This window comes from Endozoicomonas sp. GU-1 (assembly GCF_027366395.1).
Lineage (GTDB): Bacteria > Pseudomonadota > Gammaproteobacteria > Pseudomonadales > Endozoicomonadaceae > Endozoicomonas.
Genome location: NZ_CP114771.1, coordinates 5073193 through 5130863, shown reverse-complemented (window position 1 = coordinate 5130863; position 57671 = coordinate 5073193). Strand labels below are relative to the sequence as shown.

The 57671-nt window shown below is 49.8% G+C and carries 47 protein-coding genes and 1 pseudogene (1 of these 48 running past the window's edge); 33 read left to right on the top strand and 15 right to left on the bottom strand.

Features of this window, described 5'->3' with window-relative positions; genetic code table 11:
- Positions 1 to 111, top strand: partial view of a D-2-hydroxyglutarate dehydrogenase YdiJ gene (ydiJ, locus tag O3276_RS21440; RefSeq protein ID WP_269673133.1) — the final stretch only. The gene continues 2952 nt to the left of window position 1, outside the view; only the last 111 of its 3063 coding nucleotides appear in the window; its start codon lies beyond the left edge, outside the window; its stop codon occupies positions 109 to 111.
- 152 nt (positions 112 to 263) lie between these two features.
- Here ydiJ and O3276_RS21435 read toward each other — a convergent pair whose 3' ends face one another.
- The 4 genes from O3276_RS21435 to O3276_RS21420 form a co-directional block, all read right to left on the bottom strand.
- Entirely contained in the window at positions 264 to 692 is a 429-nt protein-coding gene (locus O3276_RS21435) for a molecular chaperone TorD family protein (protein WP_442876543.1), read from the bottom strand.
- Positions 693 to 950: 258 nt separating this feature from the next.
- Positions 951 to 1700 (bottom strand): class I SAM-dependent methyltransferase, encoded by a 750-nt coding sequence (locus O3276_RS21430; RefSeq protein WP_269673132.1) that lies wholly within the window; start codon positions 1698 to 1700, stop codon positions 951 to 953.
- A 47-nt stretch (positions 1701 to 1747) separates the two neighbouring features.
- Positions 1748 to 3955, bottom strand: a complete 2208-nt coding sequence (gene glgB, locus O3276_RS21425) for a 1,4-alpha-glucan branching protein GlgB (protein ID WP_269673131.1) — start codon at positions 3953 to 3955, stop codon at positions 1748 to 1750.
- A 4-nt stretch (positions 3956 to 3959) separates the two neighbouring features.
- Positions 3960 to 6416, bottom strand: a complete 2457-nt coding sequence (locus tag O3276_RS21420; protein WP_269673130.1) for a glycogen/starch/alpha-glucan phosphorylase — start codon at positions 6414 to 6416, stop codon at positions 3960 to 3962.
- Between the two features lie 544 nt (positions 6417 to 6960).
- On the opposite strand from O3276_RS21420, the gene malE reads away from it, so the two are divergent.
- From malE to adhP, 10 genes and pseudogenes are all read left to right on the top strand, one after another.
- A complete protein-coding gene (malE, locus tag O3276_RS21415) occupies positions 6961 to 8178 on the top strand; it encodes a maltose/maltodextrin ABC transporter substrate-binding protein MalE (protein WP_269673129.1) in 1218 nt (405 codons plus the stop codon).
- 34 nt (positions 8179 to 8212) lie between these two features.
- Positions 8213 to 9769, top strand: coding sequence for a maltose ABC transporter permease MalF (malF, locus tag O3276_RS21410; RefSeq protein ID WP_269673128.1), 1557 nt, complete (start codon positions 8213 to 8215; stop codon positions 9767 to 9769).
- 197 nt (positions 9770 to 9966) lie between these two features.
- Complete coding sequence (gene malG / locus O3276_RS21405; RefSeq protein WP_269673127.1) at positions 9967 to 10857, top strand: maltose ABC transporter permease MalG; 891 nt, start codon at positions 9967 to 9969, stop codon at positions 10855 to 10857.
- 103 nt (positions 10858 to 10960) lie between these two features.
- Entirely contained in the window at positions 10961 to 12097 is a 1137-nt protein-coding gene (locus O3276_RS21400) for an ABC transporter ATP-binding protein (RefSeq protein ID WP_269673126.1), read from the top strand.
- Positions 12098 to 12118: 21 nt separating this feature from the next.
- Complete coding sequence (gene malQ / locus O3276_RS21395; protein WP_269673125.1) at positions 12119 to 14365, top strand: 4-alpha-glucanotransferase; 2247 nt, start codon at positions 12119 to 12121, stop codon at positions 14363 to 14365.
- Between the two features lie 364 nt (positions 14366 to 14729).
- On the top strand, positions 14730 to 15509 hold the full coding sequence (locus O3276_RS21390; RefSeq protein WP_269673124.1) for an outer membrane protein: 780 nt from the start codon (positions 14730 to 14732) through the stop codon (positions 15507 to 15509).
- Between the two features lie 29 nt (positions 15510 to 15538).
- Positions 15539 to 18963: pseudogene (locus tag O3276_RS21380) on the top strand (pullulanase-associated domain-containing protein); the annotation flags it as partial.
- A 405-nt stretch (positions 18964 to 19368) separates the two neighbouring features.
- Entirely contained in the window at positions 19369 to 19860 is a 492-nt protein-coding gene (locus O3276_RS21375) for a DUF2244 domain-containing protein (protein ID WP_269673121.1), read from the top strand.
- A gap of 353 nt (positions 19861 to 20213) precedes the next feature.
- Complete coding sequence (gene lamB / locus O3276_RS21370; protein WP_269673120.1) at positions 20214 to 21758, top strand: maltoporin LamB; 1545 nt, start codon at positions 20214 to 20216, stop codon at positions 21756 to 21758.
- A 314-nt stretch (positions 21759 to 22072) separates the two neighbouring features.
- Positions 22073 to 23092 carry an alcohol dehydrogenase AdhP gene (gene adhP, locus O3276_RS21365; protein WP_269673119.1) on the top strand — a complete coding sequence of 340 codons (1020 nt, stop codon included), beginning with the start codon at positions 22073 to 22075 and terminating at the stop codon, positions 23090 to 23092.
- A gap of 86 nt (positions 23093 to 23178) precedes the next feature.
- Here the strand turns inward: adhP and O3276_RS21360 are convergent, their stop codons facing one another.
- From O3276_RS21360 to amrS, 5 genes are all read right to left on the bottom strand, one after another.
- The gene (locus O3276_RS21360) at positions 23179 to 23610 is read right to left on the bottom strand and encodes a YkgJ family cysteine cluster protein (protein ID WP_269676033.1); all 432 of its coding nucleotides are present in this window, start codon (positions 23608 to 23610) and stop codon (positions 23179 to 23181) included.
- 34 nt (positions 23611 to 23644) lie between these two features.
- The gene (locus tag O3276_RS21355; protein WP_269673118.1) at positions 23645 to 24157 is read right to left on the bottom strand and encodes a GNAT family N-acetyltransferase; all 513 of its coding nucleotides are present in this window, start codon (positions 24155 to 24157) and stop codon (positions 23645 to 23647) included.
- Between the two features lie 17 nt (positions 24158 to 24174).
- Positions 24175 to 24444: a type II toxin-antitoxin system TacA family antitoxin gene (locus tag O3276_RS21350; protein ID WP_269673117.1), complete on the bottom strand. Its 270-nt coding sequence runs from the start codon at positions 24442 to 24444 to the stop codon at positions 24175 to 24177.
- Between the two features lie 127 nt (positions 24445 to 24571).
- On the bottom strand, positions 24572 to 24835 hold the full coding sequence (locus tag O3276_RS21345; protein WP_269673116.1) for a radical SAM protein: 264 nt from the start codon (positions 24833 to 24835) through the stop codon (positions 24572 to 24574).
- Positions 24774 to 25673, bottom strand: a complete 900-nt coding sequence (amrS, locus tag O3276_RS21340; RefSeq protein ID WP_269673115.1) for an AmmeMemoRadiSam system radical SAM enzyme — start codon at positions 25671 to 25673, stop codon at positions 24774 to 24776. The genes O3276_RS21345 and amrS overlap by 62 nt, the downstream gene beginning before the upstream one ends.
- A 213-nt stretch (positions 25674 to 25886) precedes the next feature.
- Here amrS and amrB point away from each other — a divergent pair, with 213 nt between their 5' ends.
- Entirely contained in the window at positions 25887 to 26666 is a 780-nt protein-coding gene (gene amrB / locus O3276_RS21335) for an AmmeMemoRadiSam system protein B (protein WP_269673114.1), read from the top strand.
- Positions 26667 to 26827: 161 nt separating this feature from the next.
- Positions 26828 to 27406: an AmmeMemoRadiSam system protein A gene (gene amrA / locus O3276_RS21330; RefSeq protein ID WP_269673113.1), complete on the top strand. Its 579-nt coding sequence runs from the start codon at positions 26828 to 26830 to the stop codon at positions 27404 to 27406.
- Positions 27407 to 27543: 137 nt separating this feature from the next.
- On the opposite strand, the gene tyrS is transcribed toward amrA, so the two are convergent.
- Entirely contained in the window at positions 27544 to 28851 is a 1308-nt protein-coding gene (gene tyrS, locus O3276_RS21325; protein ID WP_269673112.1) for a tyrosine--tRNA ligase, read from the bottom strand.
- 393 nt (positions 28852 to 29244) lie between these two features.
- Between tyrS and O3276_RS21320 the strand changes: the two genes are divergently transcribed.
- The 3 genes from O3276_RS21320 (at position 29245) to O3276_RS21310 (ending at position 33132) form a co-directional block, all read left to right on the top strand.
- On the top strand, positions 29245 to 30270 hold the full coding sequence (locus O3276_RS21320) for a hypothetical protein (RefSeq protein WP_269673111.1): 1026 nt from the start codon (positions 29245 to 29247) through the stop codon (positions 30268 to 30270).
- Positions 30271 to 30445: 175 nt separating this feature from the next.
- Positions 30446 to 31891, top strand: a complete 1446-nt coding sequence (locus tag O3276_RS21315; RefSeq protein WP_269673110.1) for an OapA family protein — start codon at positions 30446 to 30448, stop codon at positions 31889 to 31891.
- A gap of 131 nt (positions 31892 to 32022) precedes the next feature.
- Positions 32023 to 33132 carry an anhydro-N-acetylmuramic acid kinase gene (locus O3276_RS21310; RefSeq protein ID WP_269673109.1) on the top strand — a complete coding sequence of 370 codons (1110 nt, stop codon included), beginning with the start codon at positions 32023 to 32025 and terminating at the stop codon, positions 33130 to 33132.
- 13 nt (positions 33133 to 33145) lie between these two features.
- Here O3276_RS21310 and O3276_RS21305 read toward each other — a convergent pair whose 3' ends face one another.
- Positions 33146 to 34471, bottom strand: coding sequence for a hypothetical protein (locus O3276_RS21305; protein ID WP_269673108.1), 1326 nt, complete (start codon positions 34469 to 34471; stop codon positions 33146 to 33148).
- 195 nt (positions 34472 to 34666) lie between these two features.
- On the opposite strand from O3276_RS21305, the gene O3276_RS21300 reads away from it, so the two are divergent.
- The 5 genes from O3276_RS21300 (at position 34667) to O3276_RS21280 (ending at position 40543) form a co-directional block, all read left to right on the top strand.
- Complete coding sequence (locus O3276_RS21300) at positions 34667 to 35599, top strand: hypothetical protein (protein WP_269673107.1); 933 nt, start codon at positions 34667 to 34669, stop codon at positions 35597 to 35599.
- A gap of 319 nt (positions 35600 to 35918) precedes the next feature.
- Positions 35919 to 36839, top strand: a complete 921-nt coding sequence (locus O3276_RS21295; RefSeq protein WP_269673106.1) for a hypothetical protein — start codon at positions 35919 to 35921, stop codon at positions 36837 to 36839.
- Between the two features lie 996 nt (positions 36840 to 37835).
- Positions 37836 to 38675: a hypothetical protein gene (locus tag O3276_RS21290; RefSeq protein WP_269673105.1), complete on the top strand. Its 840-nt coding sequence runs from the start codon at positions 37836 to 37838 to the stop codon at positions 38673 to 38675.
- Positions 38676 to 38731: 56 nt separating this feature from the next.
- Entirely contained in the window at positions 38732 to 39274 is a 543-nt protein-coding gene (locus O3276_RS21285) for a hypothetical protein (RefSeq protein WP_269673104.1), read from the top strand.
- A gap of 537 nt (positions 39275 to 39811) precedes the next feature.
- Positions 39812 to 40543: an START domain-containing protein gene (locus O3276_RS21280; protein ID WP_269673103.1), complete on the top strand. Its 732-nt coding sequence runs from the start codon at positions 39812 to 39814 to the stop codon at positions 40541 to 40543.
- A 1103-nt stretch (positions 40544 to 41646) separates the two neighbouring features.
- On the opposite strand, the gene O3276_RS21275 is transcribed toward O3276_RS21280, so the two are convergent.
- On the bottom strand, positions 41647 to 42069 hold the full coding sequence (locus O3276_RS21275) for an organic hydroperoxide reductase Ohr (RefSeq protein WP_269673102.1): 423 nt from the start codon (positions 42067 to 42069) through the stop codon (positions 41647 to 41649).
- Between the two features lie 86 nt (positions 42070 to 42155).
- Here O3276_RS21275 and O3276_RS21270 point away from each other — a divergent pair, with 86 nt between their 5' ends.
- Positions 42156 to 42638, top strand: a complete 483-nt coding sequence (locus O3276_RS21270; protein WP_269673101.1) for a transcriptional regulator OhrR — start codon at positions 42156 to 42158, stop codon at positions 42636 to 42638.
- A 91-nt stretch (positions 42639 to 42729) separates the two neighbouring features.
- Here the strand turns inward: O3276_RS21270 and O3276_RS21265 are convergent, their stop codons facing one another.
- Positions 42730 to 43146: a hypothetical protein gene (locus O3276_RS21265; protein ID WP_269673100.1), complete on the bottom strand. Its 417-nt coding sequence runs from the start codon at positions 43144 to 43146 to the stop codon at positions 42730 to 42732.
- A gap of 111 nt (positions 43147 to 43257) precedes the next feature.
- Between O3276_RS21265 and O3276_RS21260 the strand changes: the two genes are divergently transcribed.
- The 5 genes from O3276_RS21260 to O3276_RS21240 all read left to right on the top strand — a co-directional run bounded on the left by O3276_RS21260 (position 43258) and on the right by O3276_RS21240 (position 48069).
- Positions 43258 to 43500 (top strand): GNAT family N-acetyltransferase, encoded by a 243-nt coding sequence (locus O3276_RS21260; RefSeq protein WP_269673099.1) that lies wholly within the window; start codon positions 43258 to 43260, stop codon positions 43498 to 43500.
- A gap of 410 nt (positions 43501 to 43910) precedes the next feature.
- Positions 43911 to 45227: a dicarboxylate/amino acid:cation symporter gene (locus O3276_RS21255; protein ID WP_269673098.1), complete on the top strand. Its 1317-nt coding sequence runs from the start codon at positions 43911 to 43913 to the stop codon at positions 45225 to 45227.
- 121 nt (positions 45228 to 45348) lie between these two features.
- On the top strand, positions 45349 to 45993 hold the full coding sequence (gene thiE / locus O3276_RS21250; protein WP_269673097.1) for a thiamine phosphate synthase: 645 nt from the start codon (positions 45349 to 45351) through the stop codon (positions 45991 to 45993).
- Positions 45994 to 46073: 80 nt separating this feature from the next.
- Positions 46074 to 47369 carry a glutamate-1-semialdehyde 2,1-aminomutase gene (gene hemL / locus O3276_RS21245; RefSeq protein WP_269673096.1) on the top strand — a complete coding sequence of 432 codons (1296 nt, stop codon included), beginning with the start codon at positions 46074 to 46076 and terminating at the stop codon, positions 47367 to 47369.
- 61 nt (positions 47370 to 47430) lie between these two features.
- Positions 47431 to 48069, top strand: coding sequence for a hypothetical protein (locus O3276_RS21240; protein WP_269673095.1), 639 nt, complete (start codon positions 47431 to 47433; stop codon positions 48067 to 48069).
- Between the two features lie 118 nt (positions 48070 to 48187).
- Here O3276_RS21240 and O3276_RS21235 read toward each other — a convergent pair whose 3' ends face one another.
- Together O3276_RS21235 and O3276_RS21230 are read right to left on the bottom strand one after the other, a co-directional pair.
- Positions 48188 to 50677 (bottom strand): hypothetical protein, encoded by a 2490-nt coding sequence (locus tag O3276_RS21235; RefSeq protein ID WP_269673094.1) that lies wholly within the window; start codon positions 50675 to 50677, stop codon positions 48188 to 48190.
- Positions 50678 to 50790: 113 nt separating this feature from the next.
- Positions 50791 to 51090: a DUF1820 family protein gene (locus O3276_RS21230; RefSeq protein ID WP_269673093.1), complete on the bottom strand. Its 300-nt coding sequence runs from the start codon at positions 51088 to 51090 to the stop codon at positions 50791 to 50793.
- Positions 51091 to 51472: 382 nt separating this feature from the next.
- Here O3276_RS21230 and miaB point away from each other — a divergent pair, with 382 nt between their 5' ends.
- From miaB to O3276_RS21200, 6 genes are all read left to right on the top strand, one after another.
- Positions 51473 to 52822, top strand: a complete 1350-nt coding sequence (gene miaB, locus O3276_RS21225) for a tRNA (N6-isopentenyl adenosine(37)-C2)-methylthiotransferase MiaB (protein WP_269673092.1) — start codon at positions 51473 to 51475, stop codon at positions 52820 to 52822.
- A gap of 101 nt (positions 52823 to 52923) precedes the next feature.
- A complete protein-coding gene (locus O3276_RS21220) occupies positions 52924 to 54093 on the top strand; it encodes a PhoH family protein (protein ID WP_269673091.1) in 1170 nt (389 codons plus the stop codon).
- A complete protein-coding gene (ybeY, locus tag O3276_RS21215) occupies positions 54093 to 54560 on the top strand; it encodes an rRNA maturation RNase YbeY (RefSeq protein WP_269673090.1) in 468 nt (155 codons plus the stop codon). Before O3276_RS21220 ends, ybeY begins: the two co-directional genes overlap by 1 nt.
- A 79-nt stretch (positions 54561 to 54639) precedes the next feature.
- Entirely contained in the window at positions 54640 to 55482 is an 843-nt protein-coding gene (locus O3276_RS21210) for a CorC family transporter (protein WP_269673089.1), read from the top strand.
- Positions 55482 to 57038, top strand: coding sequence for an apolipoprotein N-acyltransferase (gene lnt, locus O3276_RS21205; protein ID WP_269673088.1), 1557 nt, complete (start codon positions 55482 to 55484; stop codon positions 57036 to 57038). The genes O3276_RS21210 and lnt overlap by 1 nt, the downstream gene beginning before the upstream one ends.
- A 241-nt stretch (positions 57039 to 57279) precedes the next feature.
- On the top strand, positions 57280 to 57591 hold the full coding sequence (locus O3276_RS21200; protein WP_269673087.1) for a hypothetical protein: 312 nt from the start codon (positions 57280 to 57282) through the stop codon (positions 57589 to 57591).
- Positions 57592 to 57671: the final 80 nt, after the last annotated feature.

Here is a 57671-nt window from a genome sequence, read left to right as displayed (position 1 = left end):
GTAGCTACCGGTTATTCCTGTCGCAGCCAGGTGAAACGTTATGGGGATGGCAAGATTCCACACCCGGTTCAGGCACTGCTGCAGGTGATGAAACAACAGGCTTTGAATTAGCCTTTTTGAACCACAAAGACACGAAGACACAAAGGAAGCCTTTTTTGTTTGCCGAGCGTAGCTCAGGCAAGCCCATAAAAAACTTTGTGTCTTTGTGCCTTTGTGGTTCCAGTGCTTGTGCGACAGCCCTCTTGTATTGCGGTAAAACAATCTTATCGATATAGCTGATGGGTTGCCGCCGTCACATCATAGGCTGCAGAGACTTCCTTCAGGAATTCATCAGCCACCACCGCCAGCGCACGGTAAAAGCCGCTCTCATCCGCCTCTGCCAGCAACTCCAGATAACGGCCAGACCATGGCAGCAGATGGGTGCCAAGCAATTCCACCACCGCATCGTCATTCTCCGTTTCCATAAAGTAAGCCATGGCCAGAATCATCAGGCCAAACTGATCTTCCGGCTCATTCAAATCGGTATCCAGTTCCACCTGGTTTGCCCGCAGAAACTGGCGATAGGCCTGCGCCGTTTCACCCAACAGCAAATTTTCCCGATCCAGATAAACCGATCCCCAGGGCGGCGCTGGCATGGAGCCCTGCCCCTCAAACAACAGGGAAAATTGATAAGTCAATTCCGCTATATCCACAGAACACAGCTGTGCAGCAGCTTCTTCAATAACAGAAGGATTCTGCCAGTCCAGCAGAGCAGGCAGCTCAGCCAGTTCGGCAATAACGCTACCGGCTTCTTCGGAGGTTGGAGAGTAATAAACAGGGTTCCCAGCATTCTGGGAAGAACAGCAATAGCAGACAACTCGGCACTTCCTGAAATCAAACGTACGCAGACGACTAACTATAGTAGCGGGCGATTTTCTTGAGTATATGGACTAATACCGAAAACCTTTCCCTCACGTCCTGAACGCCTCAATTGCCACAATAAACGGATCGGCCTGATACGCAGCCCAGTACTCGCTCCCCCTGGCCTTAAGCCCTTCTTCCGATACGGCTGGATAAAGCACATTCACATTGCTCAAACCAGCCTCTTGCAAACACTGAACAATGGTATCGCTAGACCAGCAGTAATCGGTAAAATGAACCTCAGTATCCCCGACGTGAATGGCCAGCTCAAACGGATCACCGTCCTGCAGGTTTGCCACAGCGTCCACTTTTTTTCCATAGCAGTCATCCGGTGCCTGAGGATTACCCTGCACCCGGGCATGACGCTCAGAATCCAGCGCCAGCAGATAACTATAGCCGCCCGATGACGTATGATGCCAGAGGGTTTCGGCCAGCTCTTTCAGATGGTTCAGGCTGCCCAGGCGACAGGTCAGCCAGAAGGCCAGCACCGCAGAAAATGAACGCTCCAGTCGCAATGTCGTTGGATCCGCCTGCTTGTACTCAATACCCGGTTCAGCAGACTCGTTCAACTGTATAGCCCGATCCAGCATGGCCGGGCACTGATCCACCCCCACCACATACTCAGCCCCGGCCGCCAGGGCAAGGCGGGAAAAGAAACCTTCGCTGCAGCGCAGATCCAGCACAGAGTTTACCGGGTGTGTCACAAACAGACTTTTTACATAAGGGGTGTAAACGTATTTGCCAACGGGGGACTCAGCCACCGCAATGGCATAATCTTCCGGCGTGAAAAAATGACTCATATTCGCGCATCCTTAATGAGCAGTCTGCTCAAATCCAGAGAAATGGATTATTTGGTCAGGTGTAAGAAAACCGTCGCTAATGGCGGTAACGTCATCACTAATGAATGCAGCTGATGATGCATTGGCACAGGCTCTGCCACCAGGGGCAGTTCATTCAACACACCACTGCCGGCAAACTCACGACTGTCGGAACTAAACACCTCTTTCCAGACACCGGCTCCGGGGACTCCCAGCCGGTAATGGGGTCGGACCACCGGGGTAAAATTACAAATGACCACCACTGGTGAGTCATTGACGGTATGCCGACTGAAGGCGATGACTGACTGAAGCACATCATCGGTAATTAACCACTGAAAACCCGTTGGGTCATAATCGGACTGCCATAACGCAGGTGAGGCCTGGTAAGTGGCATTCAAATGCCTGACCATAGTCGTCAGGCCACGGGAAAATTCTTTTTCCTCCGGTAATAACCAGTCCAGCTGACCATCGTGATTCCATTCACGGTGGGAGCCCAGCTCCGCGCCCATAAACAACAATTTTTTACCGGGATGCCCAAACATATAACCGTACAAAGCGCGAAGGTTGGCAAACTGCTGCCACTCATCTCCCGGCATTCGGCTGAGCAGTGTGCCTTTGCCATGGACCACCTCATCATGGGAAAGCGGTAAAATAAAGTGTTCACTGTCGTTGTACACCATACTGAACAGGATCTGATCATGGTGATAACGACGATGCTCCGGGTAGCGGGCCAGGTAATTCAGGCTGTCATGCATCCACCCCATATTCCACTTGTAACCAAACCCCAGTCCGTTGTCGTAAGTAGGCATTGAGACGCCGGGCCAGCTGGTAGACTCTTCAGCAATCATCATGGCATCAGGATAGTGCTGATATACGGCTTCATTCAGCTCCCTGATAAACTGGACGGCCTCAAGGTGCTCATTGCCCCCCAAAACATTGGGCTGCCACTCTCCCTCCCCCCTTGAATAGTCGAGATAGAGCATGGAAGCGACCGCATCCACCCGCAGACCATCCACATGGAACTGTTCAAACCAGAACAACGCATTGCTGATCAGAAAGTGTCTGACCTCCGGGCGTCCGTAGTTATAAATATGTGTCTGCCAGTCCGGATGCCATCCCCTCTGGGGATCTTCATATTCATAAAGATGGGTGCCATCAAAGAGGGCCAGGCCATGACTGTCAGAGGGAAAGTGTGCCGGAACCCAGTCAAGAATGACCCCGATACCGGCATCATGAAACCGGTCTATTAAGGCTTTCAACCCATCCGGATCACCATAGCGGCTGGTTGGCGCAAATAAACCCACCGGCTGATAACCCCAGGAACCATTAAAAGGGTGCTCGTGAAGCGGGAGAAATTCAACGTGGGTAAACCCCATTCCCTGCACATAAGGCACCAGTTGTTCAGCCAGTTCAGTGTAATTCAGTAGCTGACCACGCTTGCCTTTTTTCCAGGAACCCAGGTGCACCTCATAAATACAGACCGGTCGATCTAACCCCTGGCGCTGATGCCACACCGTATTCTGCCATTGATATTTGCCGGAATCATAAACAATGGATGCATTCCCCGGTGGCTGCTCCGCATAACAGGCAAAGGGGTTGGCCTTATGGGGCAGCAGCTGACCATTCGGGTCTTTCAGCTCAAATTTATACAGATCCCCCGCTGTTACTTCAGGAATAAACAACTGCCATATTCCACTGTTGCTGCCGGCCATCTGGTGCAGCCGACCATCCCAGTGGTTAAATGAACCAATCACACTGACACTGCGGGCATGGGGCGCATAAACACGAAATAGGACGCCTTGCCAGCTATGGCCTGACAGCGTCACCGAATGGAGGTGCGCACCCAGTGTATGGTGCAGCCAGTTGTGGCGGATGACCGGCTCTGTACGACAGAGGCTGGAGAATTGATAAGGGTCGTTAGCCCTGAACTGATGATGCTGGGCATTGGTGACCAGCAGATGATATGCCTGAGGCTGCGAGATATCCGGAAAGTGCCGCTCAAACAGCCCCGGTGCAATATCAGTCGCGGGACCCAGGCTCTTTCCGGTAACCTCATCCATAACCTCCACACTGATGGCATCTGGCCGCCATACTCTGACTACCAGCCCTTTACCGGTTCTGGCGGGATGCCAACCGAGCAAATCAAAGGGGCTGGCACAGCAGGTATTCAGAAGGTCATCAAGTACAGTATCCCGGCTGTCAGAATCCAGCCGGATACCTTCAAGAGCATCAGCCATAATCCTAGACTTCAATATTCCAGATAGTTTTACAATAGTCGACAATGGATCGATCCGATGAAAACTTGCCCATGGATGCGGTATTAATGATCGCCATGCGCCACCAGTGGGATGGGTTCTTCCAGGCTTGAACGATCCGGTCATGGGCGTCACTGTAAGACTGATAGTCAGCCAGGGTCAGGAAGTAGTCAGAATCCAGCAGAGACTCCAGCAGTGGACGAAAGGCATCCGGCTCGTCAGGGCTGAAGTCTCCCGATGCCAGCCAGTCTATAACTGCTTTCAGTTCTTCATTGTGCTGATAGACATCCCGGGGGTTATAACCCCGCTGACGCAGATCACTGACATCATCCACCGTCTTGCCGAAAATAAAGATATTGTCTTCACCCACCTCTTCAGCAATTTCCACATTGGCACCATCCAGGGTTCCTATGGTTAACGCACCATTCAGGGCAAATTTCATATTCCCGGTACCTGAAGCCTCAAAACCGGCGGTGGATATCTGCTCGGAAACATTGGCCGCAGGAATGATTTTCTCAGCCAGACTGACCCGGTAATTAGGCAGGAACACCGCTTTCAGCTTGTCCCGAATGCGGCGGTCATTATTGACCCGCTCAGCCACACGGTTAATGGCGTAGATAATGTTTTTCGCCACCAGATAACCCGGTGCTGCCTTGGCTGCAAAAATAAACACCCGTTGTGGTACATCCAGGTCCGGGTCCTCGAGCAGACGACGGTAAATCGCGATGATGTGCAAAAGATTCAGTTGCTGCCGTTTGTATTCATGCAGACGCTTGATTTGCACATCAAAGATCGCCTCAGGATTGACTTTGACACCGCACAGCTCATCAATAACACCAGCCAGGTGTTTCTTATTGTCCAGTTTGATCCGGGCAAATGTTTCCTGAAACTGTGGATCATCAGCCCGGGTCTTTAACTCGCTTAATTGGGCAAGATCGCTGCGCCAGTCGCCGCTGAGTGTTTGATCAATCAGCTCAGCAAGTTCAGGGTTACAATTGGCAAGCCAGCGCCTTGGGGTGACGCCATTGGTGACATTAACAATTTTCTCAGGCCAGAGCTGGTCAAATTCCGGGAAGAGGTTTGCCTTCACCAGCATTGAGTGCAGAGCGGCCACACCATTGACTTTATGACTGCCGATCACCGACAGGTATGCCATGCGTACCATTTGTGGTTCTGCCGGGTTTGTCGGCTCTTCAATAATGGACAGGCGACGTTTCATCTGATGGTCACCGGGCCACTGTACTTCTACCTCCTTATTCAGGAAGTGGTAATTCAGTTTGTAGATCAACTGCATGTGTCTGGGTAAAACCCTTGCGACCAACCCCTGGGGCCAGGTTTCCAGGGCTTCAGGCAGCAGTGTATGGTTGGTGTAGCAGAAAACGCTGCGGCATACTTCCAAAGCCCTGGTAAACACAAAATCCTCTTCATCCATAAGGATTCGCATCAGCTCAGGCACAGCGATTGCCGGGTGCGTATCATTTAACTGAATAACGACTTTACGGGTAAATTCTTCCCAGCCTTGATGCTCACGCTTGTAACGGGCAATAAGATCTGCCAGCGAGCAGGCAACGAAGAAATACTGCTGAATAAAGCGCAGCTCTTTGCCTTCCGGATGACTGTCGTTTGGATAGAGCACCTGACTGATATTTTCTGCAAGAATTTCCCGGAACCTGGAATCCTGATAACGACCGGCATCAAAGCTGTCCAGGTCGAACCCTTCTGTCGCCCGCCCCTCCCAGAGGCGCAGGGTGTTAACACGCTCAGTGTTATAGCCGGTTATTGGCAAGTCCCAGGGAACACCGAGCACTTCCTGGGTATCCTCCCACAGCTTTTTGCCATCAACTTCCCTGACCTTGCCGTATAATCGGATAACCTGTTTTCTTTTCGGTTTTTCAATGCCCCAGGGAAAATTGTCTTCCCGCCAGGCATCCGGGCTTTCCACCTGTTTACCGCTAACAAAGCCCTGCTTGAACAGACCGAAGCGGTAATTAATGCCATAACCAAAAGCGGGAACGTTCAGAGTGGTCAGTGAGTCGAGAAAACAGGCCGCCAGTCGTCCAAGCCCGCCATTACCCAGTGCCGGATCCGTTTCGTATTCCAGAACATCCGCAAGGCTCACGCCAAAACTGGCCATGGCTTGCTCAGCCTGATGGTAGATCCCCAGATTATGGAGGTTGTTGCCCAGCAAGCGCCCTACCATAAACTCAAGTGACAGGTAGTAAACCCTTCGGGCTCCCTGGTCTTTTTCGTCCCTCCGGGTATTCCTTGTGCGATCCAGATTGATCTCCCTGGCCAGCAGGCTTAATGCTTCCCAGTAATCTCCGGGGGTCGCTTCCTCGGGTTCAACCCCGAGAGACTGCTCAACATGACGGCGAATTCCCTGTTCAATCTGAACCGTATCCATATTACGAACTGAACTCAGATCTACATTGATTCTATCCATATCAAACACTCTCTTGTGGCAGCTCAAGCTTGTCAGATTGATCTATTGAGAGGAGTCGTCACAGAAAACAGCTTGAGAAAAGTCACTAAAAACTACCAACCGGTACACGGAGGCAAAGTTAACCCTTGCGCCATGACCAATAATGGAAAACCATGAGTAAGTTATAGTTGCCTGACCCTGATTAAGTATACTTTATGTCGTTTTTTTTAGGGTTATATCAATTTAAACAATATAAACGACGATAAATAATTAATTCATATAAATTAAACAACAACTGACACTTAAATAAAACAACACAGCGAATAATCAGCATTAAAAACAAACTGTTAATAACCAAAACATCACCTTGGTTAATGTATTGGATATTCTTACTGGCATACTCAAACACAGCGATTATTATTAGTCGGTATTCGATTCATTCATCTGGCTAAGACCTGACTGGTTTTTTAGTAATCAACCATGGTTCTTTTAACCTGTTAACGACTTCCCTTACCCGAATAACCAGCCGCTTTCCAGCAGCCTGGTTTACCCGGAGAAATCAGAAATGATCCCTTCGCTGATTAAAAAGACTTTCCCAGTTATCCTGACAGCACTGTCACTGATCTTTGCCGCTAGCGTATCGGCCTTCAGCTCCGACGAGCTGTTGATATGGGTTGGCGGCGACAAAGCCTATGAGGGTATTCGCAAGGTAGGTGCCGAGTTCACTAAAGACATGGAGATAAAAGTTAAAGTCGAAATCCCGGAAAATATTACCGACCGCTTTCAACAGGCAGCAGCCTCCGGCAGTGGGCCTGACATTATTTTCTGGGCCCATGATCGATACGGTGAATGGGCAAGGAGTGGTTTGCTGGCTCCTGTCAGTCCATCTCCAGCGTTCAAAAAAGGGGTGAACAACATTGGCTGGGAAGCCATGACCAGTAATGGCAAAATCTACGGCTACCCTGTCTCTCTGGAAGCCATCAGCCTTATTTACAACAAAGCGATCCTGCCAACACCGCCTGCCACTTTTGAAGAAATGTTTCCCCTGGCCAGGAAACTGAAGCAGCAGCCAGTCCCGAATAAAAAGGATGAAAAAGGCATCATTACGATTATGTGGGATCAGGTTCAACCCTACTTCACCATGCCATTACTGGCAGCAGAAGGCGGTTATGTTTTTCAGAAAACGGCCAAAGGCTATGACGTTAAGAAAACCGGTGTAAACGACAAAGGCGCAATGGAAGGTGCCAGGATGCTGCTCGACCTGATCGATAAAGGCGTGATGCCACGTGGCGTTGACTATGGCGTGATGGAAGCCAATTTCAACCAGCAGAAAGTCGCCATGATGATTACCGGCCCCTGGGCCTGGGCGAATCTGGATAAGAGTAAAATCAACTATGGTGTTGCACCACTGCCCAAACTTCATGGCAAACCGGCCAAAGCATTCGTTGGCGTATGGGGGGCAGCGCTTAATAATGCCAGCCCCAACAAGTCCATCGCCAAAGAGTTTCTGGAGAATTACCTGCTCACCGAACAGGGATTGACCGTTATGAACAATGACGTTCCTCTTGGTGCCGTGGCTAATAAGGCGATGATGGAAAAACTGATGAAAGACCCTCGTATCGCGGCCACTTACCAGAATGTTAAACAGGGCCTGATCATGCCGAATGTTCCGGAAATGGGTAAATTCTGGTCTGCCATGGAGACCGCTCTGCGCAATATTACCAGTGGCCGACAAAACTACCGCGAAGCCCTGAACGACGCGGCCAAACGCATCATCGGTTAACCGTTTTCTGTCGGTAAAAAGAGGCCAGCACGCCATGAGCACAGCAAGAGCTACCAGCAGTAGCGGTGCCTATCTGGTGATCGCCATTGTTGCCGTTATTGATCTGGTACTTTTATACGGTGTGACCTTGATGTATGCCCAGGGAGAGCTGGCTTTTGCCATGCTCGTGCTGGTTCTCGCCGCGGTAGGTTCATGGGTTGTTATCAGCAGTAAAGGGTACAACTATCGCTATGTCTACCCCAGTCTGCTGGGGGTAATCACCTTTATCGTCTTTCCACTGATTTACACGGTCAATGTCGCCTTTACCAATTACAGTTCCAACCACCTGCTCTCCCTTGAGCGGGTCAGGGCTATACACCTGGCGAAAACCTACCGCACGGGCGGCGAATCGTTTTCTTTCAAGATGTATCAGGAAGGCCCCAGCTTCCGGCTGATGCTGACCAGCGCTGCAGGCGGTGAGGCGCACTATCTGACCGGGCCATTTACCGAAAGTGATCAGCCTCAGGAACTGAAAGCCTTTGAATCCATCCATGTGCCAACCGGAGCGGCCCTTCCAATCCGGGAAGTCATCAAAAAACGTTCAACTCTTCAGAAGCTGGATATTGTTCTGCCTGATGGCACTGAACTGGCCATGACCAGTCTGAGAAAGTTCGGCGCTATTGCCAGGGTTTATCGTCCTGATGACCACACTGACCGGCAATACCCGCAACAAAATCTTGCCCTGATCGATAACCGCACGGAAGAGATAATCTACCCGGATATGGCGACGGGGTATTACACCAATGAAGCCGGTACAGAGCAGATGGGTCCCGGTTTTACCATCTATACGGGCTGGGCTAACTTTGTCCGGGTCTTTACTGATCCGGGTATTCAGGGACCTTTCCTGAAGATCTTTTCCTGGACGGTTATTTTTGCCGCGCTTTCTGTTGCCTTCACACTGGTCATCGGCCTGTTAATGGCCTGCCTGGTACAATGGGAACCGCTGAAAGGGAATGGTGTTTACCGGTTGCTGTTGATCCTGCCTTACGCGGTACCGGCTTTTATTTCCATCCTGATTTTCAGAGGACTCTTTAACCAGAACTTTGGTGAAATCAACCTGCTACTGGATATGCTCTTCGGGATTAAACCGGAATGGTTCAGTAATGAGCTGTTGGCCAAATCCATGGTCATCATTGTCAACACCTGGCTGGGCTACCCCTACATGATGATCCTCTGTATCGGACTACTGAAAAGTATTCCGGATGATCTCTATGAAGCTTCAGCCATTGATGGTGCTTCACCGGTCCAGAACCTTTTCTACATTACCATTCCGATGATCATCAAACCGCTGATTCCATTATTGATTGCCAGCTTTGCCTTTAATTTTAATAACCTGGTTCTGATCGCCCTGTTAACCAGTGGCGCTCCGGATATGCTCCACGCCACTACCCCGGCCGGAACTACGGATATCCTGGTGAGTTACACCTTCCGTATTGCCTTTGGTTCCTATGGCCAGGATTACGGTCTGGCCTCTGCGATTGCCACAGTGATCTTTCTGATGGTGGGCTTTATTGCCTGGGTAAACCTGAAAGCAACACGACGATTGCAGTAATGCCGGGAATCATTTTTTTTGAACCACAAAGACACCAAGACACAAAGGAAGCCTTTTTTGTTTGCCGAGCGTAGCTCAGCCAAGCCCATAAAAAACTTTGTGTCTTTGTGCCTTTGTGGTTCCCTTCTTTTAACGCCTTTCGCAACACCCTCAGAGCGTGGGCACGAGATGAAAGAAGTCATACAGGAGAAGTCATCATGGCAATGGTGCAACCAAGAAATCTGCAGTACCGGGTCTGGACTGCCCGTATTGTGATGTGGCTTTTCCTGCTGCTGATCCTGTTCCCTTTTTTCATGATTATCTCGGTTTCCCTGCGCACCGGTAACTTTGCCACGGGCTCCCTGATCCCTGAAAACCCCAGCCTTGAACACTGGTACCTGGCACTGGGTATCCCCTGGGAGAATGCTGATGGCTCTATTACCCAGCCACCGTTTCCGGTGCTGGCCTGGTTGTGGAACTCCATCAAGGTGGCCATCATCAGCTCTGCCCTGATATTGATTCTGGCGACCACCGGTGCCTATGCCTTTGCCCGGCTGCGGTTCCGGTTTAAACAACAGATGCTGACGGCCATGATGATCCTGCAAATGTTCCCGGCCGTTCTTGCCCTCGTGGCCATCTACTCGCTGTTTGACCAGATTGGCGACTACATCCCCTGGCTCGGTCTGGATCGCCTGGGTTCCGTCACACTCGCCTACCTGGGCGGTATGGCACTGCATATCTGGCTGATCAAAGGGTACTTTGAAACCATCGATAACTCCCTGGAAGAAGCAGCGGCTATTGATGGGGCAACGCCCTGGCAGGCCTTCCGTTTTGTGCTGCTGCCGCTGTCCGTCCCCATTCTGGCGGTGGTTTTTATCCTGGCATTTATCGCCAGTATTGCCGAATACCCGGTGGCATCGGTGCTGCTGCAAAGTATGGATAATCTCACCCTTGCGGTGGGCTCCAGACAGTACCTGAACCCTCAGAACTATTTATGGGGCGACTTTGCCGCCGCCGCCGTGCTCTCCGGTTTACCCATTAGCATTATTTTCCTGGCCTGCCAGCGCTGGATTGTCGGAGGACTGACATCGGGTGGCGTCAAAGGTTAAAAAAACGCCGCCCGCTTCCCGCTGCCCGTAAAAGCGTAAGCAAATCCGGCTTTTGCGGGAAGCGGGAAGCGGGCGGCGGGCAGCGATCTTTTAAAGGTGTCCTATGGCAGAAGTTAAACTCGTCAACATTGCGAAAAGTTATGACCAGGGACAAACCTGGACTCTGAAAGACATCAACCTGAACATTGGTAATGGTGAATTTATCGCGTTCATCGGCCCATCCGGTTGTGGCAAGTCAACGCTGCTGAGGATGATCTGTGGGCTGGAAGATATCACCAGTGGTGAGCTGAGCATTGATGGCGAGAAGGTGAATGACTGGCCACCCAATGAGCGTCGTGTGGGCATGGTCTTCCAGTCTTATGCCCTCTATCCCCATATGTCAGTGGCAGAAAACATGGCCTTTGGCCTGAAGCTGGCCAGGGCGCAAAAAAGCGTGGTTGATGAACGGGTGGGTGAAGCCGCCCGCATCCTGCAACTGCAGGCGCTGCTGGAGCGTAAACCCAAAGCCATGTCCGGAGGTCAACGACAGCGGGTTGCTATTGGCCGTTCCATTGTGCAACAGCCCAGGGTCTTTCTGTTTGATGAGCCCCTGTCAAACCTTGATGTGGCCCTGCGTGTCCAGATGAGACAGGAGATTGCCAGATTACATCGCCGACTGAAAACCACCTCCATCTACGTCACCCATGATCAGGTGGAAGCCATGACTCTGGCGGATCAGATTGTGGTATTGAGTCCCCTGGCACAGGGCGCGGCCAGCAACCTTGAGCAGGTGGGCAAACCGCTGGAACTATATCACCACCCGGCCAACCTGTTTGTTGCCGGCTTTATTGGCTCCCCCAAAATGAACTTCTTTGACGGCGTCATTGAAAAAAGCGGAGAACAGGAGACGCATGTTCGTCTGACCACCGGCGAAACCCTGCAAGCCTGTGTCGATACCAGCAAAGCTGATCCGGGCTCCCGCGTGGTGTTAGGGATTCGACCGGAACATACCCTGGCGGAGACCGACAATGGCAATGCCGTTGATGGACGGATTGAAGCACTGGAGCGCCTGGGTGCTGAATCATTTATCTATATGAGCCACGATACCATTCGAGAGCATTTTATTGTGCGGGTAGAAGACTCCCTGCGCCGGGAAGAAGGCAGTAAAATACGTGTCGAGCTGTCACCTGAGCATTGTTATCTGTTCGATGCCAACGGCACGGCCTTTCGCCGAACCCGGGCACCGGAAATTGATCAATAAACTTGCTAAGTGAGTCCATCCATGCACGACATAAAACAGATTGATGCCCTGGCCGGGCTTTGTGGTATTCCCGCCCATTATATTGATGCTGCTGGCAATCCAGTCACCATTGAGACGGACTATAAACTCAATGCGTTAACAGCCATGGGGGTTGCCGCGGGTAACGAGCTGGAAGTCCAGGCCTCCATCGACGGCATTCTCAGAAAGCAGTGGTCGTCATTGATTCCTGTGGTTCACGTGGTTCACTGCGGAGCACTTTTTACGGTTCCCGTTCAGGTTGATGAAGCCCATCGGAATGAATCGCTGCGTGGTGAAATCATTCTGGAAGACAACCGTTCAATACCACTGGCCATCAACCTGTCAGAACTGCCGGAAGAAGACCGGCTCTCGGTGGACCAGCAGGAGCGAATACGCCTGCTCTGCCCGCTGCCGGAAGACCTGCCGGCAGGCTACCATCAGCTGTCCGTTACCCTTTCTGCTCATCAAGAAGCTGATCATCACGACAGCTGCCGCCTGATCGTCGCGCCACAGACCTGCTACGAGCCTGATATTCTCAGCTTTGAACAGCCCGGGCCTACTGAAAAAATCTGGGGAGTCAGTGTCCAGCTCTATACACTGCGCTCAGAAAACAACTGGGGAATGGGGGATTTCAGTGACCTGAAGCAGCTGGTGCACAAACTCGGACCACAAGGGGCGGATATTGTCGGCCTGAATCCAATTCATTCGCTCTACCCGTCCAACCCGCTGCATTGCAGTCCTTACAGCCCGTCCAGCCGAAATTTTATTAATCCACTGTATATCGATGTTACGGCGTTGCTGGAGTATCAGGATTCGGCGGAAATACAGCAACATGTGAACAGTGACGACTTTCTGCGTCAGTTACAGAAAGCCAGGGACAGCTCACATGTGGAGTATGACCGGGTGGCTTCACTGAAGTTTTCAGTACTGGAAATGGCTTTCAGCTATTTTGAGAAACACGTTTCTGGTCAAAAAGCTTCTGGTCAACAAGAGAGCACCAATCAATCCTGCAAGTCAGCTGACTTTAGCCATTACTGTGAAGAAAAAGGTCAGGACCTGGAGCTTCAGGCCACCTATGAAGCCCTCTTTGAGCACTTCAGATCCAGAGATATCAGTAGCTGGGGCTGGAATTGCTGGCCTGCGGACTATCAGGACCCGGACAGCCCGAATGTGAAGGATTTTGTTGCCCGCTCAAAAGAGCGAGTCCGATTTTATATGTACCTGCAGTGGCTGGCCGAGCAACAACTGGCTGAAGCCCAGCAGGCCGCCGTTGAGTCCGGCATGCGTGTCGGTATTTACCGGGACCTTGCCGTAGGCGTAGACAGAGGCGGTGCCGATGTCTGGGCCCACCGTGATGACTATGTTCTCAATGCCAGCGTCGGTGCCCCTCCCGATACCGTTGCGCCACAGGGGCAGAACTGGGGACTCCCGCCCTTCAACCCAAACAGGCTGCGGGAGCAGGCCTATGCACCATTTATCGATATGGTTTATGCCAATATGCAGCACTGCGCTGCACTGCGCATTGATCATGTGATGGGGATACTCCGGCTCTGGTGGTGCCCGCCGGATAAAACCGCAGACTATGGCGTCTACGTTAATTATCCACTGGATGATCTGTTAGGCATCATTAAACTGGAAAGCCAGCGACAACAGTGCCTGATTTTTGGTGAAGACCTGGGGACCGTACCGCCGGAAATAGAAGCGGCGCTGCCAGCAGCCCACTGCTACTCCAATGAAGTGGTGCTCTTTTCCAGGGTCGAAGATCACTTTCTGGCACCAGCAAAGTACAAACCACGAGCCCTGACCTGTATTTCCAATCACGATATTCCCACGCTCAGGGCCTGGTGGAACTGTAATGATCTTGATTTACGACAGGAGCTGGGTATCTACGATTGGGCCAGAACAGAGCAGGAAAAAGTTGCACGGCATGAAGACAAACTGGCTCTGCTCAACACCCTTGCGGATATTGGCGAAGCGCCTTATGGCGTAGACCCCAGTGATTTAAATTCTATGGGCTATAGCCGGGAACTGATGGAAAAGATCCACTATTACCTGGGCAAAACTGCATCCAAAATCATTGTTATCCAGCTGGAAGATGTGCTTGAACTGGATACACCGGTCAATATTCCCGGCACCAGCAGCGAGTACCGTAACTGGAGCCGCAAACTGACCCGCACTATCAGCGAGATATTTGCCAGTGAGGAAAACCGGGTATTGTTCAAAAATCTTGGGCTGACCCGTAAGGCCTGAAAACCCTGAGGAACAGTCTTTAATTAACCCTGAATTCGTATCAAAAATTCATAACCGTGTTTGAGTGTCCAAAAAATTAAAACCGCTTCAGATGTAAACTACACTTACCCAACATCGTCCCAGTTATGTACGACTTGGAACGTAGATATATCTTATACCAATTCCGCCTTCTAAATATGAGATCGAGCAAGTCATTTTGGACAGCTGGGCAAGGCGGAATGACGAGTAATAGCAGGGCTATTGCGAGGAATTCCAACGAAGATCCAGCTGTTCAAAATGGCTGCGCAGTTCATATTTAGAAGGTGGAATTGGTATTAGATCTTCTCCAACTCTACTCCTTCACACAACAGATCTGGTACCACCTATGATAAGCGGCAAAAACAGCTATTTTGCATATTTTGCAACAGCAGGCATAAAGGTGTTTGCCATTGGTATTTTGCCTTTTCTCTTCCTTGGAACATCCTTTGCCAGTGAGCATCCCTGGGATAATGGTGTGTGGTTTGCCCAATTGGGAGGGGGGACTGCATTAAGCAGAAGCCTTGAAGGTGATCGAACGTTAAAACATGCCGGGTTTGATCTGCAAGATCGATTTAAAAACTGGCAAAGCGACCAGCATGGTTTTTTTGGGCTGCTATCCGGAGGCTATGAAATTCCCTGGCAGGACTATCAAGTTCGTTTAGCCGTTAGTTTTAACCAGATGGGCGAGCTCGAACACAAAGGCGTCAGGGGTCCCACGGGTGATCTGGAAAACACTGATCTCAATTATCGCTACAAAACCCGCAGTCGGCAGCTAATGGCTGAAGCAGGTATTCAGCTGCCTGTAACAGACCACAAAATGACCTTTATACAGCTGGGCCTTGGTCTTGGCATCGGCTGGAATAAGTTTCAAGGATTTTCGATAACGCCTGCCGAGGGCAGTATGTCTTCCCTGAATATTTCTGATCATAAAGAAAGTCAGTTGGCATGGAGCCTGGGCGTATCGATTGCTGTTCCTGTCCATGAATCGTTGGGCCTGGAGGCAGGCTATCGCTATTTGCATGGGGGCAAGATTAAATCAGCAAACAGCAGTCAGTACTCCTCACCGCTGGTGGACGACACGCTGGCCTTCCATTTGTATGAGGCTCGCCTGACATGGCGTTTTTGAATTCCCGGTTTCCCTGATGGATCTCTGTTATGAATATTGCCACAAAACTTCTGTTTCCGGCTCTGGTTCTGACCAATCATTTGCATGCCGCCGGGTTGGTGGAAATCATTGCAACACAGGCCTTGCCGGAACAGCTGCTGAAAGGTGAAGAAGCCACCGTGACCTGGCTGGTCAGGTCATTGTCAAAAACCACACTCCCTGATTTTCAGGTAACGCCTGCGGGGGTGGAAATCACGGCAAGCACTTGTACTGATCAGCTTTCTGCCAAAGAAATCTGTCAGGTGAGCGGTCGATTCCCGGCCAATGAAACCGGGGATTTTTCGGTTAAGCTTGAAGCCAGCGCTGCAAAACAGGCTTATCGATTCACCAGCGCTGTAGCATCGGTGCATGTTTTTGAAGAGAGTCCGGGTAAACCTGCCGACAAAGAAGCCATCCTTTATTACCAACGTCCGGACGGTATTTACCAGGGCTGGGGGCTGCATCTGTTCAATAACGACAACTGCAAGGCTTTTGGCAAAACAGATACCGACTGGAACCAGCCCTGGATGCCAGAAAGCATTACCCGGACTTATGGTGCGCTCTATCGGATACCACTTTCGGACACTTTTTCCAAGGTGCAAGATGACTGCCTGAATTTTATTGTGCACAAAGGCGATGAAAAAGACCTTGGTGGTGACATGGCCTGGCATTTTTCTGATACCGATAGTCAACTTGCCTATACCTACAGTGGTTACAACCTGATTTCATCGACGCCACTGGACGGCCCGCCTCTGATTGTTGATGGTGCAAAGGCGCACTGGGTTTCCTCTGCCACCCTGCTCTGGAATGAAGGTGGCGGTTCGGATGTTGATAGAGCAGAGCTGCTGTATTCAGACGACGCCAGCATCATACTCAAGGAGGGTAATATATCTGGAAAATATCAAACTATTTCACTTGCCAAAGGCGGCAATAACAACAGTGTGCGAGAAAACTCCCCCACCTGATGAATCGCAGCCCTCTGACTGTTTCTGCCGATCTTGCGGTCATTAAAAAAGCCCTGAAAGGTCAGTTGCTGGCGGTGGCCTATAAAGGAAACCAGCCCAAATACGCTACAAAGGTTCAGGTTCAGGGCTTGCTTGATGAGTTGTATAAGTACAACGGTGAATTAGGAGCCATTGTGGGTGACTCCGGTATCGATTTTAAACTCTGGGCACCTACTGCCCGGAATGTGCGCCTGGTGACCACGTCTGCAAGCAAAACTTCTGCAAACAAAGCAACCGACCGTAAGTTTCATAACATGATTGAAAGCACTGCTGGCGTCTGGAGCTACAGAGCTGACAATAAGGGTTATGACCGATCTTTTTATCGCTATGAGGTTACTGTCTTCCATCCTCAGACTGACAAGATCAAAACTTATGAAGTGACTGACCCATATTCCCTGAGTTTATCGACTAACAGTCAATACTCTCAGGTCGTTGACCTCAACGACCCATCGCTTAAGCCTCAGGGTTGGGATAGTATCCAATATTCCCAGCAAGACCCTGAAGATATGGTGCTTTATGAAACCCATATCCGGGATTACAGCATTAATACCTCCGGCTTGACCAATCCTGGCAAATTCAAGGCCTTTACGGAAGCTAACGCCAACACCCATTTGCGACAATTGCAAGCTGCAGGCCTGACCCATATACACTTGCTGCCAGCTTTTGATATAGCCACCGTTGATGAAGTCCCGGCGAATCGGATTGATATTTCCCAGACTATGGAGCAACTGTGCGCCAGAAAGGAAGTAAAGGCTGATACCGACTATTTCCGCACTTTTTGTAGCAACCCGCAGTCAGGCCAAACCATTCAAGCTTATCTGCAATCCCTTGATTCTGAGACAGACCGGGCTCAATACCTCTACCAACACATCCGCCCTGTCGACAGCTTTAACTGGGGCTATGACCCGCTGCATTACACCGTTCCTGAGGGCAGCTATGCCACTGATCCAGACGGGATCACGCGAATCATTGAATTCCGGGAAATGGTGAAAGCTTTGAAAGCTGCAAATCTGGGCGTGGTAATGGATGTTGTTTATAACCACACTCATGCCCACGGTGTTGGCAACCATTCTGTGCTGGATCGAATTGTCCCCTGGTATTACCAACGCTTAAACCCCGACAGCGGCATCGTTGAAAACTCAACTTGCTGTTCAAATACCGCCTCTGAGTTTCACATGATGGAGAAACTCATGATCGACTCTCTCAAGGTCTGGGTTAAAGACTACAAAGTGGATGCATTTCGTTTCGATTTGATGGGGCACCATCTCAAGCGCAATATTGAGAAAGCACTGGTGGCCGTTAAAGCCATTAACCCTGGTATCTATTTTTATGGTGAAGGCTGGGAGTTTGGTGAAGTCGCTGGCAATGCCAGAGGCATTAACGCCAATCAGTTTAATATGGCCGGGACAGGGGTCGGCACATTCACTGACCGGATGAGAGACCGGATCCGTGGTGGTAGCCCTTTTGATCAGGGCGATGCTCTGCGGCAAACCCAGGGCTATGCCTCAGGACTCCATTATCACCCAAACGACAAAACAGCAGAGGCAAAGGCGACTTTGTGCGCCCATACGGATATCATCCGCCTGGGTATGGCCGCCAATTTGAAAAACTTCCGATTTGTTGATTGTCACGGCACCCTTCGTTACGGTTTTGATTTTGACTACAACGGTGCTCCCGCCGGTTATAGCCTCGACCCACAAGAGGTGATCAACTACGTCTCAAAGCATGACAACCAAACCCTGTGGGATATCCTGATGTACAAGCTTCCTGAAGGTATGCCGACGGCCAACCGTGTCAAGCTGCATAATCTGGCGCTGGGCATCACGCTGTTAAGCCAGGGTGTTCCCTTTATTCATGCCGGCTCCGAACGGTTGCGCTCGAAATCCATGGAAAGAGACAGTTATGATTCCGGCGACTGGTATAACCGGATGCCTGACGACGACAATAACTATTGGAATCAGGGCTTGCCAAGAGCAGACAAGGACGGAGCGAACTGGGCCCTGATAAAAAAGATCATCTCAGATAGCACCACACGACCGGATAAGGAAAATATAAAAGCCGCAGATGCCTATTTTCAAAAGATGCTGAAAATTCGTAAAAGTTCTCCTCTATTTCGCCTCAAGACAGAGCAGGACGTTATCGATCGGATTACTTATCTGAACACCGGGCCGGACCAGATTCCGGGTTTGATTGTTCAGCGCATCAGCGATAAGGCACCATTTCAGAGTATTGATGACCAGTATGAGATGATCATTGTTGCTGTGAACCCATCCGGTGACGAAATGGCTTTCGATCTGCCGGAATCTGAAAGTGGTACTTATTCACTTCACCCCTTTTTGCTGCAGGATATACCAGAGCGTTTCCGTACATCCTCCAATGGTCAATTACGGATACCGCCTTTGTCCATTGTTGTTTTTGTCCAGGATGAGGCTTAGGAACGGTCATTTAATAACTTTGACAGTTTAATAAGCGCTGCCTGCTGCCCGCCACCCGCTGCCCGAAAAAGACAGGCCGTTTGTGCTTTTGCGGGAAGCGGGAAGCAATGTCCTCTTTCTGATCTTCGGTGAAGACTGGGGGGCATTCGCCCCACAAGTTGAAGCGGTAATGCCTGCTGCACACTGTGATTCCAATGAACTGGTGTTTTTTCCAGAACTGGTGATCACTTTATGACACCGCCTGCGTATAAATCACGAACGCTGACCTGCATCTCCCATTCCCACCCTCAAGACCTGATGGAACTGCAACGAAGGATTTACTTTGCTGGCGACGAAAACCGGCGTTTTTTTCAAAACTCCGGTTTGACCCGCAGAGCCTGGCCATAAAAAGGTTAAGAAGTGATGGTGACGATCGATTTTTCAGGAAGCAGCCAGGAAGGAACCATACTACTGGAGCCCAATAACTCCATGAGCTGGCGGCAGAATCTGCTGTTACTGGGGCTGATAACCTCAGTGTCCCTGGCTATCGCTGTCGGCTTCTATCTGGCTGGCGCTAAAGTGATCTTGCCTTTTTCCATACTGGAAGTGACTGCCCTGTCTGTGGGTATCTACTACTGTGCATGGCAACGTCAGCGGAAAGAGCTGATCACCTTTCAGGAGCATCAGGTCACGATTCAGAAAGGCTTTTATCAACCACTGAGCACTCACCATTATCACCGCCTGTGGTGTCAATTGATTATTCGTGAAGCGACTCATCCATGGAAAGCGCCCTCCATTCATATTCGTTCTCACGGCAAGGAACTGGAGCTGGGATCTTTCCTGAACCGGCAGGATAAACTGATCTTGATTGAGCGCCTGAAAAGACTGTTCAGCAACGCTTATATGTCTCAGTGAACACAGAGAAGCAGCACTAAAGTGAACATTTTTTTGCCCATCTCCAAACCCTGAACTAAATTCTTAAAAGACTCTGGCTGGCTGGTTTTCAGCCGGAGATAAAAAATCGGGATACCCTACAACCTTTCGTCGAAGCTGTGTTACGTCATTCAATACGGCCCAATTTATACGACGCAACAATTACTCTTTTCCTGCATGGAAAGCGGGCCTTGCTTTTTCAACACACATTAACTGACGGCTACCAGCTTTTATATATGCCCCTCACCAGGGCTATTTCAACAACATCATGCCTTTATTCAGCGGCAGGATGAAAAAAGCCGGAGCCAGAAAAACACACACAAGGTAGGCTAAGCATGCTTTCCAGGCAGCAAACACCTTCAACCCTGAACACTGGGCTGGAAGCGTTATCTGAAGCAGTTTCATCAATATCCCGTCGTTCGTGCCAGTATTGTGGCGCAGTGGCTATCGCGTCAGCCTCAACCTGCGCGCTGGCGGTCACCGGTGACGATATTAACTTCAACGGTTATGCCCGTTCAGGTATTGGCAGCACTGATAAGGGTGGTGAGCAGTTATGTTTTAAGGCGGCAGGTGCTCCCTCTAAATACCGCCTGGGTAATGAGTGCGAAACCTATGCGGAATTGAAGTTTGGTGCAGATCTCTTTGATCAGGATGGTGTGCAGTTTTACCTGGATACTAATCTTGCCTATAAAGTTGGCCAGCAAGGGGACTATGAAACCACTGATCCTGCTCTTCGGGAGATGAACATTAAAGCCACAGGTGTCTTTGGTGATGCGCTTCCCGGTTCAATGTTGTGGGTCGGCAAACGTTTTTATAATCGTCATGATATCCATATGATTGATTACTACTACTGGAATTTGTCTGGTCCCGGTGTTGGTATTGAGAATATTGATGTGGGGATGGGTAAGCTGGATATTGCCTGGGTGAGAAACCAGAATGGGGTAAAATACGATAATTGGACTAATAACACCTATAAAACTGAACAAGTCACTACCAACATTTTAGATTTTCGCTGGAATGAAATTCCAATAATGCATAACCTGAGCCTGGAGCTTGGTCTTGACTATGGTGTTGGTAGCCCACCTGATAACTTGCCAGAAGTAACCCTCACAAATGGTGAAAAGGTCGGAAAAAGCTATTTTGATAAAAACGGCTGGATGTTAACCGGTGAACTGACCTGGAATGTCTTAGGAGGATTCAATAAAGTTATTGTCCAGTACGCTACCGATGGGATGACAGGTCCCGGTACAGGAACCGCTGGAATGTATATGCAAACCACCGACTGGTTTAAGGGGAATAAACTCTTTCGCGTAATGGATCATGGTGCTGTTTCAATAATGCCCAAGCTCGATATGATGTATGTTCTTGGTGTTACACAGGTTAAATACGATGAGGATACTATGCATCCAATGTTTCCAAACTATGGAAAAAAGACCACCTGGATGACTGCAGGGGTTCGGCCTTCCTGGAACTGGAATGATTTAACCAGTACTACCATTGAACTGGGTTATGATCAGGTTAAAAATGCTCACGCCTCTTTCCAAGATGGATCAACGCTATACAGTAGCGATCTTTTCAAAAGCAAACTTTTGAAGTTTACCATCGCGCAACAATTCCATCCGCAGTTTGGCAACTGGGTAAGACCACAGATTCGTATTTTTGCCACCTATGCTGACTGGAATACTCCTAAACTTGCAGCTGTCGGCACGCCACCTGATACGCTCAAAGGAACTGCTTGCACTTCAGCAAATGCAGACAAATGCAACGCCCTCGGCCTTGAATACTTCGACACCTTCACTTCAGCCCAGCAAGTTATGAAGGCCTATGGCAGCAAATCCGACGGCTGGACCTACGGAGCCCAGATGGAAATCTGGTTCTAATCCATTAGATTGGTTCCCCCTCGCCCCCACGGTCCTAAGGGTGTTGCAAAAGATATAAAAGCCTTGAACCACAAAGACACGAAGGCACAAAGGAAAGCCTCTTTAATTTGACTGACATAGCTCAGGTAAGCCCAGAAAAAACTTTGTGTCTTTGTGCCTTTGTGGTTTCCTGCTTTTTAAGGCCTTCCGCAACACCCACTCCTCCCTGGGAACGCATACCAATCCCAGCCGTAAACACAAAACCGCGTAACTCCACACTCCCCGCAACAACGAAACCAAACGGGCATCAATTCGGAACAACAAGGTAACCCATCATGAAGGCAGCTGTCGTTCATCATTTCAAAGATCAGCTTACCATCGAAGATCTGCCGCTACCCAAGCCAGGCCCACGGGATGCACTGGTAAAAATCCATGCCTGTGGTGTCTGTCATACCGATCTTCATGCCTGCCATGGAGACTGGCCGGTTAAACCAAAACTGCCGCTGGTGCCCGGCCATGAAGGTGTAGGAACGGTCACCGAAGTTGGTGACCAGATCACTCATATCAAACCGGGCGATCGTGTGGGTATTCCCTGGCTCTATTCCGCCTGTGGCTACTGCGAGTACTGTCTGGAAGGCAAAGAAACACTCTGCCTTGCCCAGCACAATGCCGGTTATTCCATCGATGGCGGCTATGCCGAGTACTGCCTGGCGGCTGCCGACTATGTGGTGAAAGTTCCCGACAATATCAGTTTTGTCGATGCCGCCCCCCTGTTCTGTGCCGGGGTTACCACGTATAAGGCCCTGAAAGTTAGCCGTACCAAACCTGGCGACTGGGTGTCCGTTGTCGGTGTGGGCGGACTTGGTCACCTGGCCGTTCAGTATGCCGTGGCCATGGGTCTTAATGTGATTGCGGTGGATACCGGGGCGGAAAAGAAAGCGTTATCCCTGGACTTGGGAGCCACTCACTTTATCGACTTTATCCGGGAGCAGCCGGAAGAAAAAATTCAGTCGCTGCTGGGTAATGGTGTTCACGCGACTGTCTGTACGGCAGTCTCCAAAGCGGGCTTTGACAGTGCTTATCGCTCAGTGCGCAGGGGAGGAACCTGTGTACTGGTTGGACTCCCCCCGGAGGATATGCCCATTCCTATATTCGATACGGTAATCAACGGCGTTTCTGTTGTTGGCTCCATCGTAGGTACCCGCAAGGATTTACAGGAATGCCTGGAGTTTGCTGCCCAGGGTAAAGTGAAGGCGATTATCCAGAAACGAACCCTTGAAGAGATCAACGCGATTTTTGACGAAATGGAGAAAGGTGATATCGCCGGACGTGTTGTTATGGAACTGGCCCAGTAATTTATTCAATTACGTAGTGCCCTCTGTGGTTCCAAAAAACGATTTTTCATCCGTCTCTTGTGCAAACTCAGCCAGGGCAAAATGGTTTACTTCTGTCGTTTTGCCCGCTCGACTTCAAACTTCTCCAGCCGCCTGTCCCAGTTTTTGAAACGTGTACGACAATAGGCATCCAGTTCGTCGTAGGTCTGAAAATAGAGCTCGCAGCCATCATTAATGGGAGCGTCCCTCTCACAGGCTTCGTTGCTGTGTTCCCGGCAGATAATGGGGCGTCGTTCATAGATGCCACAGCGATTATCCGGCAACAGGAATTCACACCGGGTCTGACAGAGCAGGTACCAGCCATTGCCATCCTTGAAAATATGCACGCCCATATGGGCCACCTGCCAGAGCAACACATCAAACGCGTGCATACTGCGGGGAGTGTCCAGTTCCTGGGTAATGTAAGAGCAACAAAGGGCAGTACACTGATCACACTTGTTGCTGGCAGTGATGTCCCTGGTTTCGATCCGGTTAACCATATCTGACACGATAAGTAATAAGTCCTGTTATTGGCTACGAACTAAAAAGCCGGGCTACTGTTTTCATGGGCAGAAACATGCGAACTTTACCATTATGTTCACACAGAACTTCAAATCCATATTTTGCATAAAACTGCTCTGCGGCATCGGTTAAACAATCAACAATAATGGCGTATGCACGCATATGAGCGTTTATTTCCCACAGGTATTTCAAGGCATTTACCAGGCAGATTTTTCCTAACCCCTCGCCCTGAAATTCTCGATGAACCGCAAGCTGTGCGATCAAAAATACAGGAACAGGATACCGTGGCAGCTTCTTTACCAGAGCTTCAGGTAAAGTGTCTCGACAGATTGAGCCTGGCGTAATGCTGTAAAATGCACAAATTGGAATTTTTTGATTTGGAAAAGGGTTTGATGCAGGCAGAACCATTGTACGACTGATACCTGCCTGCATATGTTTTGAGGCTTGAGTCTGGATGAACAAATTAAGTTCCGTTTCACCACAATCAAATGATGCCCTATCGTGGATACCTTTATCGAGTTCCACAAACTCCTTTGACCAGCTCACTTGACACTTTTCTCTTCGGTAAATGTCAGGGCAGCCAGCAAAGCCTTATTTGGTGCCTTTGCCTTTTCGCAGGCTTCTGTAAAGCGATCAAAGACATCGTTTTCAACTGTCATCTTTTCATATTCAGAAATAACCTGTGTAGCGTCTTCATCCATAAGCCTGACCACGTATTCGGTCAAGCTTTTCAGTCCCAGTAGAGCTGAAGCCTTCTCTGCCTTAGCCTTGATTTCCTCATCAAGTCTCAGGTCCAGGCGTGCATTAGCCATATTTCACCCTCCATTTGTACGGATATCTTCCGCATAGGAAAAGCTTAGACCTGAACGCTCCTATAAGCAAGTTGTACGGATAAATGACGGATTATTCAGTGAATGTAACTTGGCAACGCACCAGAACTCAAGCCACAATTTTCACCGGCACCCGACGACTGCCCCAGACGCCAGGCTGCTGTTCAAACACACCGGCAACCGGTGTCCCACACTGCTGGCAGACCCCCTTGCCGTCAGACGCATCGACTCCCCATTCCCCCAGCACATACCAGTCACGCTCAATAAGCAGACTATGGCATTGATGACAGCGGGTACTGCCACCGTCAGAATCATGGATATTGCCAGTGTAGGCGTAGCGAATACCATGATTCAGCGCTATTTGTCGGGCCATGGTCAGCGTAGTGGCAGGTGTATGGGGGATGCTCCCGCATTTTCCAGTCGGGATGAAATGCGGTGAAGTGAATAGGAATGTCCACGCCCAGGTGTTCAACAATCCATTGACACATGTCGTTCAGTTCATGCTCGGAATCATTTTCACCGGGAATCAGCAATGTGGTGATCTCAAACCAGACAGAGGTTTCATGTTTCAGATATTCCAGTGTTTCAAGGACCGGTTGCAAAGCGCCACCACAGATCTTTCGATAAAAATTTTCACTGAACGCTTTCAAGTCAATATTGGCTGCGTCCATATAGCGGAAAAACTCAACGCGGGGCGCATCACAGATATAACCGGCAGACACCGCCACCGACTGCAAATTTCTTTCATGAGCCGCCTGGGCAACATCAATGGCATATTCCAGGAAAATCACCGGATCATTATAAGTAAACGCCAGCGATCGACAGCCCAGTTGTTCAGCCGTATCCGCCAGTTCCTCGGGCGATGCCTGGTCGGCCAGGGTGTCCATCTCACGGGATTTGCTCATATCCCAGTTCTGACAGAATTTGCAGGCAAGATTACAGCCCGCTGTACCGAATGACAGAACTGGGGTTCCCGGAAGGAAGTGGTTCAACGGTTTTTTCTCAATCGGGTCAATACAAAAACCGGAGGAGCGGCCATAGCTGGTAAGCACAATCTGACCACGTTCGCAGGCACGGACAAAACAGAGCCCCTGCTGCCCTTCACGAAGTTTGCAGGCCCTCGGGCAAAGATCACATTGGATTCGCCCATCCTCAAGTGCATGCCAATAGTTTGTTGACACATTTCCGGACGCTGTTTTTTCCCTGAGCATGTTCCATCTCCAGACCAGGTTCACTGCCTGATTGTCATCCTGATGATAGTAGGGCCCTGATACGCTGAGCACGCAACGAAACGTCAACAGGCCTTAACCAAGGCTATAATTATAGGCTCTGCCGACATTATTTGAGCGATGCAGATAAAGAGAGTGGTTTATTTCGCTTGAAATGTGCCGGTAGGCTCAGCCACTCCCGGGGGAGAACCCATAATGATTATTCGCCAACCCGCTGTAGCCGGAACCTTTTACCCAGACTCACCCAAAGCCCTGGCCAACACGGTCAAAGAGATGCTTAGCGATGCCCACCCCAGGGATTTCTCTCCGAAAGTGTTGGTTGTTCCCCATGCCGGCTTTATCTATTCCGGCCCGGTTGCGGCCAGTGCCTACCGCCTGTTGAATTCAATGCGCCAGAATATTCGCCGGGTTGCCCTGCTCGGCCCCAGTCACAGAGTTCCGCTGCTGGGTATGGCCCTGCCGGACTGTGAAGCCTTTGCTACACCGCTTGGTAATATTCCGCTGGATATTGAAGCCATGGAGGAGCTGAAACAGTTCAGCCAGGTAGAGACCATTGATGAAGCCCATACCCACGAGCACAGTCTTGAGGTCCAGTGCCCGTTTTTGCAGGAATGTCTGGATGACTTCAAACTGATTCCAATCGTTGTTGGCGACACCAGCCCTATAGCGGTCGCTGAGGTGATCGAACACCTCTGGGGAGAAGAAGAGACCCTGATGATTATCAGCTCCGACCTCAGTCATTACCACACCTATGAAGAGGCCTGTTACCGGGATAACCAGACGGTTAAGGCCATTGAACAGCTCAGTTGTAATTTAACCGGTGGACAGGCCTGTGGCTGCTATCCTCTTAATGGCATGTTGAAGGTTGCCCAGCATCGGGGAATGGATGTTATTACGCTTGATGTACGTAACTCCGGAGATACCGCTGGCGATAAAAGCAGGGTAGTGGGCTATGGAGCCTTTGTTATTCAATAGAGCGATTATCCTGCAGAATCCGCCCTGCACACATCCACAAACCAGATGCTCAACTGCTGTCAGATAACATGAAGCCGTTATTCAGTGGTCCCGTTGAGTGGCGATAAAAATCAGAAGGAGGCTATCAATGCCTCTAATGAAGGAAAACGGGAATTTTTACTGTGCAAATTGCCCCTACAGAAAGCCAGAAAAGAGAATTATTGCGCCTTGCCCGCAAGACCATCAGTGATGGCTGTACCCGGAGCCTGCCACCGAAACCATTACCGGAAGAAGACCTGGCAGATTTCTTTCTGCAACAGGCCGCCAGCTTTGTAACACTGCAAAAGCGCGAGGAACTGCGGGGCTGTATTGGTTCAACCCAGGCTTACCGGACACTGTTGGATGATGTGATCCACAACGCCTTCGCCAGCGCATTCCGGGACCCACGGTTTCCCCCGGTGACGGAAAGTGAGCTGACCGATATCAACATTGAAGTTTCCGTACTGACCCCTCAGGAACGCATGGACATTGCTGATGAGAAAGACCTTTTGCAGCAGCTGAATCCCGGTATCGACGGATTATTGATTCGCAACCCTCAATACAGCGCAACCTTCTTACCGCAGGTGTGGCAACAGCTGCCTGACCCCTGGCAGTTTCTGGCCCATTTGAAAAGCAAAGCCGGTATGACGCCGGGGTTGTGGCCTGATGATATGGAGTGCTTTCGTTATCGGTGTGTCAAGTTCAAAGAAAGGAGGCACTGAAGCTGGCCCTCTTAAACCAAATGGCCAGCTTTATAAAACAGTCACCGGGATAAGGCGGCCCGATGACCATGAGCTGTTAAGAACACGCTTTTAATGAAACGCTCTTCTCTTAATAAAGAGCAAAGAGCGCGATTCAATCAAACCACTTCAAACAGAAAGTGATTTTTCTTACCCAGTTTCACCAGGAAGAACCGATCATACATGGCACCCTGGGCTGCAAAGCATTCTGGCAGGTTCATATTATCTGCCGAGCCACGGGCGACACCATTAAAGAACACCGCGTTATTAGCCAGCGCATCTTTAACCTGCTTGCCTGATTTCACCATGCCGACTTCTGCAAACAGCTGCGTCATAGCCTGACCTTCCAGCCCGCTGTGCTCGATGGTGGCACTGGGCAGGCCATCCTGCTTCAGCTGCTCCATATCGGTTTCTGACAGCTGGGTAATGTCCCCGGAAAACAGTGCTTCGGTGATGCGCTCCGCCGCCTTGAGACCTTCCTCACCATGCACCAGGCGGGTAGCTTCACGGGCAAGAATTCTCTGGGCTTCCGGCCTGCCCTGACGCTCAGCATCCGCTTGCTCAATGGCCTCAATCTCTTCCATGCTCAGGAAGGTGAAGAACTTCAGGAAACGATACACATCGGCATCAGCGGTGTTCATCCAGAACTGGTAAAAGGCATATTGGGAGGTCTTTCTGGAGTCCAGCCAGACCGCACCGCCTTCTGTTTTACCAAACTTGGTGCCATCGGACTTGGTAATCAATGGTACGGTTAACCCAAAGGCACGGGCCTTATTCTGACGACGGGCCAGGTCAATACCGCCAACAATATTACCCCACTGGTCACTGCCACCAATCTGCAGAGTACAGTCATAACGGCGGTTCAGCTCGGCAAAGTCCATGCCCTGCAACAGGGCATAGGAAAACTCGGTAAAGGAGATACCGGAGCCTTCCCGGTTCAGCCGTTGCTGTACCGACTCCTTGTTGATCATGGCATTCACCGCAAAGTGTTTGCCGATATCTCTCAGGAAGTCCAGAACATTGAGGTCACCGGTCCAATCCAGATTATTGGCCACAACGGCGGAGTTTTCTCCGCAATCGAAGTCGATAAACTGACTTACCTGCCCCTTGATTTTCTCAACCCAGCCCGCCACCACATCCGGGGTATTCAGTTGACGTTCAGCCGCCTTGAAGCTTGGGTCACCAATCAGGCCGGTGGCCCCACCTACCAGGGCAATGGGTTTATGACCCGCCTGCTGGAAACGCTTGAGCACCAGCAATGGTACCAGATGACCAAGATGGAGACTGTCAGCCGTAGGATCGAAACCACAATAGAGCACCCGGGGCTGTTCGCTCAGATGAGTGTCCAGTTCCTCAACAGCGGTAGTCTGCGCGATCAGCTGGCGGGCCTGAAGATCTTTCAGCAACGGGTTTTGACTATCGGACATTTGCCTTTTCCTGCGACGATTCGATGATTCAACCGGATTACTGCGGTGGATGCCAGGGGCTCTGACATCAAATCAAGCAACAACTCCCTGCTCCGGTGGACAGGAAACAATCAATAAAAAATCAAGCCGCCCAAAATACAACAAAACGGTGCCGGAACAAATGCCTGACCTCTAAATAAGGTAAATTTCAGTCTATTTTTCTTACCAGGCCTTTACTTGATCAGACTGGAACTTACGTTAATTCCTAACTGTCGAATCAATCCAGAGTGCCTGCGAAATGTCTGATACATTGGCTGATTCATGCCCCGTAACGAATCTGTCCAATCGGGCACTGTTAGGTATTTCGGCCAAGTCTCCACACTACCGGCACCACCATAGCGGGAGGAAAAGTCTTTGGATTTGCCACAACCACTGTCGACACCAACAGCTTCAACCTACTCTGCTGCGCTACCGGCAACATCCGCAGCCTCCCAGGAAAAAGAATCTTCGTACAAATCCGGCCAGACGGGTTCAAATTTTTCCGCAGGTGATGCTGCCTGGGTGGTCATGCGGTCCCTGTCAACAGCCGCCGAGTGTCTGAATTTTGCCTGCAGAAAAGTGGCCGTCCTGTCCAGTGTTTGTTTGGGTGGTTTTACCGGGCTGCTGCAATATGCCCATGAGAACCTGGGGGACAGAACGGTTCAAAAGGTACCAGTGGCAGAAAATAGCAGAATTGAACAACAACTCACTGGTGATAAACAGCCTGGAGATAAAGCACAGCAAGCGGCTTATCTCCAGAATCCCCCGGTGGAAGAGTACGTCAGGCAAGGTGCCAATAAGTGGAAGCACTTTATGGAGTCCGGTACTTCACCGGATTCTGAATACACCTGGATGGACCTTGCCGGTATGGTCATATCCGTAACCCTTTCCATATCTGTGCTGGGTATAGTGGGTACAATTCTTCTGCATACACCACACTGGTTGTTTAAGGCAGGACCTTATATCAATCTCAATACACCAACGCCTCAATCACTCTTCCAGGCGGCTGCAACTCTGCCTTCTGACCATCCGGATAGGCAATCCCCGGCCCCTGATCCGGCAGCGGATAGCCGACCTCTGGATAACCCGGCCAGCCATCCCCCTGTCAAACTACCGCCAACCGCCGTAACCTCAAGCCAGAGCCCCCGATCATCGCCAGCAGTAGAAACAAGCCATAATAGCCAGGTCTCCCAACAGCAACCTGAACCCGAAAACCAACAGCACACCGCTTCACTACATGAGCCACTGACCAATGCTCAAACTACTCAGCAGTCAGCCACCTGCCCTGCACCCTTCCCACAGACAGACCAGCAACCCTTATTACAAACTACCCCCCACTCTTCTATTAACTCACCCACGGGCGGTCGCATGCCAACATCCGTTTCAGTGCATAAACTCTAACGATGAACAAGCCTGCATTTTCATTCCCCCTTGGAAAGACAAACCACAAGGCAATAATGAAAAAACAGAATAATTAACCTTGTATTGACGTACCATTTCTGACGGATATGACTTACGGTATTTTTTATCGTTATAATTTACTGATCACCATACTGAAGACAGCGTTAAAATCTTAATGAATAAAGCCATCCCGAGGGGCGCAACACGGATCAACCAGCGCCTGAAACAGTTCCCCAGGCGACACTTGCTGCTGGCAAGTACCATCGCTGCCAGCGTCATGGGATTGATGGCTCTTCTACCTTCTGGTGACGTAGAAGCCAGGCGCAATGAAATCCCGATGTCCATTGACGCATTCCAGCCTCAGGAAACCAACACTGAGCTGACCAGCAGCCCCACAATTCCCGAATCTTCCCCATTTGTCAGCAATCAGAACGCTGATCAATCAGAAACAGCCACCAAAGAAGCAGAACAGGAAGCAGAAGCCAAAGCTCTGGCAAAAGCCGCCTACGACCTGGAGCAAAAACTGGGAAAATGGCACAGTGTCACCATTAAATCTGGTGATAATTTATCGGTGTTGTTTAATAGCCAGGGATTAAATGCCAGTGTTGTTTACCAGGTTGCCAACACCCCCAAATATGGCGACACACTGGCCAGCATACGTCCGGGGGAATCCCTGGAGTTCCGGATTAATCAGGAAGGAACCCTGACCCAGCTGCGCTACGTCAAGTCCAGGCTGGAAAGCATCTTCTTTAACAGGGAGGACGATGGCTACCGGGCAGAACAGGTAACCCTGTCACCGGAAATCCACCCCACCTATGCCAGCGGCATTATTGAAAGTTCTCTCTTCCTTGCCAGCCAGAAAGCAGGGCTTTCCCAGAATCTGACCATGGAGCTGGCCGGCATTTTTGGCTGGGATATCGATTTTGTTCAGGATATCCGCAGTGGTGACAGCTTTAATCTGCTCTATGAAGAGAAGTACCTGGAAGGAGAAAAACTGGGCGATGGCAATATTCTGGTAGCCAGCTTCACCAACCAGGGAGAAACCTATACCGCCATCCGTTATACCGACAGCAACGGCGATACCAACTACTACACCCCGGACGGAAAAAGCATGAAGAAGGCGTTTCTCCGCACTCCGGTGGATTTTACCCGTATCAGTTCAAGATTTAACCCCAACCGCCTGCACCCGGTGTTCAAGACCAAACGCCCTCACCGGGGGGTTGATTATGCCGCCCCGATGAATACCCCGATTAAAGCCGCAGGCGATGGCCGTGTGCAGTTCTCCGGCTGGCAGAATGGTTTCGGCAATGTGGTATTTATTCAGCACCCGAATAATGTGGTGACGGTGTATGCCCATGCCAATAAACTGGCCGGTCTGAAAAAAGGCCAGAGAGTTCGTCAGGGCCAGACCATAGCCTATGTGGGCAAAACGGGCTGGGCCACCGGGCCTCACCTGCATTATGAGTTTCGTGTGAATGGCGTGCATAGAAACCCGATGACGGTTAAGCTTCCGGATGCAGCCCCTATCGCCAAAAACGAAATGGCTAACTTCCGGAAAAAATCCGAACTGATGATAGCCAGGCTTGAGAAGCACAGAGAAACGCTGCTGGCCACGCAGTAACCCTGCAAATGATTGAAAAAACCGTAATGTGGGCACGCAAGGCACAAAGCAATCTGGTTGTTTACTTTGTGCCTCACTGTCTTTGTCGTTAACAATAATGTCCCGATAAACCTTCCTTCCAGAGGCGAACCATGTCTGATATCTATATAGGGCTTATGTCAGGTACCAGCCTGGACGCCATGGATGCTGCCGCTGTTCACTTTGCTGGAAAGAGTCCAACACTCCTGGCCCACCATAGTACTGAGTGGCCCAATGAGCTGAAGCAAAAAATTCAACAGCTTTGCCAGCCGGGTCATGATGAAATCCGTTTATTGGCGGAAGTGGACCCGGCCATTGCTTATGTCGCCACAGAAACGGTCAATGCACTGCTGAACAAAGCAGGACTGACTGCTGATCAAATCAAGGCCATTGGCAGTCATGGCCAGACCATCAGACACCTACCCGAGTCAGGCTACACCCTGCAGATCGGTGACCCTAATATCCTGGCAGAGCAGACCGGCATTACCGTTATTGCCGACCTCAGACGCCGGGATATGGCCGCTGGTGGTCAGGGAGCCCCACTGGTACCGGCCTTTCACCGTGCGGTTTTTACCAGCGAAACCGGCCACCGGGTAATCGTCAACATTGGCGGTATTAGCAATATATCGATCTTGCCCGCTGAAAACGGTGAGCAAAAACCGGTAACCGGCTTTGATACCGGTCCCGGGAACCTTTTAATGGACTATTGGTGCCAACAGCAATGGGGGCAACCTTATGATAAGGATGGCTTTCATGCTGCCCGGGAGCCCCATGACCCAATCCTGCTGGAAACCATGTTAAGCGATCCCTTTTTCCGGTTGCCCGCCCCCAAAAGTACCGGCCGGGAACTGTTCAACCCGGCCTGGCTCAACGCAATGCTCGAAGGCTTTCGTGGGCTGTCCCCGTCCACCATACAGGCAACCCTCTGTCGCTTAACCGCTCGTTGCATTGCCGATGCCATACAGCAGCATGCCCCCGATACCGATGAAGTGTTTACCTGCGGCGGCGGTGCCAATAACAACACTCTGATGGCAATGCTGAAAGAAGAAATGCCCGGCACAAGGCTGGGATCAACCTCGGAGCTTGGTGTTGACCCTCAGTGGGTAGAAGCGATCGCCTTTGCCTGGCTGGCAAGACAGAATATGTTGCAGCTACCCGGCAACCTGCCTGCGGTTACCGGGGCATCGGGTTTGCGTTTGCTCGGTGGACGTTATTACCCGTGACAGCGGCAATGCATTACACGACGGCTTCCCCACAAACCGCTGTGCCCGAAGAGTCGACTGGAAATGTACTGATAACCTCCACCAGTGTCTGAACCAGCTGTTCTCTCTTTTCAGCAGTATCATCAGGGAATCTGCCAGTAACCATATTATTGATGGATTCCCTGATTCTGACTTCATCTCCGACTCCAACATTGTTGGCAAATGCCTGGAAATCCAGATAACTCATTTTGGACACGTGCCGCTTAAAGGCCTTGGCTACCTCAGGCTCAAGGGGCTCAAAGGCACTGTCTTCAATAAATTGATACAGTCTGTCAGCATCATTCCCCGCACAGGGGTAGAATGCTGTCTCATCAAGCGGTTCACCTGCTATCAGCAGGGCAGGTGACCCACTACGACTGGAAGACATATTCACCCTATCGAGACTTTCTGATTGAAAAGCAACAGGCACAGGCAGAACCTCGGCTTCAACATTAACTAAACAGGGTAAAAATGGCTGAAATTCTTCCTCATCACTGTCAGAGGAAAGTGGATATTCCACATTAACTGAAGAACCGGCATCCTGATTAACGCTTTCCACCTCCCATGACCCGACTTGCTGATAATCCGCTTTTAGCAGCAAGTCAGTTCTGGTATCGCGGTTGACTGATTCACTTTGCCGAAGGGTTGAAATATCTTCCATGGAGATTTCAACGGACTGGCTGTTATTTATTTTATCTTTAGTACCAGATTCTGAATCCAGAATTTTACTGCTCTGACTTTTATCCGTTTTTTTGGTATCACTGCCGGAACAAAAGCGTGTCAATAAAATACCTGCAACCCCCATAGTGATAAAAAATAATCCAGCGACGTATAATCCGCCAATACCGGGAGAGTCTTCATTATTCTGTGCTGGGGAAGTAGAGACAGCATCTTGTAATTTTGAGGGAGGTGTTGAAGTGTAATGGCTGCCAGTTGATGAAGAACTCTCATTCAAGCTCAAAATACCACTCCCGGCAGCGAGCAGAAGTGCCAGCCCAACAAGCGCCATACAGGTTCCTCCACATATAGCCTCAAGGGTTTCATCCGTTTTTTTCCCCAGCAAGATTGCTTTACAACCGGGTTGGGTCACTTCTCTTTGCGATATGGCTTTACTGTCACTCTGGACTCCGGGTTCCTCGATCGGCTCCGTTCTGCAGTTAACAACGGCATCTGAATCCTCCTTTACCACGGTCCTGGTTCCGGTAAACCCTTTAGATTCAATGGCGTCCTGTGAAAATGATGGCTTCAGGGTGCCATCAGCAGGATCAATAGCCTGTTGATACTGAACTTCATTACCTGAAGCTGTGCCTGTAATGCCCATAGTACTTTATTACCTGATTATCAGTATTTTTTTCATAAGATAAGAATAAAAACATTCCAAACAGCATTTAAGCAAATAATCTGCACAGGATCCTTTTGTTTCCTAATAAAGGAAAACAAAAACAACACTTTTATAAAGATTATCAGTTATAAACTATAATTATATATTTCAATAATTCGATAATTAGACAATTCCATGAACAAATTTAACATAGGCTCAAATATCGTTCCTGGTTATTACCAGTTACAGGACTTTCTAACAACACATTTAACACCAACTAACAACTTCAATTTACAGCCAAGAATAACTAACCTGACTGTACAGGAAAATTATTCAGTTAATTTCGGATATTTAAATAGGCAGGCAATGAATCAGGACACACCATTTTCTCCACGATTGCTCAATGATTTTTCAATTTCTCATTTACCACCCACTGAAAATGAATTATTACTTCCTGAGCTTTTACCAGAATACATTAATGGAAATTTATCTTGTGATTTTGCCAGTGGACTTTTTGATGATGATTTTTTATTTACAGATTCAACCTTTACAAACTCTCAGCAAACAGGTCAGGAATTCCCCTGGGAAAATTCATCAGCCAGTTTTTCTCAGCCATCATTACGTACAGTTAATATGGCTGATCTGTTCAATAAAGACACACAAGCGCAAGTTACCACTGAAACTATTGAGTTTAAAACTCTTGAATCACCCCGTTTTGCTGAAACTGTGCCCTTCTCGCTTGCAATAGCTCAAGGGCAGTCGGGGAAATCGACAGTTTCCACACGAGACCGGGCACAGTCCGAGAAGAAAAGAGCTTACAAACGAGCCTGGGCACAGTCCGAGAAAGGGAAGGCTACACTGAAGGCTTACCGTCAGTCCAGTAGAGGGAAGGCTACCAAACGAGCCTGGGCACAGTCCAAGCGAGGGAAGGCTTCCAAACGAGCCTGGGCACAGTCCGAGAAAGGGAAGGCTTACTATAAGGCTTATACACAACTGGAGAATCGGAAGGCTTATGCCAGGGCTTACTACAAAGTCCTCAGGAATACCGGTGATTACGAACAAGCAAGAATCGCTGCCAATCAAGCTTCCGACTTTATAAAAGAATTGAATAAAACAAAAAAACAATGAGTTTAAATCAACTTCTATTTCTCCCACACCCGCCTTCAAAGCATTTTACATCGTTATTACTGATATTTATATCCATTATTTATACGTTTTTTATATAAATAGCAAACAGCTTTCATCTGAAGGGAACTTTTATAGAGAATGAGATGTCTTAAGCTTTAGTTCAATAGTTCAATAGTTCAATATTTCAATAGTTCAATAGTTCAATAGTTCAATGTACACACCCGATTCAGACTCAATTTCCACTTCTGACTACTCATGGTTACAGGCGTTTCTGGATGCTCACTCAATACCCAGTGATCCTGTCGATACACAGCCAACTTTGGCTGGCCACTCTATACATACACCTGACTCATTCTATGATGGGTATTTAAATCAGGATGTAATAGATCTGGACTCACTACCGGCTCCACATTCACTGAGTGATTTTTCAATTTCTCATTTACCATCCACAACAAACTTTGAGCAAATAACCCATAAGTTACCGCCGAAAAATTCATTAGCTGTTTTTTCTCAGCCATCATCACGTCCAGTTGCTAAAGTTGATCCGTTACATAAAGACCCTCAAGAGCAAGTTACAATTGAAACCAGTCAATCTAAAGCACATGAATCGTCCGATTCTGATGCACCTCGGCCTCCCACGCTCGCTGTACCTCACGAGCAATCCGGGAAAATCAAGGCTGCCAAAGCCCGGGCACAGTCCGAGAAAGAGAAGGATTGCCGGAAGGCTTACGAGCAGTCCGAGAAAGGGAAGACTGTCAGGAAAGCTTACCAGCAATCTGAGAGGGGGAAGGCTGTCAAGAGGACTTACCAGCAGTCCGAGAAAGGGAAGGCTGTCACGAAGGCTTACCTGCATTCCGAGAAAGGGAAGGCTGCCAGGAAAGCTCACGCATTATCCAAAAAAGGAAAGGATTACCAGAGAGCTTACCGGCAGTCCGAGAGAGGGAAGGCTGTTAAGAAGGCTTACCGGCAGTCCGAGAGAGGGAAGGCTGTCAAGAGGACTTACCAGCAGTCCGAGAAAGGGAAGGCTGTCACGAAGGCTTACCTGCAGTCCGAGAAAGGGAAGGCTACCAGGAGGGCTTACGGACAGACCGAGCAACGGAAGGCTTATATTAAGGCTTACAACAAAGTTCTCAGGAATACCGGTGATAAAGAACAAGCAAAAATTGCTGGTAAGCAAGCTGCCGCCTTGGTAAGGAATAAAGCAAAAAATAATGGGCTTGAACCTACCTCTATGCCCTGAAAGAGGTAGAAGAGACCGTTACACTGACTACGAAATACTCGCTTACGGCATGGGATGAGTCTTTACCAGGCAAGAGTAGAACCTGCTTTCAACGAATGATTTCAACTCATGGAGCCTCACACATCCTTGGGCTTAGGGCCTGTCGCGAAGGAACTTTTATAAAGAGAAGTGATCAGTGATTCAAAGTATTATTGAATAATTCAGTCATCCCATGTTGAGCAATAACCATAATTTACGACAAATCTGTTTTTGCGGCCTCCTTGGCCTGGCTCCTGTCGCCCTTACTCAGGCCAATGATCAATCACGCCCTGCCGTTTATCAACAAATGCCTGTTTCTATAGCTTCCCCTCAGCCAAACAATTTAACTAACCGGCCGGAAAGGTTATCCAGCCGCAATCCAGCGGCAAAAGACTCAAAGAGCAAAAAATTTACATGTAGCCGGAAAGGGTGTGGTGAAACATTCAGATTTGATATTGCACGTTGCCTACACGAGAGATCGGTTCATCAGATTACAAAAAACTATAAATGCCACGTATGTAAAAAACGGTTTAGTCATAAGGCTGGTTTAAAAAGGCATGCCTCTGTCCACTCTGGGGTTAAACCATATCTTTGCCTGATATGCGTTAAATCTTTTTCTCAATCTTCTAACTTATATACTCATATAAAAAACTGCCATCAGATTCAGCCTGTAAATCATGATAACTGGGTTAAAATTGAGGAACATGGGTAAGTAGTTCAGTCAGGGCCAGACCATGAAAAACTGTTGGTATACACTGATCACCTGCTGCCTGGTTTTGTTTTCCCTGCAAACCAGTGCGCACCATGAGACGAATATAAGCCGTCCTGTAGTAATCAAACCTGAGCCATGGAGCCCCCATACCTTACTGGTATTTGGGGACAGCCTCTCAGACAGTCATGGTGATGATTTTCATACACCTGATTCAGCGCTTTCTACCTTCAATCTGCTGAAAACCCTGAGGGGGGGATTTCAACCCGATGGTCGAAGAGCCACCCATTGATCTGAGCCAGTTCTTCTCCCGCGCCAGCAGCATCCGGAATATTAAACAAACATTTGCACTTTACCGGATAGAACTTCAGGCAGAAAAACGTGAACAAAGCTTTATCCGGCGGCTAATGACCGGGTTGGAAGAGCATGCGGTGAACCAGCTGGAATCACTGCTGACGAACATACTGGCAGGCCTTGAATACATGGAACAGAAGCTGGACAGTCCACTGCTCGGGGCGGTACAACGCACCACCCGCTTTCTCCGCACTATTCAGCATTCCTATATTGCCCGTCAGATGCCTTCCATCAAAAGTATCAGCAGACTTCTGGCCAATAAGACCGAGGCCCTGGGTGAAATTATCAGGGCAGACCTGTTCTCTATGATTCCTGCCCTGGCTGAAGAGACCTTACTGTCAACCACCAGCCAGTTTGCAGACCAGATCCCTCTCCTGCCGGACAGCCAGCACTACGAAAAAGGGAAGTGGACCACCGGCAGAGAGATGGATTTGATGTGGCCCGAGGTGCTGGTCAGAATGATGTCATACCCGAATCAGCACAAAGTGAAACTTGATAACCGGGCCATGGCAGGCAGCTGGATACTCTGTACTGAAAGTAAGCTGGGCAGACCCGGTGCCTTCCTGAGTTCTGTGGAGGGGGTCATGGATGCTGTTGTCACGCTCTTTCAGGGCAGCCTTATACCCCCTTGCGAGGGTCTGATTGTGCAGTCCTATCTGAGTGAGCGCAATGGCAAGGTCGGTAAAGACACTTCCAGCCCACTGATCCTGCCGGACACCCTGGTAGTCTTTTTAATGGCGGTAATGATTTCCTGAATAACTGGCAGGAACCTGACGATATTGCCCAGGAACAGGCACAGGATATTTACAATGTGCTGCAAGCCGGTGCTCAGCGGGTTATCGTGTTTTCACTGCCCGATATCACTTCCACTCCCCGGTTTCTTAACGCCCCTGAACGACAGGAGTTGCATGAAAAATGGCGGGTATACAATGCCAGCCTGAGTATGAGAATCAACCTGCTAAGGGAATCATTTCCTCAGCACTCTGGTTATCGTGTCATGAAAATTGATGGTGAAGAAGTGTTTGAAGTTCTGCGACAAGATCCTCAATGGGATTTTGTGCACCCTATTCTGAATATTCCGATACCGGGTATAGATGACGATGGAGAGGTTGAAATAGATCGCCAGGCCCTTATTGCACAAAAGCGAAAAGAGGCTGAACAGCAGCGCAACATTATTACCCGGGAACTGCTAAACAATGCGGCATTTGATGACAGCTGGCACCCCGTTCCGCAATCATTTGTCTCAGATAGCTCCGGGCAAAACAGCATTTTACAGCGACAGTGTGCATCCGAGTGCAGAGGCCCATTATGCCATTGCAGAACAAGTGTGTCAGATCCTGGAAGACCGGTTTAACATTCCCTGCGATACCAGCAACTACCCTGAGGCACTGACCATAAAAGAGGCACAACATCGCAAACATCAATTGGTTTTAAGTAATTAATGCCAAGAGGCTGAAAACGATTGATCTGACAACCAGGGCAGATAAAACCGACAATACTCGACTTGACATTTATTTTTCATGGGCTTTCATAGTGACATTGTGCGAGTTGATCAAGACTATCTGGTTACAAAATGCGAGCATGTCAAGGTAATCCTCAATTTGATCAATACAGTAGTAGATCAATTAGCAGGCCAGGGTCTCAGCGTCAGAATGATGTTGGTACATGGCATACTAATTCAGTTTCTGTAGAAGAGAATGTAGCCCACTCTATTCAAGCCTTACCTGAGGGTGGCAAGCAGGAACCAGCAACAACAACATCAGCAAAAAAGCCATTAGAAGACAGGCAAATATCACCAGGTTTTCAGGTGACACATTCCCCGGAGGGGAACGCTGCAAGGTGTCCGGTTACCCCTGTCTTTGTTGAATCAAAGGGGCAGAGGTACAAGCTGATGCAACTGCCCGACTTCGTTAAACTGCGTGACTTCGCCGGGAGCCAGGATGGCAAGTGGACAAACGTATATGAGGATAGCCAGAAAGCTCTTCTCGTGGAGTCCAGGCCAGAGGATCTGAAGCCTGGTGAGAAAGGCACCGGATTCAACATTGTCCGTGCAACTGTCCAGTGGGACGATATTAATCCCGAAACGCTGTTCAACACACTGCATGATGCAGACTACCGCAAAACCTGGGACAAGAAGATGGTTGAGGGGCGCGACATCTGTCAGCTGGATTACCGAAATGACATTGGATACTACGCAGTGCGACCCCCTTGGCCGATCTCGCAGCGTGATTTCTGCAACATGCGCTCCTGGATGGAGTCTACCAACGGTGAGTATATCATTATGAACCACAGCGTGGACCATGCTGACTGTCCTGAGCGGGAAGGATTTGTAAGGGCTCGCTCAATTATCACTGGGTATTACATGATACCGACCCATTGTGGCGGGACTAAACTGATATTTATCTCGCACACTGATCCAAAGGGTTATATACCGGCGTGGCTGGTTAACAACCTCTTGGGCAAGGTGATTCCTGACACTATTACTAACTTGCATGATTGTGCCCTGAAATACGATACCTGGGCTTCAGAGAACCATAGCTCTGATACAAAATATAAATGGCGTACACCAAAAATCGACTGGAACGACTTTACCCTGGAAGTCCAGGATAATTATGATGACTAATGCGTTTGTGTCTTCTCAGATTTTGCTTCGTGACATATTCCCTATTGCACCCCTCAATCTCACATGGAAATGGCTTTTGAACTAAATGAGTGCGTTCGTGTATTTCCAAAGTGTCCCTCCTGCGAAATCTTTTACCGCAAGCTGTAACCGTACATACAAATTGCTTAGGCCCCATATGAATGCGTTGATGTGCTTTCAGGCTAGACTTATGAGCAAACACTTTTTCACAGCTCTCAAACGTGCATTTAAATTGCGGCTGTCTCGTATGAGAGACCAGGTGCCTTTTCAGCCCTTCCTGCCGAACATATCTTTTACCACAACCATCGAATGTGCATTGATAAACTTTTCTTTCTTCTAATGAGAGTGCTGCTTTAGCGGACGGCAGATACTTTTGTTCATTAGCCTGTGAATTTTGACCAGAAAATTTGCCTGAGGGATAAAATAAGGGATAAAAATTGCAGCGTTGACTTGCCTCGCCTGGTCCTGAAGAGTAATAACTCTGCCCGCCAGCAACCAGGTTGTGGGGGTAATTACTGTGCACCTTTTCTCGCTGAGATCCTGAGTGACAGGCTTTTCTTCACTCTGCTTACGTTTTATGCCTGGGTCATAAGGCTTTTCTTGAGCTGTTACCTGTCGGTTAAAAGATGCTGAGGCCGATGCTGTTTGCCCGTAACTGGCCTTAGCCAATAAAAATTGAGCGATAGCTTCAATTTTTGGACCTGACCCGGAAGCTTTGACATGCCTTGAATTCATATATCTATCATCTTTAATTATTGATAATCATACTTCGACAGATCTCTGCTGGTATGGTTCTCCCCTCCCACATAATTCGTCAATCTCTATGAACCATAAGGGTATGATTGGATTGCGAATTGGTTTTTAGTAACCAATACCCACATATTTTAAGAATAAGTTTCAATTCAAGGTTGGCAAACCGGCTTTGAGATAACAATCACCAATCCTTATAAATCCATTAGTGTTATTTTAGATTTGACTCCATGGCAAACCTCTTACCAAACTCACGAACTCTTATTGAAATGATGCCCGCTTTTGCAGGCATCATTACTTCCCATCAAGACAATTTTCAGGCATGCATTTTCGGATTAAATAAGCTGACCATTGACGGATATCTGAACATCAATGTTACCACGGACGGCATTAGAGTAGGGACACACCTGATGTGCCACCCGAACCAGTTCCAAAGACTGCTCCCGGGGTAAATCCAGGTTTACTGTCAGACTGACAGTGAGAGCAAAGCCACCGCTGCCATTCGGGCCAATGCCCACTTCGGATGTGACCGGGGCAGCTTGCAAAGCTACTTTGCTTTCTCGGGCAACATGAAGAATGGCGTTTGAGAAGCAGGCAGCGTAACCCGCGGCAAACAGCTGCTCAGGATTCGTCGCCGCACCAGTACCACCCATTTCTTTTGGGTAGGACAGCTCCAGATTTAACATACCATCGTCTGTTTTTACCTGTCCGTTACGACCAGCCAGAGCAGTTGCCTGAGTTTTATAGATAGAAGTCATGGTAATATCCTTTACTATTTATATTGCGAACAATTTAATTGCTGGCAATATTTTATCTAAAAAAGAGCAAAAGACAAGTATATTGTGTGCAATTTATTTTATGGGTGCGGCTGATGGCTCTCTGTGAACAGAAAACTCAACTCTCTGCGGAAGAGCACATGTTGCTGGATTATCAGGTGTGTTTTCCGCTTTATAGTGCATCAAATGCCGTGGTTCGGACTTATCGTCCATTACTGGATAAGCTGGATCTGACGTATGCCCAATATCTGGTGATGATGGTGTTATGGGAAAATGATGGCATCAGTGTCAAGGATATTGGCGCAAGACTGCATCTGGATTCTGGCACATTAACCCCTCTTTTGAAGCGGCTGGAGGGCAAGGGCTTGGTCGAACGTGGACGCAGTGAGCAGGACGAACGCGTGCGCGTGTTAAAACTGACTGAGGAAGGAACCGGATTAAAAAAAGAGGCGTTGCAGGTGCCTGCTCAAATGAAATGTAAAATCCAGCTTGACCTTGATGAATTAATCACTTTAAAAAAGCTGTGCGAAAAAATAGTTGCAACGCTGTAGAACATTAGCGCAAAAAAGGCCTGACACCCCTGCAATGCACACTCTTTGCCCGGGAAAGACATACCGGTGCCTTCAGGATGTGACACAACCGTTAAACACTGTGCCGTCTACTCAATGTCTGGCGGGCAACGTCGTTACCGGGATTATTAGATAACCTGACGTTATTATCCTGATCGTTGGTTTCCAGCCACTGATTGATTGAGGCTGCCATGGGAGTAACGGTGTGATTATCTGCACCCGGGAACAACGCATTCAAACCATTGGTAACATTTCGCACACCATCGACAACCGCCAATAACGAATGGTGGATTGAATACCCACATAAGTAACCCAGGCCTGCGCTAACCGCACTGGAAGCAGCCAACGTCACCAATCCTGGATCCTGGACTTTTTGAATGCAAATAAGAAACCCTGCGAACATCCCATAGCCTGTAAGTGCTTTTACCAGGTTAGGCGTTTCAGCTTGCTGCCCACGAGTAGCAGGCGTATAAGAAATGCTTATGTCCATTATTTTTTTCCTCAGGATCGCGAAAGTCTCAGAGTAGCACAAGAGACAGACTGTCATTAATTTGGAGGCATTGTCGGCACTGATTACCAGGGTAAAGGTACCGGTCAGGCATTGATCCACTTTGGCCTGCGTACATTAAAAGACAATGGCACAGAGTTGGTATTCACCTACGGTGATCCTGATTTCTACTGTCGAACAGGTTTTGCGCCTGTCAGTGAAGCCGTGATCAAAGCACCACTGCCGTTGTCCCATTCGGAAGGTTGGTTAGGCCAGTCGCTGGTTAGTAAGGAGATTGAGCCAATCGCTGGCAAACCACACTGTGTCGAGGCGATGAATAAGCCGGATATCTGGTAATCACGCAACAGGGAAGTCAATGTCTGCCGCTGACAGGAATAATGTCATACGATCGTGCAAAATAGCCATGGTAGCAGGCGCAGCATCACGGATGATTTTCTCCACGGCATAAGCCGTTGCAACATTCTCAGGCCAGGGCTTGCGAAACCTCAGGGCTGAAATACTTTTCCAAGGGACATCACAAGCCCCCTACCCGCCTGAAAGCGGCTGGTTATGCCTTCAATTGCACAAATCCGGCCCTGATCACGGCTTCAGGAAATCCGATAATTTTCAACTAAAATAAGGATTTACCATAAGGAAATAGCATTTTTTCATCTTTGTCGGGAACTTGTTACTGATAAAGCGTTCCAAATAAGTAAGGGGGCATAAGTCAGCAGAGCCGTTTCACTTTCATATTGAGAGGAGAATGTATGATGCAGAAAAATTTAGCCCCTCAAATACTGATTGCCCTGATACTGGGAATGGCCACTGGTATCATTATCCAGCTGGCTGCCTCTCCCAAAGGTATTACCCAGAAATATCTGGTCAGTGGCCTCTTTCATGCCGTTGGTGTGATGTTCGTGGCAATGATAAAAATGCTGGTTGTCCCCCTTATTTTTGTCTCCATTGCCCACGCTGTATGCAGCATTAACGACATCACCCAGGTCGGCAGACTGGGGGTTGAAACCTTTGGCATCTATCTGGGCAATACATTTTTTGCCATCCTGTCAGCCATTGTTATCACATTGATGGTGGCACCGGGTACCGGAGCCAATCTTGGGCACGTTGATCAACTGGTTCGCTCTGGCCAGTCGGAACTCCCTTCACTGCTGAATATGATTATTAACGTGGTACCAGTGAACCCCTTTCAGGCGTTGGTAGAAGGCAATATTCTGCAAATCCTGTTTATGGCAATCATTACCGGGATTGCCATAAAGAAGCTGGAAAACCACGAAACCCACAGTGTCAGCAATGCTATTTCCCTGGCCAACAGCGTGATGATGAAACTGATTGGCATGGTCATGAGCATGGCTCCCATCGGGGTTTTCTTTCTGACCGCCAAACTGGCTGCCACATTAAACGGCAGCAGCATTTTAAGTGTGCTGTCCTATGTGCTGACCTGCCTGCTCATTATGTGCCTCTGGCTGTTTGTTATTTATCCGGTGCTGATCGGGCTGGTGATTAAACGTTCCCCGCTGGTGTTTATCCGTCACACCCGTGAACAGGTCATTTTTGCCCTCTCTACCGCCAGCTCTAACGCTTCGATCCCCATTACTTATCAGACATTGATCGAAAAGTTCCAGGTCCCGGCACATATCGCCGGCTTCACGGTTCCCCTGGGAGCCACCATTAATATGTCCGGTTCTGCTATCTATATGAGCGTTGCTGCCCTGTTTGTGGCCAATGCCTGGCATATTGACCTGAGCCTTCTGGAAATGGGCACCATGGGCTTCACCACCTTCCTTCTGGCCGTTGCTACTGGCGGTATACCCGGCGGTGCAGCAGTCTCCACCGGAGTACTGTTACACACCATGGGGCTACCCGTTGAAGCCATGGCGATTATTCTGGCGACTGACCGGATTACCGATGCTGGCTGCACGGTCACCAATGTTGTTGGCAACACGGTTGCCGGCATTCTCTGCTCAGTGGGCGAAGCCCACACTGAAGCCGACGAAGATAGCTCAACAGTAAGTGAGAGAGCTGCCATCGATGCTGATGCATTACCGGGCAAACCTGATGTTTGTTAGAACACATTTTTTCCACGGAATATGATGAATACTGGTCTTATGTTTAATAATGAACGTCCATTAAAGACAAGGACGATAAACTGGTATAATCTGCCGGATATTTAATAATTGGGTATGGACCATGCATCGATTTCACGGCCTGTACGGTATTACCGATAGTCAACTGCAACCCGATGACAGAATACTGTTCGAAACGGTAGAGCAGGCTCTGATGGGCGGTATGAAAATCCTGCAATACCGCGATAAAAGCCTCGACTCCGGTAAAAGACTGCGACAGGCCGGGGCATTGAAGGTTCTCTGCCATCAATACCAGGCCATGCTGATCATCAACGATGACATTGAGCTGGCCCTTGATGTGGAAGCCGACGGCGTTCACCTTGGCCAGCAGGATGACAGTATTGCCGATGCCAGAGCCCGGCTGGGTGATTATGCCATTATCGGCATCAGCTGTGAGGGCTCTCTGGAAAAGGCAAAAGCGGCTGCTGAACAGGGAGCCAACTATATTGCCTTTGGCAAGTTTTTCCCCTCCCGAACCAAACCCGATGCTAAAAATGCCGAGCTTGCCATTCTGACCCGGGCACGGGAAATGTTTGACCTGCCCATCGTCGCCATTGGCGGCATTACCACGGACAATGCTTCTGAGGTGATTTCTGCCGGTGCTGATATGGTTGCCGTCGTTAATAACCTGTTTGCGGCACAGAATATCCGGGAACGGGCCCGGAATTTTATAGCTCTGTTTAACGATACACAGCGTAAAGCTGTTTAACCTTCCACAGTTGCACAATAAAGAATAGCGGCCAAAACCCCGGGGTTAAGCCGCACAGCCTATGTTAAGGAATTGCCACCATGTCTCGTTCTGAACAACTTTTTGACGATGCCCAGACGGTCATCCCCGGGGGAGTGAACTCACCGGTCAGAGCATTTAAAGGAGTTGGCGGCAAGCCCATCTTTTTTAAAAAAGCCCGTGGCGCGCATCTTTACGATGTGGATGGCAGGGAATACATTGACTACATCGGCTCCTGGGGTCCCATGATCCTCGGCCACAACCACCCGGATGTGATCGCTGCCGTGCGTGATCAGGCCCTGGCTGGCATGAGCTTTGGTGCACCCACGGAGCTGGAAACCCGCCTCGCCAAGATGGTACGGGCGATGGTGCCTTCCATGGAGCTGCTGCGCATGGTCAACTCCGGTACTGAAGCGACCATGAGTGCCATTCGTCTGGCCCGGGGCTTTACCGGTCGTGACCGAATCGTCAAGTTTGAAGGCTGCTACCATGGCCACTCCGACTCCCTGCTGGTAAAAGCCGGTTCCGGTGCCCTGACTCTGGGTGTGCCCAATTCACCGGGAGTGCCCGCTGCACTGGCGGAAAAAACCATTACCCTGACCTACAACAACCTGGCTGAGGTGGAAGAAACCTTCCAGCAGGTTGGTGATGACATTGCCTGTATCATCATTGAACCGGTGGCTGGCAACATGAATTGTATTCCACCCGTTCCCGGTTTTCTGGAAGGCTTGCGCAAGCTGTGTGATGAATACGGCACTGTCCTTATATTTGATGAAGTCATGACCGGTTTCCGGGTTGCACTGGGTGGTGCCCAGGCCTATTACGGCGTAACGCCGGATCTGACGACACTGGGTAAAATTATTGGCGGTGGTCTGCCCGTGGGTGCTTTTGGTGGTCGCCGGGAGATTATGGAGCACCTGGCACCACTGGGTCCTGTTTACCAGGCCGGAACACTCTCTGGTAACCCGCTGGCCATGGCTGCCGGTCTGGCCACACTGGAAAATCTGTCTACCCACGGCTTTCATGAATCCCTGACGGAGAAAACCACAGTACTTCTGCAAGGTCTCAGAGAAAAAGCAGAAGCCGCCGGTATTCCTTTTACCACATCCCAGGTAGGCGGCATGTTTGGTCTATTTTTTACCGACCAGCACCATACCGACAATAACATCGACAGCTTCACCAAAGTGATGGCCTGTGACACCGGGCGCTATGCCAAATTCTTCCATGGTATGCTGGCTAATGGCGTATACTTGGCACCCTCAGCATTTGAGGCAGGATTTATATCCATAGCCCATGGTCAGGCAGAGCTGGACGCCACATGGAGTGCGGCAGAGAAAGCATTCGCCCGATTATCCTGAGTCCGGGAGGCTGATCTTCGGAGTATTTTATTAAATGACTGGTTAAGCAATTTTGCAAACAATGAGTTCTCTGGCTATTTCCGATGCCGTGCTGGCCTTTGCCTGCCTTTTTGCTGTTTTTCTTATGGCACAGCAAAAGAGTTTCGCTGACGTTCATCGCTTTTCTGCCACTGCAGCCCTGTTGGGATTCCTGCTAATGGCGCTGGCATCCATTACTGGCAGCCTGCGTTATGGTATCTCCAGTGCCTGGTCAGGCCCCCACGAGATGCTGGTGGATGCTGCCATGTTTCTTGCGCCGCCTCTGACCGGCATTGCCACCTGTCTTGGCGTTAGCGTCAGCAGTTGGAGTCGGGCCGCCTGGGGCAGGCTGATATTGGGTGTGTGCGTGGTTTACGAAGTCTGTCGATGGTACGGTTTAGACATTATTTACCGTGACCTGCAAATGGCTGTGCTGCTGATTTTCGCGTCATTTCTGCTATTGCGTTCATCGGTGGAGTCCGGTCCTAAGTGGCTGATCATCGCCTCTGTTACCAGCTATTTTACCGGCGCGCTGATCATCGGTACGGAAGGCACACTGGCTGGCTATCTGAGGCTGGATTTATTCCGGTACCTGATTGGACTGGGCAACCTGCTGTTGAGCAGCGGACTGTATCTGCTCTTTAAAAACCGGTATCAAAACGATAAACAGTTATCGGCTTGAGCCTTATCAAGCCGGAAACCAAATCACGCGCCTAGGAGGCTGTCCGAGAATAGCGCCCGTAGCGAGGATGGCAGAAAATTGAGGATAAAAAGTCGGAAATTTTTAGTGAATAGTGGTTCTATTTACTAAAAATTTCCGACTTTTTAGACCAATTTGCTAACACCGCAGTAGGGCAGTCTATTCTCGGACAGCCGCCTAGGTAATACAGAGGATCGGCAATGCGTTTTAACGCAAAAAACTCATGCCCCTTGTCTTCATAAACTTTTCTTAGCTTGTGGCTGCTGACCAGGCCACTCAACTCAGAAAAAACATGGCCAAAACCGGAGCATCCGGATCGCAGGCGCTTGCAGGCCTCAGCGTCCTTTTTTTGCTCCGGGTTCTGATGGTGCCGCTGAATCAACATCTCCTGCAACCGGCCACTGAGGATACGCTTCTCTATGGGCTGTGCCAGGTAACAGGCCATGGCCCGGGAGACCCAATCCAGAGCAAAGTGCAGCATTTGCCATTTTGCCTCCTTCTCATCATTCAGTTGGTCACCGGCCAGGATGACCGCGTTCATCTGCTCGGGAAAAATACACTGCCGCAAATAGAACCAGGCTGCATCTTCGCAAACACGCCCATAGACCTGGTCATGCATCAGCCACTGTTCAATACACAACTTCTCACTGGCAAGATCACTTTTGTTCCGATGGGCATTAATCTCCCGAACAAACCCCTGAACCATCAAATCACTATCGCTGAAGCGCCCCCCCCTTGGCATAAACAGCTGCCGTGAGGCCGTTGTCCCGGCCACCTTCTCAGGCACTGGCCTCAAAGATGTAACCGGTGAAAGCTGGTCTATCTGTACCGCTTCCGGGGGCTTATCCGGATGTTCGCTGTTTGCAGAATCTGATCGTTCAGGCAAATCAGACACCGACGGCGAATGCCTCTGCTCAACCAGCCGGGCAACTGCAGGTGTTTGCTCCGTATCCGGGCTGCGCTGCTTCGGGGCAACCACGTCCCCTCTGGACTCTGTTCTGCTGCGCTGACGTGTTTTTCCTTTTTTCCTGCTTTTCGTGCTGCCAGCTTCAACGGCAACCGGCGTTTTAACAGCATCTGACGCCGCAGTGCTGGTGACGGCAGGAATATTTAATTCACAGATTTCAATTAATGAATCCAGCCTTCGCCCGAGGGACTCTGGCAAACCGGGTAAGCTGCGCAGCTGTTGATACAGTTCCCGGGACTTTTCAAACCGGCCAAAGCCCAGGTTAATATCACCGGCATCTTTGAGCAGCAGCGGGGACAAGCCACTGTCTGCCGCATTAGCCAGATGTATAAGGGCGATCAGCGGATGTTTTTCAAACCCTGTGGAACAAAGGTACATCAGCCCTTTGGTCAACTTCATGAGCCCACTGACAAAGCGTGACTCCTTCGCCTCAAGACGTTGCTCGAAGTACTTATACAGTCTTCTTCTCGTATCCCCCTTGCCTGCATCCTTGAATACCCCGCCAATCAGATTATTTATTGTCCCTTTCGATACCCGCAACTTCGCCCCCGATTCATCAAACACTTGCCTGATATCCTTATGGTTATAGCGGTTGCGCCTGGAGCGAAGTTCGAGCCTGCCACCTTCCTGCCGGGAACGAATAATGTCACTCCAGTCCAAGGTAATGATCTGTCTCAGCCCTTCCGGATAGTCAGCAAATGGTTTGAACTCAGGCTTGATGTTGGCACCCATTAGCACCCCTCCCAAATCCATCATAAACAAGTCCCGTGGCGTCATTTTTTCAAGACAGCTATTGAATTGTTTGTTAGTCAGCTTGAGGAGGGTAGTCAATGCATCCATCAGCTCCCGGACAAAAGCCCGTTGCAACATAATTATTTCATCGCTCCGATTCAGGAACGGGACCAGCAAACGCGGCATCAGAAAGGGTGAAACCAGCAACAGCTTATCCGTATTACAACTCAGCTTTACCAGCAGCCAGGCGGCAGGAAAAAATTCAGTCTCCCGGACCAACTGAGAAAGCTCCTGCACCTGCTCATAATCCATAGAAGAGGGTGACTGCCCGGAAATCAGCAAATATAGCTCAACTGCCCTGAGATAAAGGTCGAGAAAACCCTTATCAATATTCTTAAGCTTTGCCAGGATGGGTTCAGTGGCCTCAGGCTCCCCGGCATATTGCAAAGCCAGAAATCCTGACAACAGAAAATTGCATTTCTTACCATTACTGACGAAGGGAGACAATTGCTCTTCTTCATCACAAATGCATGCAGCTAAAATGCGCATTATCGCCCGGCTATCGAAGGGGTGCGATGTACCAAAGGCAGACATCACCGCGACCACTTTTTCCCGGCTCGATAAATGGTTGTTCTTTTCGCTGTTAACCGGATTTCCCATTAACAGCCCGGGGCCATGATCAGCTATAACGGTTGCAGCCGTGCGGGGAGCCACGTCAGGGAGCGTAGTAACGGGGAACTCTGAACATGCCGGTGATGAGACATTAACCACTGCCAGCTCTCGTCCCCACGCGATGGCTGAGGCTGAACCAGAAGCAGACATCGCATCACTGTCCCCGGGGACAGCACTGCCAACTTCCAGTGACTTAAGAGAATCTGACAGTGAATCCATAATATCCCCCCACTACCGGCACAGGCCAAAGCATGACAGTGCTGATGCCATGGATACGAGCTGTGACTGCCTAACCAGCGGTTAAGTTCAGTCCCTGCTGGGAATATGGGGCATCACGGGGAAGGGTCGGACATTATCACCCTGTGCTTCGGATACCTTGCCGGTTCCCTCTTTTCCACCTCATCAATACGAATAATGGTATTCAGTGGAATGTAACTGCGCTTTACACCGTCAAACGCTGCCTTCAGTTTCTCTTCGCCCGGGTCAACCAGTAGCTGACTGCGCTCACCGAAGACAAACTCCTCAACCTCAATGAAACCCCAGAGTTCACTCTGGAAGATCTGTCGGGCGTAGATTTCAAACACTTCGCCCTGATTTTGAAAAATCACACGGAAAATGGGGGTTTTCGCCATTAGGTTCTAGTACCACGTTAATTCTGCCCAGGCGTGTTACGGCTTGAGCTGACCATAGGATTTCAGGGTGCAGATCATAACACAAAGCCTGACCGCAATGGTTTGCTTAAATGCACTGGAATGTACAAATCTGACCGGATCGATTATTCGTCATCCCACGCCCGCACTCTGCAATGACCACAATACAATCTATGTAATCACGGTTTAACCGGGCTCATCCTTGACTATCCTCCATGGTGCAGGGTAGCTATAATGCCCGGTTTATGAACAACAGGCTTGGCCTCGCTGCAGGTTTGAGCCCTCCAGGAGGCTGTTTGGGAATAGCGCCCGCAGGGTGGACTACCCCTACACAGCCTCCCGGCACAAGCCAGTAAAGTGTGAAATGAGCAAAAAACTGTATATCAAAACCCATGGTTGCCAGATGAACGAGTACGATTCCGCCCGTATGGCTGATCTGCTCGGCGAGACTCATACCCTGGAGCTGACGGACAATCCGGAAGAGGCGGATGTCCTGCTGGTAAACACCTGCTCCGTGCGGGAAAAAGCCCAGGAAAAGCTGTTCCACCAGCTGGGTCGCTGGCGAAAACTGAAAGAGAAAAACCCGGACCTGATCATCGGCGTTGGCGGTTGCGTTGCCAGCCAGGAAGGTGATGAGATCCGTAAACGGGCACCTCAGGTTGATGTGGTGTTTGGCCCGCAAACCCTGCACCGTTTGCCGGAAATGATTGATGCCAGCAAGGCCAACCATATTCCCGTGGTGGATGTTACCTTCCCGGAAATTGAAAAGTTTGACCGTTTGCCGGAACCCAGTGTGGATGGTCCAACGGCGTTTGTCTCCATTATGGAAGGCTGTGACAAGTACTGCACTTACTGCATCGTTCCTTATACCCGTGGTGCGGAAATCAGCCGTCCCATGGATGACGTTATTGCTGAATGTTATGGCCTGGCGGAAAAAGGCGTTCGGGAAATCAACCTGCTGGGGCAGAACGTCAACGCCTATCGCGGTGAGAAACACGATGGCACCGTCTGTGACCTGGCGGAATTGATCACGGTGGTGGCTGCCATTGACGGGATTGACCGTATCCGCTTTACCACCTCTCACCCTCTGGAGTTTTCCGACAGCCTGGTCAATGTCTACGCCGAAGTGCCCGAGCTGGTCAGCCATCTGCACCTGCCGGTACAGAGTGGCTCTGACCGGGTCCTGCAACTGATGAAACGGGAGCACACTGCTGCAGACTACCTGAAGAAAATACGACAGCTGCTTTCTATCCGCCCTGACCTGAAGCTCTCCTCAGACTTTATTGTCGGCTTCCCGGGTGAAACCGATCAGGACTTTGCAGACACCATGAACCTGATTGCGGAAGTGGGCTTTGATGCCTCGTTCAGTTTTATCTTCAGCAAGCGCCCCGGTACTCCCGCCGCCGATATGGAAGACAATGTTCCCGAGGAAGTGAAGAAACAGCGCCTGCAGATTTTGCAGAACCGCATTAATCAGCAGGTTATTCAGATCAGCCGTCGTCTGGTTGGCAGCACCCGGAAGATTCTGGTGACCGGTTACTCCAGGAAAGATCCGGGGCAATTATCAGGGCGTACCGAGTGCAACCGGGTAGTGAATTTCCAGTGTGCTGACCCTCGCCTGATTGGCCACTTTGCGGATGTCGAGATTGTTGAAGCGTTGCCGCACTCTCTGCGTGGTACGCTGATCAGTTCCGAGCTGGACAGCGTAGCCTGAGAAAAAGAGGCGTAATGCCTCTCTTTTCTGACTGGCTTACATTCAGAGACCATCGTAATATCTTACCTGAATCCACTTGCAGTAAAGGCTAAATACTGACTTTGAATACCAAAACACAAGGACAGGACTCTTCCGGAAGTAACAACGCCTCTGGCCATAATGCCACTGATCAAAACGTCTGCCGCTTCTCTCTTGAGCCTGATGAGCCACAGAGGTTCGCCGAACTCTGTGGGCAATTCAACCAGCACCTGAAACAGATCGAAGAACGTCTCGGTGTCACCATCCGTCATCGTGGTAATGTCTTTGCTATCCAGGGTGACAATGGCCGTGCGGAGGTAGCAGGCGAAGTCGTCAAGCGACTGTTCAGAGAAACCGGTAAGGACGACCCCCTCAGCCCTAACACGGTTCACCTGTTCCTGCAGGAATCGGCCATTGAGTGGATACACGAAGAACCCACAGACAAGCTGATCTCTCTGCGTACCCGCAAAGGCCTGATTACGCCCCGGGGGCCTAACCAGCAAAGTTATGTAAAGTCGATTCTGCAGCACGACATCAATTTCGGTATCGGCCCTGCGGGTACCGGGAAAACCTACCTGGCCGTTGCCGCTGCGGTACAGGCCCTGGAAGAAGAACAGATCCGTCGCATTCTGCTGGTGCGTCCTGCGGTGGAAGCGGGGGAAAAACTGGGCTTTCTGCCTGGCGACCTGTCCCAGAAAATCGATCCTTATCTCAGGCCTCTCTACGATGCCCTGTATGAAATGCTCGGTTTTGAGCGGGTTGACCGACTGATAGAGAAAAATGTGATTGAAGTTGCCCCGCTGGCCTACATGCGGGGTCGGACACTCAATAATTCCTTTATTATTCTCGATGAGTCCCAGAATACCACTCAGGAGCAGATGAAGATGTTCCTGACCCGTATCGGCTTTGGCTCTACCGCCGTGATTACCGGTGATATCACCCAGGTTGACCTGCCCCGGGGGACACGCTCCGGTCTGGCCAGTGCCATTGAAGTCCTTAAAGGGGTCGACGGTATCGGCTTTACCTGGTTTAACGCCAAGGATGTGGTACGCCATCCCCTGGTACAACGGATCGTGCAGGCCTATGACCGTTTCGACAAACTGACCCAGGAGCAGTCAACAGGAAAGCATTCCCGACCGGGTAAGCAACCTTCTGCTCACCACTCTGCACGCTCTTTACCCGCTGAGGGCCCTTTACCAGCTGAGGGCTCTTTACCCGCTGAGGGCTCTTCATCACCCAGAGGCGCACAATAATGGCCTCGGTTCATATCGATGTGATGATTAACAGCCGCAGCACACAGCTTCCCGAACAGAGTAAGCTGGAAAAGTGGGCCGCAGCTGCCGTTGGCCAACACCGTCAGGAAGCTGAAATCAGCCTCCTGATCGTCGATGAAGAGGAAGGTGCCGAGCTGAACCGGCAATGGCGGGGCAAGGAAGGGCCAACCAATGTACTGTCCTTTCCTTCCGATCTGCCTGCCGAACTGGAGTTGCCATTACTGGGGGATTTGATTATCTGTGTCCCTGTTGTTGAGCAGGAAGCTATTGAACAGAAAAAAAGTCTCAATTCCCACTGGGCTCATATGATGGTTCATGGCACACTGCACTTGCTTGGCTACGATCACATTGACGATCAGGAAGCCGAAGAAATGGAGACTCTGGAGACGGAAATTCTCGGTCAGCTCGGCTATCCTGATCCCTATCAGGACAGAGAGTCATCCTGACTGGCTTTGGATCACGTTTAACACATTCATCAGTAAACCGCCCACCGGGAGGTGGGCATAGCCGTGAAGACAGAGGGCAATGAGCGACGACCATTCGACGGAAGATCATCCGTCACCATCATGGATGGACAAACTGACCAGCATATTTCACCAGGACCCCAAAGACCGCAACGCACTGCTGGGCATACTGCGAGATGCCGGAAGCCGGGGCATGCTGGATGATGAAGCGCTGAGCATCATCGAAGGCGCTGTTCAGGTCGCGGACATGCAGGTTCGTGAAATCATGATCCCCCGCTCCCAGATGGTCTGTGTGGATGAAGACCAGAACCCGGAAGAGTTCCTGCCCCAGGTTATTGAGTCAGCCCACTCCCGCTTCCCAGTTATCGGCGATACCAAAGATGAAGTGATCGGTATTCTGCTGGCCAAGGATCTACTGCCGTTGATTCTTAACACCGGGGGCAAATTCAATATCAAGAACCATTTACGACCAGCGACTTTTATCCCGGAAAGCAAACGCCTGAATGTTTTGCTCAGGGAGTTTCGCACCAACCGTAACCACATGGCTATCGTTATTGATGAATTTGGTGGCGTTGCCGGACTGGTCACCATTGAGGATGTGCTTGAGCAGATTGTTGGCGATATCGAGGATGAAACCGATGTTGATGAAGATACCTTTATCAAACCGGCGGATGACCTTGAACACGCGTTTATTGTCAAAGCGCTGACGCCCATTGAAGACTTTAACGAGCAGTTTGCCACCAAGTTCCCGGATGATGAGTTTGATACCATTGGTGGTATCGTCATGCAGGAGTTTGGCCACATGCCAACCCGTAATGAATCGGTGGAAATTTCCGGCTTCCGCTTTGATGTACTGAACGCCGATGGTCGTCGGATTCGACTGTTGCGGGTAACCCCCTGCTGATGCCTGCTGCGACGTCCCGTTCATCTCTTCAGGTTGCGCGCTACCTGCTCTCGCTGGCCGCAGGTGCGGCCATGCCCCTGGGCTTCAGCCCTTTTGACTTCTGGCCAGTTCCCATGCTGGCTGTTGGCATTATCTTTCTTTTGACCCGAACATTACCCGTCAAGACCGCAACAATGTGCGGTTTTCTTTTTGGCGTCGGGATGTTTGGGGCCGGTACATCGTGGATATACGTCAGTATCCATGAATTTGGGGCCGCTTCCCCGATACTGGCCGGACTGCTGACCGGGCTTTTTGTCCTGGGCATTTCCGCCCTGATGATCATGCCGGTCTTCCTGCTTTACAGCTGGCTTAATCAACGAAAAGCCGGGCCACTACCGCCCTGGCAGCAGGCACTGATGTTTTCAGGGCTCTGGGTGCTGTTTGAGTGGGTGCGCAGCTGGTTGCTGACTGGCTTTCCGTGGCTGTTATCGGGCTATGCACTTCTGGACACGCCCTTTGCTGCGCTGGCTCCCGTTATCGGAACCTATGGCTTAAGCCTGCTGCTGGTAGCCACAGTCTGCCTGTTGTTTGCCCTGATTATTCCGGCTAAACAGCAGAGAACACCCAATATTATTGCTTTCTTCATTGCCCTGGCAGGTTGGGGGCTTTCGTGGCCACTCAACAACATGGCATGGACAGAAAAAAACGGTGATATCTCCTTCAGCGCAGTACAGGGAAATATCCCCCAAAACCTGAAGTGGGACCCTGACTTTATTCACACCACCATCATTAATTACATTGGCCTGAGTGAAGACCAGTGGCAGCAGGAATTGATTATCTGGCCGGAAAATGCCATTCCACTGTTTTATAACCGTGCCCGGGGCTTGATGGCCCAGCTGGACAGACTGGCCCGTCAGAATAACAGTACATTAATTCTTGGTATGCCAGTGGATGATAATGCTGGCAGCGAAACCCGTTACTTCAACAGTATTCTGTCTCTGGGAGAAGGCTATTTAGCCGCAGACGGCCCCGGCCGCTACGACAAGCAGAAGCTGGTACCATTTGGTGAGTACGTTCCCATGGAGTCCCTGCTGCGCGGGCTGATTGATTTCTTTAACCTGCCCATGTCGGAATTCTCCCGTGGAGACTCAGAACAGACCTTACTCAAGGCGGGCGAGGCAACCATTGCCCCTTATATCTGTTATGAGGTGGTTTACCCGGACTTTGTCGCACAAATGGCGCAAGAGAGTGGGCTGCTGATTACCATCAGCAACGATACCTGGTTTGGCAAATCCATTGGCCCTGTCCAGCATTTCCAGATTGCCCGGATGCGAGCGCTGGAAACCGGACGCTTTATGATCCGGGCCACTAATGATGGCATTACCGCCCTGATTGACGAAAAGGGAGGTGTGGTAAAAACGATTCCGCGCTTTACCCATGGTGTTTTGTCAGCAACCGCAGAGGTTCGGACAGGGCAGACGCCGTTTATGGTCTACGGCTCCTGGCCAGTGTTATTACTTGGCTTTCTGATGGTTATACTACCGCTGTATTTTAATATTCGGACAAGACGTCAATAAAGTGAAGCAGTATTTCAGTAAACCGAAAGATTTTTAAAACTGCCTCTTAATACCCCCCTGAAAAGCACAAGGTGTTATCTCAACTGACTAAACGGTTAGTGATTTGTATGGACGCAAATTGCTAATTTAACACCGTTTACAATTAACTCAGCATTAATGAACGGAAAACCTTGAGTATACATCAGGCCAAGCTGGAAACTGGCCTCTAATGGTTTTCCATAAGATAGCTTAAGGAGAAGACATGAAAACATTATTATTACTAATCAGTATAATCACAGCCAATACCTCTATGGCCTCAGTCCTTATTACCGACTGGTATCGCATAAATGGTTCGGGAGCAGAAGTTTGTTTTAGAATATTCCCTTCTTCAGGTCAGCCTGAACTTGTCAGAGTGACCGTAGATAAGGGACATAGCAAAGAATCCCATTATTTAACCTGGGTAACGTCTGATGAAAAATATTGCAAGGTGGTTGCAACGAGCAAAGGTAGGGTTGAAGTTCAACAACACAATACTGGCGAGTCAGATTCGAAATATTTTAATCTTTTTCATTAACAATAATTTTGAAACCGGTCCTATGGCCGGTTCTACTGACTGGTTTTTTCTGTTTATTTTAATTTCTGAAGATAAAAAAA

Bases quoted from the DNA above. Each gene is read 5' to 3' on its own strand.
- O3276_RS21430 (WP_269673132.1), bottom strand. From the start codon at position 1,700: ATGAGTCATTTTTTCACGCCGGAAGATTATGCCATTGCGGTGGCTGAG.
- glgB (WP_269673131.1), bottom strand. From the start codon at position 3,955: ATGGCTGATGCTCTTGAAGGTATCCGGCTGGATTCTGACAGCCGGGAT.
- O3276_RS21420 (WP_269673130.1), bottom strand. From the start codon at position 6,416: ATGGATAGAATCAATGTAGATCTGAGTTCAGTTCGTAATATGGATACG.
- malE (WP_269673129.1), top strand. From the start codon at position 6,961: ATGATCCCTTCGCTGATTAAAAAGACTTTCCCAGTTATCCTGACAGCA.
- malF (WP_269673128.1), top strand. From the start codon at position 8,213: ATGAGCACAGCAAGAGCTACCAGCAGTAGCGGTGCCTATCTGGTGATC.
- malG (WP_269673127.1), top strand. From the start codon at position 9,967: ATGGCAATGGTGCAACCAAGAAATCTGCAGTACCGGGTCTGGACTGCC.
- O3276_RS21400 (WP_269673126.1), top strand. From the start codon at position 10,961: ATGGCAGAAGTTAAACTCGTCAACATTGCGAAAAGTTATGACCAGGGA.
- malQ (WP_269673125.1), top strand. From the start codon at position 12,119: ATGCACGACATAAAACAGATTGATGCCCTGGCCGGGCTTTGTGGTATT.
- O3276_RS21390 (WP_269673124.1), top strand. From the start codon at position 14,730: ATGATAAGCGGCAAAAACAGCTATTTTGCATATTTTGCAACAGCAGGC.
- O3276_RS21375 (WP_269673121.1), top strand. From the start codon at position 19,369: ATGGTGACGATCGATTTTTCAGGAAGCAGCCAGGAAGGAACCATACTA.
- lamB (WP_269673120.1), top strand. From the start codon at position 20,214: ATGCTTTCCAGGCAGCAAACACCTTCAACCCTGAACACTGGGCTGGAA.
- adhP (WP_269673119.1), top strand. From the start codon at position 22,073: ATGAAGGCAGCTGTCGTTCATCATTTCAAAGATCAGCTTACCATCGAA.
- O3276_RS21360 (WP_269676033.1), bottom strand. From the start codon at position 23,610: ATGGTTAACCGGATCGAAACCAGGGACATCACTGCCAGCAACAAGTGT.
- O3276_RS21350 (WP_269673117.1), bottom strand. From the start codon at position 24,444: ATGGCTAATGCACGCCTGGACCTGAGACTTGATGAGGAAATCAAGGCT.
- O3276_RS21345 (WP_269673116.1), bottom strand. From the start codon at position 24,835: ATGGCCCGACAAATAGCGCTGAATCATGGTATTCGCTACGCCTACACT.
- amrS (WP_269673115.1), bottom strand. From the start codon at position 25,673: ATGCTCAGGGAAAAAACAGCGTCCGGAAATGTGTCAACAAACTATTGG.
- amrB (WP_269673114.1), top strand. From the start codon at position 25,887: ATGATTATTCGCCAACCCGCTGTAGCCGGAACCTTTTACCCAGACTCA.
- tyrS (WP_269673112.1), bottom strand. From the start codon at position 28,851: ATGTCCGATAGTCAAAACCCGTTGCTGAAAGATCTTCAGGCCCGCCAG.
- O3276_RS21315 (WP_269673110.1), top strand. From the start codon at position 30,446: ATGAATAAAGCCATCCCGAGGGGCGCAACACGGATCAACCAGCGCCTG.
- O3276_RS21310 (WP_269673109.1), top strand. From the start codon at position 32,023: ATGTCTGATATCTATATAGGGCTTATGTCAGGTACCAGCCTGGACGCC.
- O3276_RS21305 (WP_269673108.1), bottom strand. From the start codon at position 34,471: ATGGGCATTACAGGCACAGCTTCAGGTAATGAAGTTCAGTATCAACAG.
- O3276_RS21300 (WP_269673107.1), top strand. From the start codon at position 34,667: ATGAACAAATTTAACATAGGCTCAAATATCGTTCCTGGTTATTACCAG.
- O3276_RS21290 (WP_269673105.1), top strand. From the start codon at position 37,836: ATGGTCGAAGAGCCACCCATTGATCTGAGCCAGTTCTTCTCCCGCGCC.
- O3276_RS21280 (WP_269673103.1), top strand. From the start codon at position 39,812: ATGCAACTGCCCGACTTCGTTAAACTGCGTGACTTCGCCGGGAGCCAG.
- O3276_RS21275 (WP_269673102.1), bottom strand. From the start codon at position 42,069: ATGACTTCTATCTATAAAACTCAGGCAACTGCTCTGGCTGGTCGTAAC.
- O3276_RS21265 (WP_269673100.1), bottom strand. From the start codon at position 43,146: ATGGACATAAGCATTTCTTATACGCCTGCTACTCGTGGGCAGCAAGCT.
- O3276_RS21255 (WP_269673098.1), top strand. From the start codon at position 43,911: ATGATGCAGAAAAATTTAGCCCCTCAAATACTGATTGCCCTGATACTG.
- thiE (WP_269673097.1), top strand. From the start codon at position 45,349: ATGCATCGATTTCACGGCCTGTACGGTATTACCGATAGTCAACTGCAA.
- hemL (WP_269673096.1), top strand. From the start codon at position 46,074: ATGTCTCGTTCTGAACAACTTTTTGACGATGCCCAGACGGTCATCCCC.
- O3276_RS21240 (WP_269673095.1), top strand. From the start codon at position 47,431: ATGAGTTCTCTGGCTATTTCCGATGCCGTGCTGGCCTTTGCCTGCCTT.
- O3276_RS21235 (WP_269673094.1), bottom strand. From the start codon at position 50,677: ATGGATTCACTGTCAGATTCTCTTAAGTCACTGGAAGTTGGCAGTGCT.
- O3276_RS21230 (WP_269673093.1), bottom strand. From the start codon at position 51,090: ATGGCGAAAACCCCCATTTTCCGTGTGATTTTTCAAAATCAGGGCGAA.
- miaB (WP_269673092.1), top strand. From the start codon at position 51,473: ATGAGCAAAAAACTGTATATCAAAACCCATGGTTGCCAGATGAACGAG.
- ybeY (WP_269673090.1), top strand. From the start codon at position 54,093: ATGGCCTCGGTTCATATCGATGTGATGATTAACAGCCGCAGCACACAG.
- O3276_RS21210 (WP_269673089.1), top strand. From the start codon at position 54,640: ATGAGCGACGACCATTCGACGGAAGATCATCCGTCACCATCATGGATG.
- lnt (WP_269673088.1), top strand. From the start codon at position 55,482: ATGCCTGCTGCGACGTCCCGTTCATCTCTTCAGGTTGCGCGCTACCTG.
- O3276_RS21200 (WP_269673087.1), top strand. From the start codon at position 57,280: ATGAAAACATTATTATTACTAATCAGTATAATCACAGCCAATACCTCT.